The 43,745-nt window shown below is 41.3% G+C and carries 49 protein-coding genes, 3 tRNA genes and 1 rRNA gene (1 of these 53 cut by a window edge); 4 read left to right on the top strand and 49 right to left on the bottom strand.

Going from position 1 to position 43,745, the window contains the following annotated elements:
• The 4 genes from BO48_RS05585 to BO48_RS05570 form a co-directional block, all read right to left on the bottom strand.
• Positions 1 to 181, bottom strand: a 16S ribosomal RNA gene (locus BO48_RS05585); the annotation flags it as partial.
• Positions 182 to 339: 158 nt separating this feature from the next.
• A tRNA-Gly gene (locus BO48_RS05580) sits at positions 340 to 413 on the bottom strand.
• Between the two features lie 65 nt (positions 414 to 478).
• Positions 479 to 563 (bottom strand) — tRNA-Leu (locus tag BO48_RS05575).
• A 135-nt stretch (positions 564 to 698) separates the two neighbouring features.
• A tRNA-Glu gene (locus BO48_RS05570) sits at positions 699 to 770 on the bottom strand.
• A 291-nt stretch (positions 771 to 1,061) separates the two neighbouring features.
• On the opposite strand from BO48_RS05570, the gene BO48_RS05565 reads away from it, so the two are divergent.
• A complete protein-coding gene (locus tag BO48_RS05565; protein ID WP_496366421.1) occupies positions 1,062 to 2,636 on the top strand; it encodes a catalase in 1,575 nt (524 codons plus the stop codon).
• Positions 2,637 to 2,693: 57 nt separating this feature from the next.
• On the opposite strand, the gene BO48_RS05560 is transcribed toward BO48_RS05565, so the two are convergent.
• The 15 genes from BO48_RS05560 to BO48_RS05490 all read right to left on the bottom strand — a co-directional run bounded on the left by BO48_RS05560 (position 2,694) and on the right by BO48_RS05490 (position 15,948).
• Complete coding sequence (locus tag BO48_RS05560; RefSeq protein ID WP_496366420.1) at positions 2,694 to 4,835, bottom strand: Tex family protein; 2,142 nt, start codon at positions 4,833 to 4,835, stop codon at positions 2,694 to 2,696.
• Positions 4,836 to 4,900: 65 nt separating this feature from the next.
• Positions 4,901 to 5,677: an RNA polymerase sigma factor SigB gene (sigB, locus tag BO48_RS05555; RefSeq protein WP_496366419.1), complete on the bottom strand. Its 777-nt coding sequence runs from the start codon at positions 5,675 to 5,677 to the stop codon at positions 4,901 to 4,903.
• Positions 5,652 to 6,128: an anti-sigma B factor RsbW gene (gene rsbW / locus BO48_RS05550; RefSeq protein WP_496366418.1), complete on the bottom strand. Its 477-nt coding sequence runs from the start codon at positions 6,126 to 6,128 to the stop codon at positions 5,652 to 5,654. The genes sigB and rsbW overlap by 26 nt, the downstream gene beginning before the upstream one ends.
• A gap of 1 nt (position 6,129) precedes the next feature.
• Entirely contained in the window at positions 6,130 to 6,456 is a 327-nt protein-coding gene (locus BO48_RS05545) for an anti-sigma factor antagonist (protein WP_496366417.1), read from the bottom strand.
• A gap of 94 nt (positions 6,457 to 6,550) precedes the next feature.
• Positions 6,551 to 7,567: a SpoIIE family protein phosphatase gene (locus tag BO48_RS05540; protein WP_496366416.1), complete on the bottom strand. Its 1,017-nt coding sequence runs from the start codon at positions 7,565 to 7,567 to the stop codon at positions 6,551 to 6,553.
• Between the two features lie 46 nt (positions 7,568 to 7,613).
• Positions 7,614 to 7,979 carry a type II toxin-antitoxin system PemK/MazF family toxin gene (locus tag BO48_RS05535; RefSeq protein WP_052254746.1) on the bottom strand — a complete coding sequence of 122 codons (366 nt, stop codon included), beginning with the start codon at positions 7,977 to 7,979 and terminating at the stop codon, positions 7,614 to 7,616.
• Positions 7,980 to 8,150, bottom strand: a complete 171-nt coding sequence (locus BO48_RS05530) for a hypothetical protein (protein WP_496366415.1) — start codon at positions 8,148 to 8,150, stop codon at positions 7,980 to 7,982.
• 65 nt (positions 8,151 to 8,215) lie between these two features.
• Positions 8,216 to 9,364 (bottom strand): alanine racemase, encoded by a 1,149-nt coding sequence (gene alr / locus BO48_RS05525; RefSeq protein WP_496366414.1) that lies wholly within the window; start codon positions 9,362 to 9,364, stop codon positions 8,216 to 8,218.
• A gap of 12 nt (positions 9,365 to 9,376) precedes the next feature.
• On the bottom strand, positions 9,377 to 9,724 hold the full coding sequence (acpS, locus tag BO48_RS05520; protein ID WP_496366413.1) for a holo-ACP synthase: 348 nt from the start codon (positions 9,722 to 9,724) through the stop codon (positions 9,377 to 9,379).
• The gene (locus BO48_RS05515) at positions 9,721 to 10,194 is read right to left on the bottom strand and encodes a PH domain-containing protein (protein ID WP_496366412.1); all 474 of its coding nucleotides are present in this window, start codon (positions 10,192 to 10,194) and stop codon (positions 9,721 to 9,723) included. Before BO48_RS05515 ends, acpS begins: the two co-directional genes overlap by 4 nt.
• Positions 10,151 to 11,725 carry a PH domain-containing protein gene (locus tag BO48_RS05510; protein WP_496366411.1) on the bottom strand — a complete coding sequence of 525 codons (1,575 nt, stop codon included), beginning with the start codon at positions 11,723 to 11,725 and terminating at the stop codon, positions 10,151 to 10,153. Before BO48_RS05510 ends, BO48_RS05515 begins: the two co-directional genes overlap by 44 nt.
• The gene (locus BO48_RS05505; RefSeq protein WP_496366410.1) at positions 11,718 to 12,182 is read right to left on the bottom strand and encodes a PH domain-containing protein; all 465 of its coding nucleotides are present in this window, start codon (positions 12,180 to 12,182) and stop codon (positions 11,718 to 11,720) included. Before BO48_RS05505 ends, BO48_RS05510 begins: the two co-directional genes overlap by 8 nt.
• Before the next feature lie 114 nt (positions 12,183 to 12,296).
• Positions 12,297 to 13,817: a DEAD/DEAH box helicase gene (locus BO48_RS05500; protein WP_496366409.1), complete on the bottom strand. Its 1,521-nt coding sequence runs from the start codon at positions 13,815 to 13,817 to the stop codon at positions 12,297 to 12,299.
• Between the two features lie 75 nt (positions 13,818 to 13,892).
• On the bottom strand, positions 13,893 to 14,582 hold the full coding sequence (locus tag BO48_RS05495; protein ID WP_496366432.1) for an alpha/beta hydrolase: 690 nt from the start codon (positions 14,580 to 14,582) through the stop codon (positions 13,893 to 13,895).
• A gap of 1 nt (position 14,583) precedes the next feature.
• Positions 14,584 to 15,948, bottom strand: coding sequence for a UDP-N-acetylmuramoyl-tripeptide--D-alanyl-D-alanine ligase (locus BO48_RS05490; RefSeq protein ID WP_496366408.1), 1,365 nt, complete (start codon positions 15,946 to 15,948; stop codon positions 14,584 to 14,586).
• Positions 15,949 to 16,114: 166 nt separating this feature from the next.
• Here BO48_RS05490 and BO48_RS05485 point away from each other — a divergent pair, with 166 nt between their 5' ends.
• A complete protein-coding gene (locus BO48_RS05485; RefSeq protein WP_496366407.1) occupies positions 16,115 to 17,254 on the top strand; it encodes an FtsW/RodA/SpoVE family cell cycle protein in 1,140 nt (379 codons plus the stop codon).
• Positions 17,255 to 17,289: 35 nt separating this feature from the next.
• On the opposite strand, the gene BO48_RS05480 is transcribed toward BO48_RS05485, so the two are convergent.
• Positions 17,290 to 17,439 (bottom strand): Lmo0850 family protein, encoded by a 150-nt coding sequence (locus BO48_RS05480; RefSeq protein WP_496366406.1) that lies wholly within the window; start codon positions 17,437 to 17,439, stop codon positions 17,290 to 17,292.
• 136 nt (positions 17,440 to 17,575) lie between these two features.
• Here BO48_RS05480 and cls point away from each other — a divergent pair, with 136 nt between their 5' ends.
• Positions 17,576 to 19,057: a cardiolipin synthase gene (gene cls, locus BO48_RS05475; RefSeq protein ID WP_496366405.1), complete on the top strand. Its 1,482-nt coding sequence runs from the start codon at positions 17,576 to 17,578 to the stop codon at positions 19,055 to 19,057.
• Positions 19,058 to 19,109: 52 nt separating this feature from the next.
• Here cls and yidC read toward each other — a convergent pair whose 3' ends face one another.
• The 3 genes from yidC to BO48_RS05460 all read right to left on the bottom strand — a co-directional run bounded on the left by yidC (position 19,110) and on the right by BO48_RS05460 (position 22,296).
• Positions 19,110 to 19,982 (bottom strand): membrane protein insertase YidC, encoded by an 873-nt coding sequence (gene yidC, locus BO48_RS05470; protein ID WP_496366404.1) that lies wholly within the window; start codon positions 19,980 to 19,982, stop codon positions 19,110 to 19,112.
• Positions 19,983 to 20,308: 326 nt separating this feature from the next.
• Entirely contained in the window at positions 20,309 to 21,211 is a 903-nt protein-coding gene (locus BO48_RS05465) for a LysM peptidoglycan-binding domain-containing protein (protein ID WP_496366403.1), read from the bottom strand.
• 491 nt (positions 21,212 to 21,702) lie between these two features.
• A complete protein-coding gene (locus BO48_RS05460; protein WP_496366402.1) occupies positions 21,703 to 22,296 on the bottom strand; it encodes a single-stranded DNA-binding protein in 594 nt (197 codons plus the stop codon).
• A 187-nt stretch (positions 22,297 to 22,483) separates the two neighbouring features.
• On the opposite strand from BO48_RS05460, the gene BO48_RS05455 reads away from it, so the two are divergent.
• Positions 22,484 to 22,906 (top strand): YwpF family protein, encoded by a 423-nt coding sequence (locus BO48_RS05455; RefSeq protein ID WP_496366401.1) that lies wholly within the window; start codon positions 22,484 to 22,486, stop codon positions 22,904 to 22,906.
• Between the two features lie 7 nt (positions 22,907 to 22,913).
• On the opposite strand, the gene fabZ is transcribed toward BO48_RS05455, so the two are convergent.
• The 26 genes from fabZ to murA (BO48_RS05325) form a co-directional block, all read right to left on the bottom strand.
• Positions 22,914 to 23,351, bottom strand: coding sequence for a 3-hydroxyacyl-ACP dehydratase FabZ (fabZ, locus tag BO48_RS05450; protein WP_052254762.1), 438 nt, complete (start codon positions 23,349 to 23,351; stop codon positions 22,914 to 22,916).
• A gap of 3 nt (positions 23,352 to 23,354) precedes the next feature.
• Positions 23,355 to 23,543, bottom strand: coding sequence for a DNA-directed RNA polymerase subunit beta (locus BO48_RS05445; protein WP_496366400.1), 189 nt, complete (start codon positions 23,541 to 23,543; stop codon positions 23,355 to 23,357).
• A 14-nt stretch (positions 23,544 to 23,557) separates the two neighbouring features.
• Positions 23,558 to 24,847 carry a UDP-N-acetylglucosamine 1-carboxyvinyltransferase gene (gene murA / locus BO48_RS05440; RefSeq protein WP_496366399.1) on the bottom strand — a complete coding sequence of 430 codons (1,290 nt, stop codon included), beginning with the start codon at positions 24,845 to 24,847 and terminating at the stop codon, positions 23,558 to 23,560.
• 96 nt (positions 24,848 to 24,943) lie between these two features.
• Positions 24,944 to 25,150 carry a DUF1146 family protein gene (locus BO48_RS05435; RefSeq protein WP_496366430.1) on the bottom strand — a complete coding sequence of 69 codons (207 nt, stop codon included), beginning with the start codon at positions 25,148 to 25,150 and terminating at the stop codon, positions 24,944 to 24,946.
• Positions 25,151 to 25,215: 65 nt separating this feature from the next.
• Positions 25,216 to 25,620 (bottom strand): F0F1 ATP synthase subunit epsilon, encoded by a 405-nt coding sequence (locus BO48_RS05430; protein WP_496366398.1) that lies wholly within the window; start codon positions 25,618 to 25,620, stop codon positions 25,216 to 25,218.
• A gap of 19 nt (positions 25,621 to 25,639) precedes the next feature.
• Positions 25,640 to 27,052, bottom strand: coding sequence for a F0F1 ATP synthase subunit beta (gene atpD, locus BO48_RS05425; protein ID WP_496366397.1), 1,413 nt, complete (start codon positions 27,050 to 27,052; stop codon positions 25,640 to 25,642).
• A 20-nt stretch (positions 27,053 to 27,072) separates the two neighbouring features.
• Complete coding sequence (gene atpG / locus BO48_RS05420) at positions 27,073 to 27,951, bottom strand: ATP synthase F1 subunit gamma (protein ID WP_496366396.1); 879 nt, start codon at positions 27,949 to 27,951, stop codon at positions 27,073 to 27,075.
• A gap of 32 nt (positions 27,952 to 27,983) precedes the next feature.
• Entirely contained in the window at positions 27,984 to 29,492 is a 1,509-nt protein-coding gene (atpA, locus tag BO48_RS05415) for a F0F1 ATP synthase subunit alpha (protein ID WP_496366395.1), read from the bottom strand.
• Between the two features lie 16 nt (positions 29,493 to 29,508).
• A complete protein-coding gene (gene atpH / locus BO48_RS05410; protein WP_496366394.1) occupies positions 29,509 to 30,051 on the bottom strand; it encodes an ATP synthase F1 subunit delta in 543 nt (180 codons plus the stop codon).
• The gene (locus BO48_RS05405) at positions 30,051 to 30,566 is read right to left on the bottom strand and encodes a F0F1 ATP synthase subunit B (RefSeq protein WP_496366393.1); all 516 of its coding nucleotides are present in this window, start codon (positions 30,564 to 30,566) and stop codon (positions 30,051 to 30,053) included. The genes atpH and BO48_RS05405 overlap by 1 nt, the downstream gene beginning before the upstream one ends.
• Positions 30,567 to 30,662: 96 nt before the next feature.
• Positions 30,663 to 30,878: a F0F1 ATP synthase subunit C gene (gene atpE, locus BO48_RS05400; protein ID WP_052254771.1), complete on the bottom strand. Its 216-nt coding sequence runs from the start codon at positions 30,876 to 30,878 to the stop codon at positions 30,663 to 30,665.
• A 48-nt stretch (positions 30,879 to 30,926) separates the two neighbouring features.
• A complete protein-coding gene (gene atpB, locus BO48_RS05395) occupies positions 30,927 to 31,664 on the bottom strand; it encodes a F0F1 ATP synthase subunit A (RefSeq protein WP_496366392.1) in 738 nt (245 codons plus the stop codon).
• Positions 31,665 to 31,677: 13 nt separating this feature from the next.
• Entirely contained in the window at positions 31,678 to 32,031 is a 354-nt protein-coding gene (locus tag BO48_RS05390; protein ID WP_496366391.1) for an ATP synthase subunit I, read from the bottom strand.
• 151 nt (positions 32,032 to 32,182) lie between these two features.
• Complete coding sequence (wecB, locus tag BO48_RS05385; RefSeq protein ID WP_496366390.1) at positions 32,183 to 33,316, bottom strand: non-hydrolyzing UDP-N-acetylglucosamine 2-epimerase; 1,134 nt, start codon at positions 33,314 to 33,316, stop codon at positions 32,183 to 32,185.
• Positions 33,317 to 33,340: 24 nt separating this feature from the next.
• Complete coding sequence (upp, locus tag BO48_RS05380; protein WP_496366389.1) at positions 33,341 to 33,970, bottom strand: uracil phosphoribosyltransferase; 630 nt, start codon at positions 33,968 to 33,970, stop codon at positions 33,341 to 33,343.
• Positions 33,971 to 34,004: 34 nt separating this feature from the next.
• Positions 34,005 to 35,243 carry a serine hydroxymethyltransferase gene (gene glyA, locus BO48_RS05375; protein WP_496366388.1) on the bottom strand — a complete coding sequence of 413 codons (1,239 nt, stop codon included), beginning with the start codon at positions 35,241 to 35,243 and terminating at the stop codon, positions 34,005 to 34,007.
• Positions 35,244 to 35,267: 24 nt separating this feature from the next.
• The gene (locus BO48_RS05370) at positions 35,268 to 35,819 is read right to left on the bottom strand and encodes a TIGR01440 family protein (protein WP_496366387.1); all 552 of its coding nucleotides are present in this window, start codon (positions 35,817 to 35,819) and stop codon (positions 35,268 to 35,270) included.
• On the bottom strand, positions 35,788 to 36,216 hold the full coding sequence (gene rpiB / locus BO48_RS05365; protein WP_496366386.1) for a ribose 5-phosphate isomerase B: 429 nt from the start codon (positions 36,214 to 36,216) through the stop codon (positions 35,788 to 35,790). Before rpiB ends, BO48_RS05370 begins: the two co-directional genes overlap by 32 nt.
• A 68-nt stretch (positions 36,217 to 36,284) precedes the next feature.
• On the bottom strand, positions 36,285 to 36,698 hold the full coding sequence (locus BO48_RS05360; protein ID WP_496366385.1) for an arsenate reductase/protein-tyrosine-phosphatase family protein: 414 nt from the start codon (positions 36,696 to 36,698) through the stop codon (positions 36,285 to 36,287).
• Positions 36,691 to 37,740, bottom strand: coding sequence for an L-threonylcarbamoyladenylate synthase (locus BO48_RS05355; RefSeq protein ID WP_496366384.1), 1,050 nt, complete (start codon positions 37,738 to 37,740; stop codon positions 36,691 to 36,693). Before BO48_RS05355 ends, BO48_RS05360 begins: the two co-directional genes overlap by 8 nt.
• A 6-nt stretch (positions 37,741 to 37,746) precedes the next feature.
• The gene (gene prmC, locus BO48_RS05350) at positions 37,747 to 38,601 is read right to left on the bottom strand and encodes a peptide chain release factor N(5)-glutamine methyltransferase (protein WP_496366383.1); all 855 of its coding nucleotides are present in this window, start codon (positions 38,599 to 38,601) and stop codon (positions 37,747 to 37,749) included.
• Positions 38,588 to 39,667: a peptide chain release factor 1 gene (gene prfA, locus BO48_RS05345; protein ID WP_496366429.1), complete on the bottom strand. Its 1,080-nt coding sequence runs from the start codon at positions 39,665 to 39,667 to the stop codon at positions 38,588 to 38,590. The genes prmC and prfA overlap by 14 nt, the downstream gene beginning before the upstream one ends.
• A 107-nt stretch (positions 39,668 to 39,774) precedes the next feature.
• The gene (locus tag BO48_RS05340; protein WP_052254783.1) at positions 39,775 to 40,032 is read right to left on the bottom strand and encodes a type B 50S ribosomal protein L31; all 258 of its coding nucleotides are present in this window, start codon (positions 40,030 to 40,032) and stop codon (positions 39,775 to 39,777) included.
• A 118-nt stretch (positions 40,033 to 40,150) separates the two neighbouring features.
• Positions 40,151 to 41,467 carry a transcription termination factor Rho gene (gene rho / locus BO48_RS05335; RefSeq protein WP_496366382.1) on the bottom strand — a complete coding sequence of 439 codons (1,317 nt, stop codon included), beginning with the start codon at positions 41,465 to 41,467 and terminating at the stop codon, positions 40,151 to 40,153.
• Between the two features lie 162 nt (positions 41,468 to 41,629).
• On the bottom strand, positions 41,630 to 42,595 hold the full coding sequence (gene glpX, locus BO48_RS05330) for a class II fructose-bisphosphatase (protein ID WP_496366381.1): 966 nt from the start codon (positions 42,593 to 42,595) through the stop codon (positions 41,630 to 41,632).
• Between the two features lie 106 nt (positions 42,596 to 42,701).
• Positions 42,702 to 43,745 carry the 3' portion of a UDP-N-acetylglucosamine 1-carboxyvinyltransferase gene (murA, locus tag BO48_RS05325; RefSeq protein ID WP_496366380.1) on the bottom strand. It continues 219 nt past the right edge of the window, so the window shows 1,044 of its 1,263 coding nt (coding positions 220–1,263); its start codon lies off the right edge, out of view; its stop codon occupies positions 42,702 to 42,704.

Genomic DNA, 43,745 nt, shown 5'->3' with positions numbered 1-43,745 from the left:
TCATCCGGTATTAGCCACGGTTTCCCGCGGTTATCCCGGTCTGATGGGTAGGTTGCCTACGTGTTACTCACCCGTCCGCCGCTCGGGTTTGAGGAGCAAGCTCCTCAATCCCGCGCTCGACTTGCATGTATTAGGCACGCCGCCAGCGTTCATCCTGAGCCAGGATCAAACTCTCCATAAATGGACAGCTCATCTGAGCTCGGTCGATACATTCAGTATCATCTTTGCGTGTTGTGTTGTTCGCCTCAACTTTGTGCTCCCATATAATAGAAGCTTTGTTCGGAATTAAACGTTGACATATTGTCATTCAGTTTTCAATGTTCTTTGTTAAATAAGTAATGGAGCGGGTGATCGGAATCGAACCGACGACATCAGCTTGGAAGGCTGGGGTTATACCACTTAACTACACCCGCATATATAATAGATAGAGATGCATTCTTTTTATTTCAAAAGTCACTTTCGATTGCTTTAGGAATAGTGCGGCTGAGAGGACTTGAACCTCCACGGGATTAACTCCCACTAGGCCCTCAACCTAGCGCGTCTGCCGATTCCGCCACAACCGCGTATCAATAAGCTATTTAAAAGTTCTTTTAAAACTTCTTTTCTTATTTTAGCGACAAGAACTATTGTATAACATCCTGTTCTATATGTCAACAATCTTTTTAAATTAATTTTAAAGACTTGTTTTAAATAAGAAGTGACCCGTACGGGACTCGAACCCGTGTTACCGCCGTGAAAGGGCGGTGTCTTAACCGCTTGACCAACGGGCCATTGATTAATGCAACGTCATTTATATTACAAGGTTATTTGTTTAAAGTCAATACATTTTCAATATAATTTTTACAAAATCTTAATATACCCTGCCCTTTTTCACACTCAACCGTGTTTCTTCCTATATATAGAAAAATATTTTCCTCAACATCATGTTATCACTACCATCATTTAATCTTTACTTATAAATGTTGCGTTTCTATTGTTTTTTTCTACCAGTATGTTATTATTTATTTATAATCATTCTAAACAAGAATGTTATAACACATTTTCTTGGAGGGGTTTTTTTAATGGTAAATGAAAATCAAAATAATTTTTCTGGCGATGTACGTGCCGGCGGTGGGGACCAGGCACGCGAACAGGGTAAACATCAATCAGCAGATCACCTGACTACTCTTTTTGGAGCACCAGTCGGTGACCGCGAGAACTCTGCAACTGCAGGTGCTAGAGGCCCTATGGTTATGCAGGACCCTTATTTTATTGAACAGATGGCACACTTCGACCGGGAAGTAATTCCTGAGCGCCGTATGCATGCTAAAGGTTCAGGAGCTTACGGTACTTTCACTGTAACTCATGACATCACTCAATACACAAATGCAAAAATTTTCAGTGAGGTTGGAAAGCAAACTGAAATGTTCGCCCGTTTCTCTACTGTAGCAGGTGAACGTGGTGCTGCGGACGCTGAACGTGACATCCGTGGTTTCGCTCTTAAATTCTACACTGAGGAAGGTAACTGGGATTTAGTGGGTAACAACACTCCTGTATTCTTCTTCCGTGATCCTAAACTTTTCGCAAGTCTGAACCACGTTGTTAAACGTGACCCTAAGACAAACATGCACAATGCAGAAAGCAACTGGGATTTCTGGACACTGCTTCCTGAAGCACTCCACCAGGTAACGATTATTATGACTGACCGTGGTATTCCAAAAGGTTTCAGAAATATGCATGGCTTCGGTTCACACACATACAGTATGATCAACGACAATAACGAGCGCGTATGGGTGAAGTTCCACTTCAGAACACAACAAGGTATTGAAAACTTTACTGGTGAAGAAGCTGAACAAGTAGTAGCGAAAGACCGCGAATCTTCACAGCGTGACCTTTTCAATTCAATTGAAGATGGCAACTTCCCTAAATGGAAAATGTACATCCAGGTTATGACTGAAGAACAGGCTAAAAACCACTACCATAACCCATTCGACTTGACTAAAGTTTGGTACAAAGATGAGTTCCCGCTTATCCCTGTGGGTGAGTTCGAACTTAACCGCAACCCTGAAAACTACTTCGCAGAAGTTGAACAGGCTGCATTCGCACCGACCAACATCATTCCTGGTCTTGGATTCTCACCAGACAAGATGTTACAGGGCCGTTTATTCTCTTACGGAGATACACAGAGATACCGCTTAGGTGTAAACCACCAGCAAATCCCTGTTAACTCACCTAAAGGTGCAAAAAATGTTTGCCCATTCAGCCGTGACGGCGCAATGAGAGTTGACGGTAACCTTGGTTCACACACTAACTATTATCCAAACAGCTATGATCAGTATCAGGATGATCCGAGCGTTAAACAGCCGCCACTGGAAACAGATGGTCCGGTTTACGAACACAACTTCCGTGAAGACGACGACAACTATTACGAGCAGCCTGGTAAGCTCTTCAATCTTCAGTCCGATGAAGACAAGCAGCGCTTATTCCAGAATACTGCAGCTGAAATCGGCGCAGCATCTGAGCGCGTTCAGCACCGTCATATCTTCAACTGTTATCAGGCAGACCCGGCATACGGCCGCGGTGTAGCTGAAGCACTTGGAATCAATATCGATGATGTTGAATTAGAAGATAAGAGTGTTCACCTTTTAGATAAGTAATATCGAAAAAAGACAGGTCAAATGACCTGTCTTTTTTATGTCTTTTGTATTTTTAGTTTAAACGTCTTTCATCGTTAATGATATTCTTCCCTTTTGTGCATCCACATCAAGTACTTTAACATCAACGATATCGCCCGTTCCCACTACTTCCAGCGGATGCTTGACGAAACGTTTGGTCAACTGTGAAATATGAACAAGTCCGTCCTGTTTCACTCCGACATCGACAAATGCACCGAAGTCGGTTACGTTTCTGACAGTTCCGGACAACTTCATACCCTCTTTCAAATCTTCCATTTTCAGTACATTGGATTTCAGCATCGGTGTTTCATAATCATCCCTTATATCTCTTGTCGGAGATTTTAAGCTTTCAACAATATCAGTCAGTGTCGGTACACCTACTGATAATTTCTCTGCATACTCTTTGATGTTGATGCCATCAAGCTTTTCTTTTATCTCTTCTGAACCGATCTGGTCTTTGCTTATATTCAGCTGCTTTAAAAATTCATTTGTTGTTTTATACTGTTCCGGGTGAATTGGAGTCTGATCCAAAAGTTCATTGCCTTCGGGTATTCTTAAGAAACCAATACACTGCTCATACGTCTTTTTACCGAGCCTCGGTACTTTTTCGATTTCTTTTCTTGTTTTGAACTCTCCATTTTCTACTCTGTAGTTTACAATATTTTTACTGATTGAGGGAGAGAGTCCCGCTACATGCTCGAGCAATGTTACAGAAGCCGTATTGACATTGACCCCCACCTGGTTTACGCTCGTTTCCACAACGAAATTCAGGGAGTCCGTCAAATACTTCTGATTCACATCATGCTGATACTGTCCGACCCCTATGGATTTCGGATCGATTTTTACCAGTTCGCTTAATGGATCCTGGACGCGTCTCGCAATAGATACAGCACTTCTCTCTTCAACATTGAAATCAGGGAATTCATCACGTGCAATCTGTGATGCAGAATAAACACTCGCCCCCGCTTCATTAACGATGATGAATGGAATATCCAGATTCTCTTCAGTTAACAGTTCATCGATAAACAATTCTGTTTCCCTTGAAGCTGTTCCATTTCCAATCGCAATTAAAGAGGCATCATGTTTCTCAATCATTTTGACAACTTCATTTTTCGCCTGTTCGACCCTGGAATTAGAAGTATGTGGATATATGATACTTTTATCCATGAATCCGCCATTATCATTGATTACTGCAAGCTTACATCCCGAGCGGAATGCCGGGTCCACGCCGAGTATCGTTCTTCCTTTAAGCGGCGGCTGTAAAAGCAGTCGCTTTAAGTTCTCTTCAAAAATATCAACAGCATGCTCTTCACTGTATTCAGTCAGATCATTTCTGACTTCCCGGTCTATTGAAGGGATGATCAGTCTTTTCAAGCCGTCATCAATAGCAGTTTCCATATACTCAGCCGTTTGCGAGTCTTCTTTGATCACTTGTTTGGAAATATAATTTTTTAATCTTTCCAGATCATGCTGCAGCTTGACTGTCAGTACTTTAAGTTTCTCCCCACGGTTGATAGCGAGCACGCGGTGCGGCACGATTTTCTTGACCGGTTCTTCATAGTCGTAGTAAATTTCAAAAATCTTAGTATCATCTTCTGCTTTTTTCTTTTTGGTGGACGTGATTGACGAAGTATCCTTAATCACTTTTAATATATAACTTCTGAACTTAGGTTCATCCGATATATTTTCCGCAATGATGTCCAGAGCACCTTGAATCGCTTCTTTTACAGTTTCGACTTCTTCATTTAAATATTCTCCGGCAATTGCTTCAATACCCTTTTCATTCTGCTCAAAAATTATTTTAGCCAGCGGTTCAAGACCTTTTCTTTTAGCTTCTGTCGCTTTAGTTTTTTTCTTCTGTTTGAACGGACGGTAAAGATCTTCCACCCTGTTTAAAACAGTCTGTTTATTGATATTATTCCTAAGCTCTTCAGTAAGCATCCCTTGCTCATCAATCAGACGGATAACTTCTTCTTTCCGCTTCATGAGGGATTCCATGTAGTTGAATTCATCAGCAATTTGCTTGATTTCCTCTTCTTTCATCCCGCCTGTCATCTCTTTACGGTAACGCGCAATGAAAGGTACGGTATTTTTATCCTCTAATAATTCCAAAACATTCTTTATGTACTTTTCTTTAAATGATGTTGTTTTTACCAATGCTTCAATCAAACTCTGTGACATAATTCTTCTCCTAAACATTCAATTTTATTTTTAAAAATAAAAACCCTAACCATATTGGTCAGGGATTACTCATTTTCAACAACTGCCTGTCGCAGTTTATCAATAGCGTTTCTCTGTAACCTGGATACATGCATCTGACTGAGTCCTACACGTTCTCCTGTCTCTTTCTGGCTTAAACCTTCCATAAATGTAAACTGGATGATTTCTCTTTCCCTGTCTGTTAATATCGGCAGGATTTTCTCAAGCATTAAACGTTTCTCGGCCAATTCATAATTATCATCCTGGTCTCCCATGACATCGAGCAATGTGACTTTAGAACTGTCCTTATCCGCTTCAACGGAATGGTCTACTGACAATGCATTATAACTCTGACCCATCTCCATCGCTTCCAGTACATCTTCATCAGTGACTTCCAGATATTCTGCAATCTCCTGAATTGTAGGTGAACGTTCAAGTTCGGCCACAAGTGTATCGTTGGCATTTTTTATTTTAGGTCCTATTTCCTTTATACGTCTTGGTACATGCACACTCCATGTCTTATCGCGGAGATATCTCTTTATCTCTCCAACAACCGTCGGCACTAAAAAAGCTTCAAACCGGCGTTCAAAAGACGGATCGAATCTCTTTATTGCACCCAGCAGCCCGACCATACCGACCTGAACCAAGTCTTCATGGTGGCTTTGACCTTTAGAATATCGATATGCAAGAGATTCAACCAGCTTTTGATAGTGTTCGACCAGTTTTGTCTGTGCTATATCATCTTTATCCTGCTGGTAGCTGTTAATCAGAGAATTGATGTCTTCTGCCGAATATCCATTATCTGTTGCTGATTGTTTCCCCATCTGAATGCACCTGGCTTTCATCAATGTACTTAGTCATGCTTATTGTAACACCCGGATCCTTTCTTACAACAATTTCATCCATTAATGTTTCAATTAAGAATAACCCGAGTCCGCCTTCTCTCAAGTAATTGACATTATCATCTTCATTATATGGTCCAAGTTCAGATTTAATCTGTTCGTAATCAAAGCTCTGCCCATTGTCAGATACTATGATTTCAATTTTATCGTTGAACACTGCAAAACCGACCAGGATGTTGCCTGATTCATTATCTGTATAGGCGTGTTTTACAGCATTGGTTACCGCTTCAGATACTGCAATTTTTGCATCTTCAATCTGATCATAAGTTGCACCTACACGTGAAAATACACCAGACAGAGTCAATCTGATCAATCCGACGTATTCAGCACTTGAAGGGAATTTCATTTCTATATAATCATATTGATGACTCATCCTATTCCACCTCCGATGATTCATTAATATGCATCAGATCTCTTAATCCAGTAATTTCAAACAGTCTTAAAATACGGTTTGATGCACCCGTCACACGAAGTTCCTTATCGTGCTGATTCAGGTCTTTAAGCGTACCTACGAAAATTCCAAGGCCTGTTGAATCCATATATGATACATCTGTTACATCTATTCTTACATGGTGGGTGCCTTCCTGTCTGATGGGATCCAGTACCTTCTGCAGTTCTGGTGCGGTATAGACATCCAGCTCTCCACTCATTGTTATAACGTACTCTTCTCTTTTTTCTTCTGCGCTAATGTTAATATTCATTATGTATATACACTCCTAATAGTTTCTAAACGCAACTCATTAATAATTACCCTCAGCAAAATAAGATAAACATGAAATCCCCATTATTTTAAACTTATTCTGCTGTATTCTTTAAAATAAACAAAGTCAAATCATCTTTTTTGTGCGAGTGCTGCATACGCGTGAGTGATTCATATACATATTGAACTATATCCTGAGGATGGTGTTCCTTAGTATCGACAATCATATCCTTGATGTCATCGAGATCGATAAAGGTGTCGTCATGCTTCCGGAGCTCAGTTACACCGTCAGTGCAGACAATCAGCATATCGCCTTTATGAAGCTTAACCTGCCGCTGTTCATATTCAGCTGAATCCGTCACACCAAGAACAATGCCCTTGGCATCAATTTCTTCGAACTCATTCGTTTCATTTCTGTAAATCAAGCCGGGTTCGTGACCAGCTGAAGAAAAATGCAGCGTGTCTGTCTCTATATTGTAAAGACCATAAAACATTGTGATGAACATATTCTGATTTACATTTCTTTCTACCACTCTGTTCAGCCTTTTTAAGCCCTCGCTCGGATTTTTAGTGGCACCCTGAAAATCCATGGAGAATTTAATCATCGACATCGCAATCGCCGCAGGGATACCCTTACCGATAACGTCGGCCACACCAAAGCTGAGTAAATTGTTTTTGTGGTTGATTATGTTGAAATAATCACCGCTCACTTTACTCGCAGGTACTGAGATAGCGCCGATTTCCAAGCTGTCCAGTACAGGGATGGTAGTCTTCAACATGGTTTCCTGGAGACTCGATGCAACGTCCAATTCCTTGTCATGCACTTCAATTTTAGCCAGCATCGCTTTATAGTCACGATAAGTGAAGCCGAATGCAATCAGAACTTCCTGAACTACATTCAGCGATGCTCGGATTTTATCACCGTCAGTCACCTGCATATCGTCCAGCAGATCCATATGTAAAGTCACTATTTCTTCAGGGGATGTATCAATTTGAATGACTTTATCGCTGAAAGTATGGCACATTTCGAGTGCTTCATCCTGCTTTTGATCAAACAGATATTTAGACATTATCTCTTTATATTCATTGGCTAATTCATCTACATAAGTCAAACCTTGCACCTCCTGCTGGAATACAGAGCATCCGATTCACTCTGACCTATTTCTTTTTCTTCTTTTTCTTTTTGGGATCTAACGCCAGGCTCACTTTTAAAGCCGTATCAACTTCTGCCATTTTATCGTCTTTCAAATATGTAAGCTTTTCCATCAGACGTTTTTTATCGACCGTCCTGATCTGTTCCAACAAAATGACAGAATCCTTATCCAAGTTATATGTATCCTTTGAAATCTCCACATGTGTAGGTATCTTAGCTTTGTTTATTCTGCCTGTAACAGCAGCAACTATCACAGTCGGACTGTGATAGTTACCCACATTGTTTTGTATAATGACAACAGGCCTTTTTCCACCTTGCTCTGAACCTTCCACCGGTGATAGATCCGCAAGATAAACTTCTCCTCTTTTCATCTATTCACCATCTTTTATATAGTCAAGGTAATCTTCATTGCGTTTATGCGCTTCACATTCGGCCGTGTGAAATTCAGTCACAATGGATAAATTGATATCGCTCATCTCAATATAACCCATTTTAAGTGCCATATCCATGTTATTTGCATTTGATTGTTCGCTCATACTCATAATCAAATCACCCCTGGAACGATAATGTAATTATAATTTTACCATGTACATTCACACGTGACTAGCTATTTCAATACCTCATTATACACGAAATCAACATCTTCACCCTTATAGCAGCGCGGAATCCGCCTTGAAAGAAGCGTCAACGACTCATAGGGAATCGTCTCTGTGTACTCACTGTAAATATCCATAGACTGTAGGGAATCAGGGTTTTTATTGATAAGATATGCCTCATCGCCGATTTTGACATCAGATGGTACTTTAACCATTATGGAGTCCATGCATACTCTGCCGACTACAGGGCATTGGTGACCGTTGATTTCAACTTTTGATCCTGACCGTGCCCGGATGAAACCGTCAGCGTATCCGATTGGCAATGTTGCAATCGTTTCATCTGACTCAGCTGTGTATGTCCTTCCGTAACTTACAGATTCACCGCTCTCCAGGTTATGGACCGCCGCAACTTTCGCAGTTAAATCTATCGCTGGTTTCAATACGATCGATGAAGTGGATTTGACGAATGGACTCGGATAATAACCATATAATGAAATACCAATTCGCATCGCATTGCAAAAATCGGCATCATAGCATAACGCACCAGCTGAATTTTGGATATGTACATATTCAGGCGTTTCCACCTGCCCGATCACTTTTTTAAAAGCATCCATCTCCATCCGGGTGGATTCATTATCCATGTCAGCAGAAGTCAGATGACTGAAGATTCCTTCATAAATGAATCGTTCAAATGTATTGATTTCTTCAATCATCTCTCTTATTTCCTCTATATCCTTCGTACCGTATCGATTCATGCCCGTATTCACTTTTATGTGAATCCACACTTCTTTTTCAAACTTATCATCTACATAATCTTTTGCATTCTTTACCCAGCCAATGCCGGGTGCCGTAACCGCAATTCGGTGCTGTATTGCCTTGTTGATATCTTCAGGTCTGATGGTCCCCAGGACCAGAATCCTGTCTTTTATGCCGTGCATTCTCAAATCTATGGCCTCATCCAGCGTGGCGACCGCAAAATAGCCGACGCCCCGTTCAGACAAATAATGTGCGACGGTATCGCTGCCAAGCCCGTAACCGTCGGCCTTGACCACCGCTATGAAGGTTTTATCCGGGTGTTTACTCCCGATCATTTTATAATTATGATGAATCGATTCTAAATTTACATGTACCAGCGTGTCGCGATAGTATCTCTCACTCACTGAACTGCCTCCTTATTGTGTTTCCAGAACAACCGTTGCCACTGCATACTTCTCGGCATGTGAAATGGACACATGTGCACGCCGGTCATCTGCGATCGATGGCTTACCATGGCTGTCATTCAAACATTTAATCTCTTTGAATGCGACGGTTTTACCAATCCCGCTGCCAAGCGCTTTTGAGTATGCTTCCTTGACTGCAAAACGACCCGCCAAAAACTCCGTTTTTCTCGAATCATTTTTTAAATTCATATATTTATCGAGTTCTTCATCCGACAATATTCTTTTCGCCAGACGATGATCTTTATTCACCTTTTTGATTCTGCCAATCTCAATAATATCTGTACCTATTCCTATAATCATAGATCCAACCTCGATTGATTATTAATGATATCACGTATTGTTGTTCTAAGTGTATCTGCATCCTCCTCACGGAGTTCAGGTATATAAACTCTCTCTGCAGGCGTTCTTAAACTGATACCTTTAAGCGCCATCCTTCTCATGATTGGACCGACAGTCGTATCGATATTCTGAATTCGGAATATCGGTACAGCTTTCTGTTTTTTAATGAATATCCCTTCATGCACATGGATTTCATCGTCAAAAATACCATATCTGAAAAACTTGTACTTAAGTTTAGGTATCAGCCAAATATCCACAAGCACAATATATGAAGTGATTAACAGCAGCGCGAGCGGTACATACCATGGTAAAAATTCCAGCACCGTCACTGATAATATGAAAACTATGATAGTCAGGAGCAGACATATCGAAGCATAGATACCCGCTTTAATCCTCCACAATCTGATTGCTTTCGGAGAAATCTTCTTCATCCTGTCCGCCTCCTTCTTTGATCCAATTCCAGATTATTTCTATATCTTTTCTGTCAATGAATTTTACTGTCGCAGTAGAACCGACGATTCCTGCCGCTGTCGTCACTGATATATTCGCAAGTTTTGAACGAATTAAAAATGGATTTTCCAAAATTGCACCTTCTATCACTTTGTCATGCTTGATGACGAAATGACTGCGTGTAAAAAAGCTCGTGGTCAGCATATTCACTTCATCATCCTTAATGACATATCCGTTATTTCTTGCAGAATAAATACCTGCTGTAATGACGATAATCAATGCAAACAGACCGATAATCCACGCCCAGCTGATCCAGAAATACTGTACAACGCCCGTGATCAGCAGCAAAATAACAGTTGAAATCTGGAAATAGCGGCGGTAGCCCCTTAAAGGCACGTTGCTTTTCGGTTTGATCAGATTATAGTTCGGCAGGATTTCCTCAACAATATCATAAAGGATATCTCTTTTTATAAAAGGCATGATTTCCACCGTACTGTTATCTCCATCACTCTCAAATGTTTCACTCGTGATTGTCACCGACAGGGAATAGTAGCCAATTATACGTCTTAAAATGGAATCTTTGATGATTATATTCTGAACCCGGTTAATGTTGACACTTTTATGTTTCTTCTCAAGCAGCCCGTATTGAACTGCCAGGTCATCATCTTTTCTGCTCAATGTATAGTCATAATACTTAATCAGTAAAATGATGACACCGAATGTATAGCCGACGATGACAAAGAATATCGCCGCAACCGACATCGCAATAATTGTATTTTGAAACAGTCCGCCAAAATAATCAAAGTACCTTTCGATAATGAACTGTGACCCGATAATGTTTAAAATCGCGAAAAGTATTGCGACAAATGCGCCCAGCGCACCGCTGGTCATGCTCATCAGCAGTAATTCCCCGCGTTTCAGCTTATGCAGCACTTCAAATTTCTTCTTAGGTGCTGCTTCAGTCTCAGCAGCTGCCGCAGCAATGTCTTTCTCTTTCGGCCACGGGCTTGCATCGCCGATTTCAACAGTGTCAGCCTGTTCAGCCCCTTGAGCGATTCTCTCCTGTTCATCATAGATGATTGCCTGGAGCTCTTCTGCCTGCGTCTTTTTCATCGTATCTATTACGATACCTTCACCAGGCGTGAAGACTTCCAGTTTTACAGCTTTGAACAGACGGTGGAAAATCGGTTCGGAGAAATCGATGGACTGTATCCGTTCAATATCAAATTCTTTCTCTCTTCTTGTCAGAACGCCGTCCTTGTATATAAATTTGCCATCTTCTATCCAAAAACGAGTGCGGTATTTATTAATAAAATCCAGACCGCCGAAAATAATCACGAGCACAAGGAATATCCCCCCGATTCCGAGAATCCAGCCAAGAGATATATTACCGGACATGATTGTTTCACGCTGGTTAAAAACTATGATAATCAGCGGTATCCACAAGTTTTTCAGCGCATTACCCACACTTCCCAGGTAAGCGATCGGATGAAGCTTCTGAGGTCTATACATCAGAAATCTCCTCCTTTACCAAATCAATGATCTGTCGTTTCAGTTCTTCCGCTTCTTCGATTGCAATGGGCGGCAGGTCTATACCCATGCTCGCCGTTTTCGCCCGCAGAATCGAAAGATTGTAACGTCTCGAAACAGGGCCAGTAACAAGTTCGACACTCTGAATTCTTTTAATCGGAATTAAAGTTGTTCTTATTAAAATAAACCCTTTCTTGACGATGATCTGCTCACCCGCAAGTTCGTAACGGGTCACTCTGTAAAATACCATCGGACGGATGATTACATTAATGATGAATATTAAAACAAATATTCCGGCTGTTATCCAGATGATATATGCCGGCCATTCAAACCATAAGGTCAGTCCGATCACCGCTGATACAATGACCAGCCACCATATCATGTCGAGCAGTGCATTCATCCTTAAATAAGGTTTTGCTTTTTCAGATAATCTTTTCATACTTACCTTCCTTTTACAGAGAAGATTTTTATTCTACTTTATCATTATACATTTAATCTTCATTATACTAAATAAAAGCACCCACTTTAAGTGGATGCTTTTATCAATTTTAATTTATTTAATATGATCTTTGAAAGTACGGCCGGACTTGTTACGGCGCTGTGATTGGGGCTTGCCGCCGCCTCTGTTCTGCGATTGCGGTTTACCGCCGCCGCTGCGTCTGCCTTTGTTGTCATTGCGCTTTTGCGGGCGTCCTTTTCTGTTGCCTTTGTAGTTTGATGATTTACCGCCTCTGCGGCCGCCGGAACCTTTTTTAGATAACGGCTTTTCAAATGAGAGCTGAATATTTTCATCCTGTCTTGAAAACATGAATTCATTCAACATTGCAGAAATGACATTTTCAGCACCATGCGTTTCAATCAGCTTATCTGTCATCTCTTTAGTGACTGAACTGTTGTCATTCGCCATCCACTCAGTAATCTTTTCGAATACTTCATTTTGTCTCGCCGCTTCAACCTCTTTTTTGTTTGGCGGTCTGAGAGCACGGATAGCCTTCTGCTTCTCATTCTCTATCATTCTTAAATAATCCATTTCAACCGGGTTGACGAAAGTTAATGCCATACCGGAATGACCTGCACGGCCCGTACGTCCGATTCTGTGTGTATAGCTCTCTGCATCCTGAGGAATATCAAAGTTGTATACGTGGGATACACCTGAAATATCCAGACCACGTGCAGCGACGTCAGTCGCAACCAGAATATCCAATGAATTGTTCTTGAACTTCTTGAGCACTTCCAGACGTTTGGACTGGGTGATGTCTCCGTGAAGTCCTTCTGCACGATAGCCTTTTGCAATTAATGCACCTGTCAGTTCATCGACACGGCGCTTCGTACGTCCGAAGACGATTGCAAGTTCCGGCTGATGCACATCGAGGAAATCAGCGAAAATATCGAGTTTTTCCAACTCTTTGACAATCGTATAGTTCTCATCAATCTGAGGATTGTTAGTAGACTGCTTCATCGTTTTAATGATCTTTGGATCGTCCATGAAACGTGTAACCAATTCCTGGATCGCACTCGGCATTGTTGCCGAGAACAGCAATGTCTGACGGTTCTCTGTAGGCAGTTCAGACATGATGAATTTAACATCATCGATAAAGCCCATGTTCATCATCTCATCAGCTTCATCCAGAACCAGCATATTTACAGTCTGCAGTTTTAACGTGCGGCGTTTAATGTGGTCAATGATTCTGCCCGGTGTACCTACTACAATTTCAGGCTTTCTTTTCAATTCTTTAATCTGACGGTCGATACTCATGCCGCCGAAAATTACAGATACATGTAATTTTTTATACTTGGAAAATTTGCCGATTTCTTCGGCCACTTGAGCAGCCAGTTCACGAGTCGGTGTCAAAATTACATTCTGGATTCCTTCACCTTTAGTCGTCTTTTCTATAAGCGGAATACCGAACGCACCTGTTTTACCCGTTCCTGTCTGAGCTTGACCAAGTATATCTCGTCCTTCTAATGCAAACGGAATACTTGTTTCTTGTATTGGTGTCGGAGTTTCAAATCCCATATCTTCCAGGGATCTGAGCATTTCCTCACTCACACCTAATTCTTTAAAAAACTTCAACTTTTAGTCTCCTTTGACTCTTAACGTACTTTTTTTCTTATAACTTCTCTATACTAACACCATTTACACGTTAACTCAAGAACTCTTTTTTATTCCTTTAAATAAAAATCGTTCCGCCAGTATATTCAGTGTGTGCTGATGTTCCTCTGTATAGGACATGACGTGCGGCGCGCCTTCAATAAGTTCCAGACGGCTGTTCTCTATTTTCTTCTGTGACTCCACGCTTGATAAATAAGGTACCAGCAAATCAATTTTCCCGTGTACAATCAATGTTTCCGATTTTATCTTTTCGTAATCCGGCATCTTCGCCTCCATGATTAAGCGGAATTCATTAAATGCACGAATCGATAACTTGGGCAATCTGCTTTTGACCACATCCATCGTTTTCATCTTCAGATGTTCACCCAGTCCCTCCGGTCTTAAGTTCAGACGTGACAACTTATTCAGATGGGTATATTCAAAGGCCGGAGCAATGAGCAACAGCTTGTCCACCTTATAGTGTTCTGCAATGTGACTTGCAAATAGACCGCCCATAGAAAAACCGACGATATATATTTGGTCCACCTTGTCGGAAAGTACCTGATACGCTTCAAAAGCTTCTTCATACCAATCCTCGCCGGTAACATTTTTAAAATTCAATTCAAGTCCATGGCCCGGGTACACTGGAAACTCATACTCGAAGTCATGTCTTGATTTCAAATATTGAAACAGCGGCTCCAGCTCATACCGGCCGCCAGTATATCCATGTAAAAATAAAACACCGATTTTACCAGATATAATCGTTCACCCTTTCCATTTCCATACCGCGGGATCCTTTTAACAGTACAACCGTCTTATTATTCATCATACCCTTTAAATAATCGCTTAACTCTTCAAGTTCATTGAAATGTCTGCTGCCTTCAATACCTGCCGCTTCATCTATCAGATGCGCCTGTTCTCCGTAGGTCAGCAATTCGAAGTCATGATTGAGTGAGGCAATATGATCACCAATCGATTTGTGCAGCGTTTCACTGTAGTCGCCAAGCTCCAAAATATCACCAAGCACCAATATTTTTTTTGTATAGTCCATCTCCCCTACTGTATTGATGGCACTCTTCATGCTCGCGGGACTTGCGTTATATGCATCATTAATAATCAATGCACCACTTTGGTGGACGGATTGTTCCATACGCATTGAAGACACCTGCAGCTGATTAAACTTTCTGCTCCTTTTTTCCATATCTTCACCGAATGCCCGCACAGCGAGAAGGCTGAGTGCCGCATTCATCGCATTGTGTATGCCGAGCTGCGGTATGTCCACTTTGAAATCCGACATCTCAAATGAGGTGCCGCTCTCGGTTTGAATGATATTTGAAATTTGAAAGTCGTTATCAGGTGATGCGCCTGCCGTCTGCATTTCAAAACGTGGATTCTTCTCTGCATCTATCAGTTCATTTAGTAACGGATAGTCTCTTGAACAGACCAGTACACCATCATCTTTCAGACCATCAATGATTTCATATTTTGCTTCTGCTATTTTTTCGCGGGAACCCAATTTCTCAATATGGGATTCACCAACATTTGTAATGATTGCGATATCCGGCTTTGTCAGTCGGCTCAAAAAGTTGATGTCGCCTGTCTGGTCCATACCCATCTCCAATATGGAGATTTCCGTATCTCGGTCCAGCTCGAGTATTGTCAAAGGCAGTCCGATTTCATTGTTATAGTTGCCGATTGTTTTTTTCACTTTATAATCATCAGCAAGCAGGCATTCCACCATGTCTTTTGTCGTCGTTTTACCGTTTGAACCGGTGATTGCAATCACTTTCGGGTTCACCAGCTGTAAGTGCTTCTCTGCAATCATCTGCAACGCTTCAAGTCCGTTTTCCACATGAATCATAGGCAGGGTTGCATCCGTATTTTCAATCGGTTCCTCGGTCAATGTAGCGCCTGCTCCTTTTTCAAAAGCATTGTTTATAAAGCGGTGTCCATCTACATTTTCACCTTTAAAAGGGATGAACAGATTCCCCGCCTCTATTGTCCTTGTGTCTATCGAAGCCCCTTTTATGGATTCTGCAGCCATTTCTTCTGCTTTGCCGTTCAAAATTCCCTTGCAGTATTCTGCAACATCTTTAATAGATATATTTATCATTTTGCTCCATCCGTTTCGCAGTTATAATAGATTTGTAATAATTTTTACACCTTAAGACTCATATCAGATTATAAAATATAGTATAATGAAAATCACGATTTTATTTTTGAATAGGGTGATATTCTTGGAAAATAATCAAGGATACAAAAGACAGAACTCTAATTTTTTGTCTCGTATTGATTGGATTTTAATAACGTTACTGATTGTCCTTGCATTGATCAGCATATTTACGATCTCATCTGCAATGACCAGCGGACAATATAATACAGATTTCTCAATGAGACAAACTTTATTTTATATATTGGGTTTCATTTCATTGTTCATCGTCACTTTCATACCCGTAAAGCTTTTCAAATCTTATATTTGGGTGTTATACGGTCTCGGCATTTTAAGTCTGGCTGTTCTGTTTTTCGCACCGGCCACCCCGCTGACCCCGATCATAAACGGTGCACAAAGCTGGTATCAGCTCGGCTTTATCAGCCTGCAGCCTTCTGAATTCATGAAGGTATTGTACATAATGGCATTGGCCTATGTGATACATCAGCATAATAAATATAAAATTTCTACAGATTTAAGCTCAGATGTGAAGTTACTTTTTAAAATGTTTCTCGTATCCATTCTACCAATGTTCTTTATTTTAATGCAAAATGACCTGGGAACCGTCCTTGTTTTAATCGCGATACTGTTCGGCATGATCATCGTTTCCGGCATCAGCCTCTGGATTATTCTGCCGACACTCACAATTGCTGCCACAACTGGCGCTGCATTGATACTGGGAATTTTGTACAGGCCGGACCTGCTGCAGACTTACCTCGGCGTGCGCCCTTACCAGTTTGAACGTATTTACTCATGGCTGCAGCCTGAGATGTACTCCTCCGAGGGCGGCTTCCAGCTGAGTAACTCGATGCGCGCAATCGGTTCGGGAGGTATTGAAGGTAAAGGCTTCGAACAGGGCATCGTCTATATACCGGAAAGTCATACCGACTTCATCTTCACCATCATCGGTGAAGAATTCGGATTTTTAGGCACGACTCTCGTCATCGTCATATTCTTTATGCTGATGCTGCACCTTGTAAGAATTGCTCTGACAGTCAAAGATTCATTTTCTTCTTATTTCATCATCGGTTTTCTGTCATTATTGATATTCCACATATTCCAGAACGTAGGAATGACGATACAGCTTGTACCGATCACAGGCCTGCCGCTGCCGTTTCTAAGCTACGGGGGAAGTGCCCTGTGGGCGAACATGATAGCAATCGGAGTCATCATGAGTATATATTTCCATCAATATAAACAAAGAAAATAAAAAAATGCAGTCAGTTATCAATCTGACTGCATTTTTTAAATATTTTGTTCTTTCAATCTCAATTTCTCGTTTGTAGCAATACGATTCATTATGTCGAACCTTGAGCTCGAAACCTTTACCTTGACCCCGAGTTCATTTAGCAACGTGACGACTTGTTTTACTTTCGTATTGTCGATTTTATGCATAATGACACTCCTATCTCATTGGTTAATAACATTTTACCATTGTTTACACATAAATATCCATAAGATTTCAAGATTAATTATTACGAAATTTTAAAACTTCTAAAAATATTATACAATGGATATGGAGGTGAAATATATGTCGTGGTTATCTCTCGAGAATTGGGACTTCAGTCTCATTCTGTCAACAGTTGCTGCAATTTTATTTATCGTTAACTTATTACTTGCAATCGGTCTTATTTTCTTAGAACGGCGAAGCGCACAAAGTGTCTGGGCCTGGGTGCTGGTCCTGTTCTTCCTTCCGATCGTCGGGTTTATCATTTATATGATTTTTGGAAGAACGATATATAACCAGCATATATTTAAAATAGATGAGAAGGATAAAGTTGGTCTGGAACATCTGGTAAAACAGCAATTGGAAGATATTAAAAATAAGCAGTTCAGCTTTGTCAATCCACTTGCAAACAAATATAAAAAACTGATTCATATGCTGCTGTATAATAACCAGTCTTTCTTAACCAATAATAATTCAATCACTACTTATACTGATATGAATGAGAAATTTGGTCAGATGCTCGAGGATATCGAAAATGCTGAAGATCATATACATTTTCAATACTATATTTTCAGATTGGACGGTATCGGAAAGAAATTATATAATGCAATGCTCAAAAAACAAAAGGAAGGTGTTTCCGTAAAGATTCTATATGATGACATGGGATCACGCGCATTGAATTTAAGACAATTCAGGAAAATAAAGTCTTATGGCGGTGAAGTGGAAGCATTTTTCCCTTCATTCCTAACTATCATTAATCCAAGGGTGAACAACAGAAACCACCGTAAAATTGTCGTCATAGATGGAAAGATCGGTTATATCGGTGGTTCAAATGTCGGAGATGAGTACGTCGGGAAAAGTAAAAAATTCGGTCCTTGGAGAGACACCCACCTCAGAATCCAGGGGAATGCGGTCAAATCACTGCAGCTCAGGTTTATGTTGGATTGGAACTCTCACGCCAAACGTAATAATATGGTCTATTCCGACCGTTTCTTCCCTGCTAATTATCATTCCGGTGACAGATATGTACAGATTGCTTCCAGCGGTCCGGATGAAGTTTGGCAACAGATTAAATATGGCTATTTGAAAATGATATATCATGCTAAAAATAATATTTACATCCAGACGCCTTATTTCATCCCGGATCAATCCGTCATGGAAGCACTCCGTATAGCAATACTGGGCGGCGTCAAATTGCACCTGATGATTCCTAATACGCCGGACCATCCTTTCGTCTACTGGGCGACATATTCAAATGCCGGTACACTCGTCAAAATGGGGGCCGATGTACACATCTATGAGGAAGGGTTCCTTCATCAAAAAATTTTAATGATCGATGATGAAGTCGTCAGTATCGGTACAACCAATATCGATAATAGAAGCTTCCTATTGAACTTTGAAGTTAACGCGTTCATCTACAGTAAGCGTGAAGCTGAAAAACAACGGAACATTTATGAAATGGATGTTAAAAACAGCACTCTGCTCACCGAAGAAAGATATAAGGCGAGAGGCAAATGGATCAAGTTGAAAGAAGCTGTGGCGAACCTCATTTCTCCAATACTATAGAAAATAAAAAATCGATTGGAGCTGATGTATATATCAGCCAATCGATTTTTTATTATTTCTTTTTACGTTTCTTTTTGTTTTTAGGCATTAGTTTTGCATTCTTAAGACGACGCTCTTTTTCTGCCTGTTCACGTTCATGTGCTTCGATAATCGGAGCCATTTCTGCATTAACTTTCTTCTTCCAGAAAGTATTACCTGCCCACGTTTGGAATATAAGGAATAGACCACCGACAGCCCAGTAAAGTGGAAGAGCTGCTGGAGAAATAAATGAAATCCAAACAATCATCAACGGTGAAATATACATGAACAACTTCATCTGTTTACGCTGTTCTTCTGAAACAAATTGCATGGACACATATGCCTGCACCAAATAAACAAGACCTGCAATGATAGTCATTATAATATTCGATTCAGTCAGGTTCATCCATAGGAAGTCCGGATATTCCATGATACCGCCCTGTGACGGGTATTTAAGTGCAAAGAAAAGTGCCATGATGACCGGCATTTGCAGAAGAATCGGCAGACAGCCCATGTTTAACGGGTTAATACCGTGTTTCTTGTAAAGCCCCATCATTTCCTGCTGAGCTTCCATCTTCTCTTCCTGAGTCGTTGCCACTTTTACCTTCTTCTGAATTGCTTCCATTTCAGGCTTAACTATTTTCATTTTTTCACGCATCATCATTTGGTTCTTATATGTATTCATCATGAATGGGAAAATAATAAGACGTACAATCAATGTGATAACGATGATTGCCAAACCATAGTTATTACCTAAGTTATCACCTAAAAAGTGTAAAAAGTTATCCATCGGCTGGACAAATGTATTAAAGAAGAAACCGTCTCTGTTCTCTTCCTGCGAGTAGTCACAGCCCGCCAAGAACAGCACGAGGCCCATCATCCCAGCCAGTAGCCATTTTTTATTCATTCTTTCACCTCAAAAATTTATCTCACATGACTAAAATTGTACCATAAATCACTATGTAACTAAATAAATATTGTGCCGATAATACGAAAGTTTCTTGAAGTCCGTACTAAGTGTCCAGAGAAATTGTCGGTTTTGTTCATGTTATTTATTATTCGCGTTTTATTTCACACGATCTTGAACATCTTATACTGCACCATGCGATTTTTTAATATGGTTTCAGTCACACCTAAAGCCGTCTGATCCTGCAATAAACCGTTTTCCTCAAAAAACTAAAAAAAGTATGGACAGAGTCGGACCTGCCCATACTTCCAATATTAAAATCTATATTACAGTCTTGAACCACATACAGGCCAAGGCTGTGAACCTCTTTCGTTATAAAGTGTTTGGGCTCTTTGAGTCTGCTCAGCTGCTGATGCTTGTGATGCTACACCAGAACCGCCTACTGACTGCCAAGTTTGAGCATCAAACTGGTACAGACCGTGGTAAAGACCATTGCTGCTTACGATGCTAGAGTTTCCGCCTGATTCACAAGCTGCAAGTGCACCCCAGTTTAAGCCGCTGTTGCTGCTTGGAGCTGCTGATTGGTTTTGTGTTTGAACTTCTTGTTGCTGCTGTTGTTCTTGCTCTGCTGCTGCTTCCTGAGCCGCTGCCTGCTCTGCTGCTGCCTGCTCTGCTGCTGCTTGTTCTGCTGCCGCCTGCTCTGCTGCTTCCTGTTCATTTGGGCTCTGCTCCTGTTGAGTCTGCTCCTGTTGAACTGGCTGTGCTTCAATTACTTCTTCTTCCTGAACAACTGGCTCTTCAACTACTTCTGGTGCTGCTACTTGTACTTCTTCAGATACTGCTTCTTTAGAAACGATTAATTCATTTCCTGCAACGATCAGGTCTGATGACAAGTTATTTAAGTCCATCAGTTCTTTAACAGTCAGGTCAAATTCAACTGCGATTTCAAATAGAGTATCGCCAGGCTGGATAACGTAAACACCATCTTTTTCTTCCACAGCATCTTCAGAAACTTCGTCAGTAACTTGAAGTACTTGTCCTGGAAGGATTAAGTCTGATGAAAGATCGTTAGCTTCTTTTAATGCACTTACTGTTGTTTCGTTAAGTGCTGCGATCTCTGATAAAGTTTCCCCTGATTCAACTTTATGATCTTTTTCTGAAGCTTCTGCGTTAGCCGCCAATACTGTCGAAAATGCTACTGCTGTACCTACTGATAATAATTTCTTCATTATAAAATTCCTCCTGAGTTTTACCTATTGATTTAAAGTCTTATCTGCTTTTTATATTTGATGTTTCACTTAGGTTTCTTAATCACTAAGTAGAACTATAACAGATAATAATATTTCATAGGTTACAGACAGATAAAATGTAAAGGTCTCTTTTACAGTTATGTTACAAAGAGATTTCCTGTACATTTTAAATATTTCAGTAGGTCTTTATTTTATGTAATTAGTTACTTGAATGCTTATATTTCTTAAAAAATAAAACCGTTGAATGTTGTTAAATCAACACTTTTAACTTTTCGTCCTCTTTTCATCCCGCTGCTCTGAAATCTGAAAACTGTAATAAACAAATTAATTATGTAACAAAGAAATTCAAAAAATATTTAATAAAAGCTTGAAAAAGTATTGCCTGATGTATTTACGCAGTTAAAACAACAGGCAATACTGTGTGTGTGTGAGTTTTGAAATTAAGGATACATGAGTGGTTTGTAATCATTTTAAACATGTGCTATTTCTTCTACATCTTCGTTATCTTCTTCATTATCAATCTCATTGGATAAGTTCTCAGCAGGTTCATTATCTTTAATCATGTTTTGCAGTATTTCGATGTGCTTATCTGATTCCTGTTTATTAAGCTCTTCTTCTTCAATCCTTCCACTGTTACTGTTCACAATCGTAAGTATTCGTTCCTCTCCAACGAAATCATAACGGTTGTAATTTTTAACTGCTTCATTAATCAGTTCATTTGGGTTTTTAATATTCGGGCTGTTATGCAGCTTTTCCGGCATGAACTTTACACTTTCAGCCCAGACTTCCATACGGTACTCCTTGGCGCCATTTTCTGCCGTATGCATCATTGTTGCAAGCTGGCCGCTTACACACAGCATCTGTCCTTCTCTCGCGCTGTCCAATAAATTAGGTATTGCTTTGCCAAACGCTTTGCAGTAAATGAAATGTACTTCATGGTCTCTCTTTTGATCTTTAGGTATACGTATCGTTGCTAGTATGAATGAATTAACATTTGAATTATTGTTCTGTTTAATGGAAACATTTCTGACGAGCTCTCCGACAAGCACTACTTTGTTTAACATCCAATCCACCCCCTTCCATGCTCATAGCTTAAATCCATGCTAAATATTCTGCAAATGACAACAATTCAATTTCTGCAGTAAATACTATACAATAAAGAGAGAACTGTATTTAAAAGTGTACAGAAATTTAAATTCTGCTGACAGTTTTACGAAATCTGTAGTTTTTGAAAAAAATGAGGGGGATGTCATGAAATCATTTAAAATTGTGGATATAAAGATGCAGCATGAAAATAACTACATCATTTTAGATTTGATGGATGGAATCATCATCAATAAGGAAGCAGGCAAGGATTCCTGGATAGTCGAAGTTGCGATTTCCGAAGACTTTAAAGATATTTTACAGGATTTTCTCAATACCGAAGTCACTTTACTTATCAGAATTACAAGAACTTCAAACCAGCCCGCATTATTCGAAGGTAAGTTTTTGGAAATGAATCCGATTCACAAAGGAATATCTCTTTTATTCGTTGGGGATATCCTCCAGCAGGACCCTAACTATGCCGAGAATTTACTCGAGAAACTCATGGAAGAAAATTATGAAGGTGATGCGCTGCTGAATGAATTCAAGGCACGCATGGATTCCAAAGAAGACATAAAAACATCCGATTGATTATTAATCAATCGGATGTTTTATCTTGTATGGCAAAAGTGATTTCACATTTACATGCGACCTCACCATCGACAAGGGCCACAGCATCGCCCTTACCAATAGGGCCTTTCATTTTCGTAATTTCCACCGTCAGTTCCAGAGTGTCTCCAGGAGTTACTTGTTTTCTGAACTTACACTTATCAATTCCTGCGAAAAATGCAAGCTTTCCTTTAAATTCCGGCTGCTGCAATAGTGCTACTCCGCCCACCTGAGCAAGAGCTTCCACTATCAATACTCCCGGCATGACTGCGTACTCCGGGAAATGGCCTGGAAAAAACGGTTCATTTCCTGATACTTGTTTAATACCTGTACATTTTACCCCTGGTTCGATCTCGGTTACCCGGTCAATTAATAAAAATGGGGGTCTGTGCGGAATGATTGCTTTAATCTGATCATAAGTAAGCATATTTTATACCTCTGTTAAGTTAATGATATGTTCCCACGTCTCTATTCTGAATATCTCAAATGGGTTACCCAAAATACCGTAGCCCATCATCAATCCCACGAAAAAGACGATGATTGCGATATAAACGAACAGTAAAATACGGACGACAAGCGGAAAACGTCTATGAACCAATTTTTTTGATGTTTGTTCCATACTACAACCTCACTCTAGTTAGTCACGGGCTCTTTTTCTTTATCTTCGTCACTAACCCTTTCGATATCGGCACCAAGCTGACTCAGCTTTTTGTGAAAATCAACATAGCCGCGATCTAAATGTCTTAATTCTGTAACTACAGTATAACCTTCAGCTGACAATCCTGCCAGTATTAAAGCGGCTGCCGCTCTTAAATCTGTCGATTTAACACGTGCACCCTGCAATGGCTGCCCGCCTTTAATCACTGCTGTATTATCTTCTAACGCTATATCTGCATTCATATTACCAAATTCATCCACGTGCATAAATCTATTTTCAAAAATCGTTTCAGTAATTGTGCTTATTCCTCTTACAGTTGTTAAAAGAGCCATCATCTGACTTTGCATATCCGTCGGAAAGCCGGGATGCGGCATCGTCTTCACACTGATCGGTTTTAAGCGTTCAGATGGTACTACTGTAATTTCATTCCCATCATCTACAATTTTAAGACCCATCTCCTCCAACTTGGAAATTAAGGATAATAAATGATCACCAACAACGTTCTTCAATGTAATCTCACTGTTTGTGATTGCTGCTGCAATCATGAAGGTCCCAGCTTCAATACGGTCAGGTATGACCTTATGATCTACACCCGTCAATTCTCTGACGCCTTCAATAGTGATATGACTTGTACCTGCGCCTCTTATATGGCCGCCCATATCGTTGATATAATCAGCCAAATCTTCAATTTCAGGTTCCATGGCGACATTCTCAAGATGAGTCGTACCATCAGCAAGACTTGCAGCCATGATAAGGTTCTGGGTAGCACCTACACTTGGAAAATCCAAGGAGATCTTCGCACCCTTTAATTTACCACCGGTATAGCCTTCGATATTACCATCAACATTTCTGAATGTCGCTCCCATTTTTTCAAGACCTTTGATATGCTGTTCGATCGGCCGGCTGCCTATAGCGCAGCCACCCGGCATGGCAATTTTACATTTTCCATAACGTGCAAGCAGCGGTCCCATGACAAGCATGCTCGCTCTCATTTTACTCACTAAATCATATGGCGCATTAACAGTTAAGCCATTTGAAGAATCCACCTTGACGGTGCCTTCTTCAGTTTTAACTTTTGCGCCTAGTAATTTTAATAAAGAAGTTAAGGTATCCACATCAGATAAGTTCGGCACATTTGTAATTACAGAGCTTCCTTTGACCGGTAACAGTGAAGCCACCAAAATTGGAAGTACTGCATTTTTTGAGCCCTCTATATTTACAGATCCTTTTAATCTGTTTCCACCCTTAACAATAATTTTATCCATTGCCCACACTCCATAAATAATAGTTAAAACACTATCTATTTAACTATAAACAATACTATAGTTGTCTAAACATGTTGTAAAGTATTTTAATCAGTTTTAATTAAATATTAATGAAGCCTCCTGAACAAGGGAAAAGAAATCCATAACAAAATTACTCAATGCACTGCCTAATAATACTGATAGCACTATCATCAATAACATTATTCTCCCGGATTCTCCTTTTCGGAAAAACCTTTCTATATTTAATCCTTGAATTAACCAAAAACAAAATACGACACTGAAAAGATGTAATATTATATGCATGAAAGCCAGTTGTGAAAATAAAATATAAATCATCCTTTAAAAAAAGCTTGGGGAAGCCCCAAGCTTTATCTGTGTTGTGCAACATCTATACGGTTGAGTGCACGTTGTAATGACAACTCTGCACGGTATCTATCTATTTTTTCATCCTGTGACTGTTGCAGTAATTCTTCTGCACGGCCACGTGCTGCTTCTGCACGTTCTGTATCTATATCTTCAGCAAATTCACCTGCTTGAACAAGTACAGTGACTTTTGAAGGATTTATTTCTGCAAACCCTTCAGTTACAGCAAAGTATTCATACTGACCATTTATCTTTACTCGTAGACTACCTATTTTAAGTGCAGCTACAGTCGGGATATGTCCAGCCATAATACCAAGTTCACCTTGTTTTGACTGAAGAATGATAATCTCGCAGTCTTCTTCTAGAAAGACTGAACCATTAGGAGTCACTATGTCGAGTGAAATTGTCATGTGATTTTACCTCCCGATTTTATACTTCTACACCCATATCACGAGCTTTTTTAAGTACATCTTCGATACCGCCGACTAAACGGAAAGCATCTTCAGGTATATGGTCGTAGTTACCTGTAAGGATTTCTTTAAATCCTTTAACAGTTTCAGCAACAGGTACATAAGAACCTTTTTGACCTGTAAACTGTTCTGCTACGTGGAAGTTCTGACTTAAGAAGAACTGGATACGACGTGCGCGTGACACTGTAATCTTATCTTCGTCTGACAGCTCATCCATACCAAGAATTGCAATGATATCCTGTAATTCACGATACTTCTGAATTGTTGCCTGAACCTCTCTTGCTATCTCGTAGTGCTCGTCACCGACAACTGCTGGTGTCAATGCACGTGATGTAGAAGCGAGTGGGTCCACCGCAGGGTAGATACCCATCTCAGACAAACTACGTTCCAGGTTTGTCGTTGCATCCAAGTGTGCGAAAGTTTGAGCCGGCGCCGGGTCAGTATAGTCATCGGCAGGTACGAAAACCGCCTGAATTGATGTAACTGAACCAGTACTTGTCGTTGTTATTCTTTCCTGTAGCTGACCCATCTCTGTTGCAAGTGTCGGCTGGTAACCAACCGCTGAAGGCATACGGCCAAGCAACGCTGATACTTCCTGACCTGCCTGAGTGAAACGGAAAATATTATCAATGAATAATAGTACATCTTGTCCTTGTTCATCTCTGAAATATTCTGCCATTGTCAGACCGGATAATGCTACACGCATACGTGCACCAGGCGGCTCATTCATCTGACCGAATACCATCGCTGTTTTTTCGATAACTCCTGAATCACTCATCTCGTAATAAAGGTCGTTACCTTCACGAGTACGCTCACCTACGCCGGCAAATACCGAAATACCGCCGTGTTCTTGTGCTACGTTGTTGATCAGTTCCTGAATCAGAACTGTTTTACCAACACCGGCACCACCGAACAGACCGATTTTACCACCTTTAGTGTAAGGAGCAAGTAAGTCTACTACTTTAATACCTGTTTCTAAAATTTCTACATTTGTAGTCAATTCATCAAATGTAGGTGCTTGTCTGTGAATTGGATCTCTGCGTTCAGTATCAGCAACAGGCTCGCCTAAATCAATATGTTCACCTAATACGTTAAATACCCGGCCAAGAGTTACTTCACCGACAGGCACTGAAATTGGGCTGCCTGTATCGACAACTTCTGCACCACGCTGTAGCGCCTCTGTTGCAGCCATAGCAATTGTTCTTACAACATTATCACCCTGGTGAAGTGCAACTTCCAAAGTAAGGGAAGTTGTTTCGCCACCTTTATGAATGTCTACAGTCAATGCGTTATTTAATTCAGGCAGTTCACCTTCATTAAAACGAACGTCAACTACAGGACCCATGACTTGTACTATTTGACCTAAAGCCATTCGTTTTCCTCCTAGCAATCTTATTCAAGTGCAGCTGCGCCGCCAACAATCTCTGTGATTTCCTGCGTAATTGCAGCTTGTCTCGCACGGTTATACTCTAATGATAAATCATCAATAAGTTCTTTGGCATTATCTGTTGCAGCCTTCATGGCAGTCATACGTGCTGCATGTTCACTTGCCTTGGCTTCCAGTAAAGCACCATAGATTAAACTTTCTGCATACTGCGGCAGAATAGTGGTAAGCAATGATTCTTTATCCGGTTCAAACTCATAGCTCGTTAAAGCTGATTCAGATGTTGAAGCCGAATCCATGTCTGATTTTGACAATGGCAGCAACTTATCAGTTCTTACTTTCTGTTCAAGCACATTAATGAACTCATTATATATAATGTACAGTTCATCTATGTCTTCATCTATAAAGCTTGATACAGCTTCATGTGTAATTTCTTTGACACTACTAAAGTCAGGCTGATCGGCTAAGCCGGTACGGTATTTTGAAACGCTGTAACCTCTGGAGGTCAGGAATTCATAACCCATTTTACCGATAGCTAAAATATCGTAATAATCAGCATCATTATTATGACGTTCTTTTATTGCGCCAGTCAGTTGTTTTAAAACGTTTGAGTTATAAGGACCTGCCAGACCACTGTCGGCAGTAATCACAACATAACCTGTACGTTTAACCGGGCGTTCTTCAAGCATAGGATGTTCTGCTGAGGAATCTCCAGACGCTATCGCCTGCACAGCTTCCTGCAGCTTATCGCGATATATCTGAAATCTGTTCGCATTCTCCTCTGCACGACGAAGTTTTGAGTTTGAAACCATATGCATTGCACTGGTAATCTGACTCATCTTCTTCGTCGAACCGATACGTCCTTTTATTTCTCTAAGTGAAGCCATACATTCACCACCTTATCCATCATCGTCTTAACTTACTTTGAAGGATTAAAAATTTTCTTGAAGCTTTCCATCGCACTAACGTATGCTTCATCATCTGGTAATTGCTTTGTATCACGGATTGTGTTCAGAAGTTCTTTCTGGTTTGAATCCATCCAGCTTAAAAACTCATCTTCAAAACGTGTGATATCTTCAACTGCGATATCGTCCAGGTGTCCGTTTACAAGTGCATAAAGGATCGCAACCTGATACTCGACTTTCAGCGGATTATTCTCACCCTGCTTAAGTACTTCGACAGTTCTCTTACCACGTTCAAGTTTCGCTGCAGTCGCCTCATCCAGGTCCGAACCAAACTGGGCGAATGATTCAAGTTCACGGAATGAAGCGAGGTCAAGACGCAGTGTACCTGCCACTTTTTTCATCGCTTTAATCTGTGCGGAACCCCCAACACGTGAAACTGACAGTCCGGCGTTGATTGCAGGTCTTACACCTGAGAAGAACAGGTCGGATTGCAGGAATATCTGCCCGTCAGTAATGGAGATAACGTTTGTCGGCACGTATGCACTGATATCACCTGCCTGTGTTTCAATGAATGGCAATGCAGTGATTGAACCACCGCCAAGGTCATCATTCAGTTTTGCAGCACGCTCAAGTAAGCGGCTGTGTACGTAGAATACGTCACCTGGATAAGCTTCACGGCCCGGCGGACGGCGAAGTAGTAATGACAGCTCACGGTAAGCAGCTGCCTGCTTCGTCAAATCGTCATAGACAACAAGCACGTGTTTGCCGTTGAACATGAATTCTTCTGCCATGGATACTCCTGCATATGGAGCAATATATAATAATGGAGCAGGTTGGGCTGCACTCGCAGATACCACGATTGTGTAATCCAATGCACCATTTTGACGTAATGTTTCAACTGTAGCTGCAACTGTTGATTCTTTCTGACCGATTGCTACATAAACGCAGATCATATCCTGATCTTTCTGGTTGAGAATCGTGTCGATTGCAACAGTTGTCTTACCTGTCTGACGGTCACCGATAATCAGCTCACGCTGACCGCGCCCGATTGGAACTAAAGCGTCAATTGCTTTAATACCAGTCTGTAATGGTTCATCAACACTTTTACGATCCATTACACCAGTTGCAGGACTTTCAATTGGTCTTGTTTTCGTTGCACCGATTGGGCCTTTGCCGTCAACCGGCTGGCCTAAAGAGTTTACAACGCGGCCGATAAGTTCTTCACCAACAGGCACTTCCATGATTCTGCCTGTACGCTTAACTTCATCGCCTTCTTTAATATCATCATACGGTCCTAAAATAACAATACCGATATTACTTTCTTCTAAGCTTTGTGCCAGTCCCAGTACACCACTAGGGAATTCCAGCAACTCTCCAGCCATTGCATCATTCAAACCATGAGCAAGCGCGATACCGTCACCCACCTGGATAACAGTTCCGACATCAGATACTGTCATGTCTTGTTCATAATTTTCAATCTGGCTTTTTAAAAGAGCACTAATTTCGTCAGCTTTGATTGCCATGAATGTCACTCCTCAATTAACTATTCGCGTGTTCTTTGAATTGATTTTTTAAAGTGTTCAACTGCCCTCTTAAGGAAGCATCATATACTTTCGTATCGATAAATACTCTGATGCCACCAATCAGGTTTTCGTTCACTTCATTTTCAATCATTAGTTTTTTCAATCCTGTTTTCTTTATGAAAAATTTTCCGACATCATCCAGCTCATCACTGGATAATTTATAGACAGATTCGACCACCACATGCTCCTGACTGAAACGTTCATTGTAAAGATTGATAAAATCATCATGAATGTTTTTAAGCTCAGTCATCTTTCCCTTGTCGAAGAGAATCAGCAGCATGTTGTACAAAGGCTCTTCAATTTCACTGAAAACACTTTCCAGAACTTTTTTTCTTTCAGCTCTGGCAATTTTTGGATTTGTGATGAAATCATTAAACTTCGGCACGTTATGTACGCTTTTAATAACTTTGTCGAAATCCTTTTTAACTTCGGTCAATATCTCGTCGTTCTTGACTGCTTTGAAGAGGGCGCTGGCATAATTATTAGATACTTTAGCCATTATTTATCCCCTGCTTCCTGTAAATACTGCTGTACCAATTTTTGCTGATCTTTGTGATCCATTTCTTTTGAAATCATCTTCTCAGCAATCAGAATTGACAATTCAGCGACTTGATCGTTAATTTCCAGGATCGCTTTTTCTTTTTCACGCTCAACATCAGCCTTCGCATTTGCCATAAGCTGATTCGCACGTGTATTCGCATCATGAACAATAGCTTCTTGTTCTTTTGTCGCCTGGTTCTTGGCATCTTCCATAATTGCTGCAATATCTGCCTGTGTCTGTTTTACCAATGCTTCATTTTCTTCCTGAAGACGCTGTGCTTCAATTCTGCGCTGTTCTGCATCATCTATTTCCGAATGTATAAGATTCTCTCTGTCATCCATCACTTTTTTCAATGGTTTCCAGACAAAATATGATAAAGCTCCAAGCAGAATAAGGAAACTCACGAGCAGTACGACACTGCTTCCGATTGCTACACCAACATCTCCGGTATTTCCCAATATAAGAAATTCCACTTATGTACACTCCTTTCAAGAAAGTTTCGTTCACTCATCAAACAACATAATAAGAGGGCGAAATCTTGATATAAGACTTCGCCTTAGTAACGATTCTTAGAACGTAAACATAAGTAGGAATGCGATAACGATTGCCATGATTGGAACTGCCTCAACAACACCGATACCGATGAACATGATTGTCTGTAAAGGTCCTTTCGCTTCCGGCTGACGCGCCACTGACTCAACTGTTTTCGAAACTACCATACCAATACCAAAGCTCGCTCCAAGTGCTGCTAATCCTGCTGCAATACCAGCTGCAAGTAAATTCATAAAATATTTCCTCCTAAATAGATATAAATGTAATTTTAATTTTTTATATTAATGATCATCGCTCAGCTTATGAGAGAGATAAACCATTGCTAACATAACGAATATGAACGCCTGAATCGCACTGATGAACAATTTGAAGCCCTGCCATACCATCAGCGGGATAAATCCACCGACCATGCCAAGCACTCCACCTGTAGTTATCAGGGATACCAATAGCAATAACAGGATTTCACCTGCGTAGATGTTACCGTAAAGACGAAGACCTAACGTTAAATTATATGTAAATTCTTCAATGAATTTGATCGGTGCCATAAACCACATTGGTTGAAAATATGATTTAACGTAGTTCCCCAAGCCTCTGGCCTGGACGCCGTAATAGTGCGTCAGTACAATCATCAGACCGGCAAGTGTCAACGTTACCGTCGGGTCTGCCGTTGGTGATTTCCACCATAGAGTATGGTCGGCATCAGGAAGTATGATTGTAAATGGTATACCGATTATATTGGCCACAAAGATAAATGCAATCAGAGTAATTGCCATGAAGTGGAATTTACCACCCTGCTTCCAGGCCATGTTACTTGAAATCATACCTTTAACGAAGTTTACCAGTGCTTCCACAAGAACCTGCGGTTTACCTGTCGGTCTTACGGCCAATTTTCGCGTCATGAAAAACAACATGAAGAAAACAACCAGACATGTAATGACAATCATCAATGATGTCGACAGATCAAACATTATTGGCAAACCGAAAATATCAATCGTAATCGTTGGAGTTCCGTGTTCCATTATTTCACCTCTTTCACTTCGTTAATTCTCTGACAGCATGAAAAACAATCAATATATAACCAAGGAGTAATCCTACAGTTATAGCAAAAATGTTAAATGTTTCCGGGAACCTCAGCCACACCAGCAATGTCACTATAACAATGATGAACCTTGTCATTGTCCCGAGTTTAACTTTGCCATTTTCTACGTCATACGATTTATCAAGATGATAATACCAGTTGAAAATCATCAATATGGACGCAAAAGTGCCTAAAAATAAGCCGGCTGCTATTGATGATTGAGTAAAAAGGACAAAGAGTAAACTTACTACAAGCGGGATAGATAAATATCTTAAGAAATGATTATAAAATCGTCTGAAAAATGACACTATTAATACAGTCTCCTAGTGGTTGGAAAAGCTTCCTAGAGTAACTTTCACATTCCTCTTGTAATGATATATGAGTGCAATTTTTGTGTCAATAACATGTATAGATTTATTTGCACAACATCCCTCTGCGACATATTATCGACACAATTAATTACACCCGGAAACTCTCAGGTTTATTATTGATGACGCCATAGAAATATTTTATATTTTCACATATACGCTGGGACGCCTCGCCGTCTCCATACGGGTTGGCTGCCTGCGACATTCTCTTATACATATCGTCATTTGTAAGCAATTCTTTAGTCAGATCATAAATATCCTGTTTCTCGATTCCGGCAAGTTTCAGTGTACCCGCTTCGACACCTTCCGGACGTTCTGTAGTATCTCTTAAAACTACAACGGGCTTTGCCAGAGAAGGTGCTTCTTCCTGAACACCGCCAGAGTCTGTCAAGATGATGTGACTGTTCGCCGCAAAGTTATGAAAGTCTACGACATCTAAAGGTTCAATGATTTCTATACGATCATGTCCACCCAGATATTCTTCAGCAATGCTTCTTACTTTAGGGTTTTTATGAATTGGATAAACGACTGTTACGTCTTCGAATTCATCCACGATATCTCTTACCGCACTGAAGATATTATGCATCGGTGTACCGATGTTTTCGCGTCTGTGGGCCGTCAGAAGGACTACTTTATTATCTTTATGTTTCTCGATAATTTCACTGTGATAGTCTTCATTAACAGTCGTTTTCAATGCGTCTATCGCTGTATTGCCTGTAACAGATATAGACTCCTCATTTTTATTTTCCACAAGAAGGTTCTGTTTCGAATTTTCAGTAGGTGAAAAATGAAGATCGGCAAGTACGCCTGTCATCTGCCTGTTCATCTCTTCAGGGAACGGGGAGTATTTGTTATGTGTTCTGAGGCCCGCCTCTACGTGACCGATATCTATCTGATTATAAAATGCAGCAAGACTGCCGGCAAATGTAGTTGTAGTGTCCCCATGCACTAAAATCATATCCGGTTTTGCTTCTTTAATTACAGAATCAAGACCTTCAATCACTCTGCCTGTAACTTCCGACAGCGTCTGCCCCTGCTTCATGATATTTAAATCAAAATCAGGCTCGATATCAAATATTTTCAGTACCTGGTCAAGCATTTCTCTGTGTTGTGCGGTAACTACAACAATCGGTTCAAGCTCCGGATCGTTTTTTAAAGCAAGCACCAGCGGCGCCATCTTGATTGCTTCCGGGCGGGTTCCAAATATAGTCATAATCTTTTTCATGATTTTTCTCCCTATTAGTTTGAATTATTTTGTTCCGAATAAACGGTCTCCGGCATCTCCAAGACCCGGCACGATGTAACTGTGTTCATCCAGCCTGTCGTCAAGTGCTGCAATATAAATGTCTACATCAGGGTGAGCTTCCTGCAGGACTTCCACACCTTCAGGCGCTGCAATTAAACAGATGAAACGAATTTTGCTTCCGCCTCTTTTTTTGATTGCAGTAATAGCCTCCACTGCAGATGCTCCCGTTGCAAGCATCGGATCTATAACGAAAATATCCCTCTCTTCGATATCCCCCGGGAATTTCGCATAATATTCAATTGCCTGCAATGTATCCGGATCACGGTAAAGACCGATATGGCCGACACGGGCAGAAGGTATCAGCTTATGGATACTCTCCTGCATACCGAGTCCTGCTCTTAAAATCGGAACAAGGCAAATCTTTTTACCGCTCAGCCTTTTGGCTGTTGTTGTCTGTATCGGTGTGTCTACCTCAACGTCTTCCAATGATAAATCTCTGGTCACTTCATAAGCCATAAGCATGCCGACTTCATCAACCAGTTCTCTGAATGTTTTTGTGGGAGTGTTTTTATCTCTTATAAAACCCATCTTGTGCTGAATAAGAGGATGTTCCATCACTTGAACCTTTGACATAAATGCCCTCCTGTTCATATTTAATACTTAAATTTTATTTACCGTATAGAGGATAATCTGCAGTCATTGCATGAACTTTCTCGATTATTCCATCCAGACTCTCTTCATTTTTCGTACGTTTCAATGTTTCTGCCATCAACTTCGCAACTTCTTCCATATCTTTTTCTTTAAAGCCTCTTGTTGTCATGGCCGGTGTTCCAAGACGAAGTCCGCTTGTTACAAATGGCGATTCTTTATCAAATGGAATCGTGTTTTTATTACATGTGATACCAATTTCATCAAGTACTTCTTCCGCCTGCTTACCTGTCAGACCGAAGCTCTTCACATCGACAAGAACGATATGGTTGTCAGTACCGCCTGAAACGACTCTCAGACCATTGTCCGTCAGCCCCTTAGCCAGTGCCTGAGCGTTTTTGATCACCTGCTGCTGATATTCTTTGAACCCGTCCTCAAGCGCTTCGCCAAACGCAACAGCCTTTGCTGCGATAACGTGCATCAACGGTCCGCCCTGGATACCCGGGAAGATGATTTTGTTCAATGATTTAGCATATTTTTCCTTAGCTAAAATGATACCGCCGCGTGGGCCTCTCAACGTCTTATGCGTTGTTGAAGTGACAAAGTCAGCATGCGGTACCGGGTTCGGGTGCAGTCCTGCTGCAACAAGTCCCGCGATGTGTGCCATATCGACCATGAAATATGCACCGACTTCATCAGCGATTTCACGGAATTTAGCAAAGTCGATCTGTCTTGAGTAAGCACTTGCACCTGCGATGATCAGCTTCGGCTGCTCTTTTTTAGCAGTTTCCAGCACTGCATCGTAGTCGATTGTTTCATCTTTCTCATCCACACCGTACTCGCTGAATTCATACATCGTACCGCTGAAGTTGACAGGGCTTCCGTGAGTCAGGTGTCCGCCATGGCTCAAGTTCATACCAAGCACTTTATCACCAGGTTCAAGAATTGAGAAATAAACTCCCATGTTTGCCTGTGAACCGGAATGCGGCTGTACGTTTACGTACTCTGCGCCAAAAATCTCTTTCGCTCTGTCGATCGCCAGATCCTCGACGACATCCACGAATTCACATCCGCCATAATAGCGTTTATGGGGATATCCTTCTGCATATTTGTTCGTTAAGATTGAACCTTGAGCTTCAAGTACTGCTTCTGATACAAAGTTCTCAGATGCAATTAATTCAATGTTTTTATCCTGACGGTTAAACTCCGACTCGATTGCTTCAAACAGTTTTGGATCTTGTGATTTGATATTTGACATTTGCATTCTCTCCAATTCATTTATTTAGTTATTATATTTTGCTCTGGGACCGCCAATCAGTTTTGGTCTGGTCTTAGCTATTGTGACAACAGCCTCACCGATCAGTCTGGTATTTGTCCTCAGAGGTACAGCAACATGCTTTAAATGCATACCTATCATGGTCTGGCCGATATCTATACCGGAATCCGCAATGACGAATTCAGCTACAACCGGGTCGGCTATTTCCTGGTACGCATATTCACTCAAACTTCCGCCTGCACTTCTGTGAGGTACGACACTCACTTCTTCGAAGCCGAACTGGACAGAAGTTTTTCTGTCCATTGTCACTGCTCTGTTGATGTGTTCACACCCTTGAAACATTAAATGGATATCATACTTCTCTCTTACTGTTCTAAAACTGTTGAAGATCACTTCCGCCACTTCCAGTGAACTGCTTTTACCAATGTGTTCACCGATCACTTCAGATGTGGAGCAGCCGATAATAAGACGCTGGTTTTCAAAGAAAAAGCTTTCCTCTTCCAGTTCTTCTATCAGTGTTTCCAGTTCATTCTTCAATTTTTCGAACTCTTTTTTCATGTCTACCACCCTCAAATTCAGTATTTAACCAAATATCTACAATATCCGACGCGAGACCTTTTCCAATTACTCTTTCACCCATTGCCAGGATGTTTGAATCATTGTGCTCTCTTGTCGCTCTTGCTGAGAATGTGTCATGTACTAAAGCACACCGGATACCTTGGACTTTATTTGCTGAAATACTCATGCCTATGCCGGTTCCGCAAATCAGTATACCTTTATCGTATTCACCTGCAGCGACTTTCTCTGCAAGTGGTTTTGCGAAATCAGGATAGTCCACCGACTCTGCAGATTCCGGGCCGAAATCAGTGACCTTTACACCTTTTTCTTTAAGCTCCCTGACGATGGTACTTTTCAGATTAAAGCCGCCGTGATCTGAACCAACTATAACTTTCATATTTTCACCTCAACTATATTATATATAAAATTCTGATACTTGAAAGTAATCATATTACTTTTATCACATTATTTAAATAATTTATCGATAAAACCCTTCATTTGTACGTATACTTTTCGATAATCTTCATCGCTTCCCCCTATAGGGTCACTGATATCCTCATCACTTTCGCCGGCGTATTCACTCAATAAATATACTTCAGAATCAGGGTACAGATCCTTCAATATGTGGAAGTGTCCTTTTGTCATTGTCAATAATATGGAGTCCACTGCATCCTCCCTGGATATTTGCTGCGGCATCTCCGGCTGGACAAGGGATTCTTCATCAATGATTTTCTGTGATGAGGGGTTGGTTCTGCCGTCCGTCACCATGATTCCTCTTGAAGCAAATTTATGCGCTTTATATTTTGATTTCGCGTAACTTTCAGCCAGAGGGCTTCTGCAGGTATTTCCCGTGCACACAAATACAATCGGTTTACTCACTATCATGCGCTCCTTTTATCAATACATTCCCCGTCGCTTTATAAATTCTGTTCAACAGCGCTTCAGACCGCGGATTTTCCCTGAACCTGTATATATAGATTACATCGACATCGGATTTGTCCATTTTTCTGAGAGCACCATATAAATTTTTAGCCGCTTCTCTATAGTCATCGTCCTTTTGGCATAAACTGACAAACTCCACATCTTCAGGCATATCCGACCGGAACGATTCCGGTGCAATCACCCCGAGATTCTCCCCTTTTTTCGAAATCAGCGTCTGTGATAAAACGCTGCCTTCTATTAATATAAGCGGCTGCCTCGGTGCATAGTGCTTGTACTTCATACCGGGAGAAATCGGCTTTTCCATATCGTCAGAATGAACAGTCACCTGTCCGTCGATAACATTTCCCAAATCTTCTTTAGTGATCTCACCCGGCCTTGCGATACGGTACGGGAATGTCGTACAATCCAGCACTGTACTCTCGATGCCATAGTCTGCCGGATCACTTGCAACGACGCCGTACACCTTATCTTTCAAATCATCAATCACATGGCTGTAATCAGTCGGGGATGGTTTCCCGCTTATATTGGCACTGGGGGCAGCCAGGGGCATGTCCGTATGCTCCAATATTTTAAGCCCTACAGGATGACTCGGCATCCTGACAGCGACCGACCTTAAATCCGCCACTGTTTTTGCTGCAATATAATCATCTTTCAAAGGTAATATAAAAGATATCGGCCCCGGCCAAAACTTTTCCATTAACTTCAAAACCCGCTCATCTGGTATTTCGGCGAACTTTTCCAACTGTTCGATGCTGTGGATATGAACGATCAGCGGATTATCCTGCGGTCTGCCTTTGGCATTGAATATTTTCTGAATGGCTTCGGGATTTGTTGCGTCCCCTGCAAGTCCGTAAACTGTCTCGGTGGGCAGCCCGATGACTTCTCCGTATGTGAGTGCTGTTTTTATTTCTTCCAGCTTCTCCAACGTCCCGGGGCTGTTCAGTTCATCTGATGAAATCTGCCAAACTTTTGTATCCAAACTTCCTCATCCTTCCCAGGTGAAATAAAGTATTCTGTCCTGTTTGTTAATATCTTTCATTACCCCGAACTGTTTTGTCTCCGGCCATCTCTTTAATAAATATTTTAACAATGGCTCTTTTTGATTAAAAGCAATTTCACAATAAACGCGGCCTCCGGAATTCAACACTCTATCAAGGCCATCAATCAGCCTTTTGTAAATTTCCAGACCATCATCTTCCGCAAACAGTGCCTGGTGCGGTTCATGTTCAATGACGGAAGGTGTCATGATTGAAACATCATCTTTGGATATATAAGGCGGGTTTGAGATGATGATATCTGCCTTTATATCATTTTGAATGAGAGGCGCGTATAGATCGCCTTCATAAAAAGTGATGTCCACATCATGATGGTCACGATTTTCTTTTGCCACTTCGAGAGCACCTTGTGATATATCAGTTGCGTACACTTTATTATTATTCCAGTATTTTTGCAGCGTCACCGGTATTGCACCGGTCCCCGTCCCAATATCCACTGCTCTCTGGCCATTATCAGCCTCTTCACCCAGGACAAACATTACCAGTTCTTCAGTCTCATTTCTCGGGATCAGAGTATCTGTCGTCACTTTGAATTTCTCTCCATAAAACCATGAAAACCCCACAACGTATTGATAGGGTTCTCCGGTACACACTCTTTTTACTGCTTCAAAATAAAGTTCAAATTCCTGTTGAGACATCGGTTCGTCAGACTTCAGCATGATCTGCGCCCCGGTCATCAGGAACAAATCTTCTGCTAATAGCTGGGCAATCCGCTTTTCCTTACCATGTAATTCAAGGGAATGCTCAGCTTTTCTTATCGCCTCACGATAACTATATTGTGGCATTGTTCAACTCTGCAAGTTTGGATGTCTGCTCTTCGATGATCAATGCATCAATGATTTCATCAAGCTTACCTTCTATAATCTGATCCAACTTTTGGATGGTCAGGCCGATTCTGTGATCTGTTACACGGCTCTGGGGATAGTTGTATGTTCTTATACGTTCAGAACGGTCGCCTGTCCCTACCGCGGACTTTCTCTGCTCTGCGTATTCATCTTCCGCTTCCTGCTGCATCAGGTCATAGATTCTTGCATTCAGAACTTTTCTCGCACGTTCCCTGTTTTTAATCTGGGACTTTTCATCCTGGGAGGTGACAACCACACCGGTCGGCAGGTGCGTGATACGGACTGCTGAATCTGTCGTGTTTACGTGCTGCCCGCCTGCGCCGCTGGACCGGTAAGTATCTATTTTAAGATCTTCATTTCTGATATCCATTTCAACATCTTCAATTTCAGGCAGCACTGCGACTGTCGCCGTTGATGTATGAATACGGCCGCTGGACTCAGTTTCAGGCACTCTCTGTACACGATGCGCGCCATTTTCGTACTTCAGTCTGGAATAGGCACCGCTCCCCTGTATCATGAAGCTGATCTCCTTATAACCGCCGTGGTCGCTTGCGTTCGCTTCCACCACTTCAGTCTTCCAGCCGTTATTTTCTGCGTAGCGGGAATACATTCTGAACAGGTCGCCTGCAAATATCTGCGCCTCATCTCCGCCAGCAGCACCCCGTATTTCAATGATAACGTTCTTGTCATCATTTGGATCTTTAGGAAGTAGTAATAATTTCAATTGTTCTTCCAGTTCCGGTATTTGCTTTTCCGAGTCCGAAATCTCTTCTTTCAGCATATCGAGCATTTCTTTGTCGTCTGTCTCACTCAGCATCTCTTTTGATTCTTCTATCGTTTCTTTATGATTTTTATATTCGCGAAAGACTTCCACTGTCTTTTGCAGATCACTTTGCTCTTTTGAGTATTCTCTTAATTTGTCAGGGTCACTGACAACATCGGGATCACTTAAAAGCTCATTCAACTGCTCATACCGATTTTCAATTATCTCCAATTGATCAAACATATTTTCACCTTTTCCGTCTTCTGTAATCCCTACAAGTATATCATATTTTTGACACAAAAAAACTGCATTGAAACACATGTCCCAATGCAGTTTGACTGTTTTTCAAACTATTCATTTGCTGATTTGAAACCAAATTTTTTGTTGAATCTCTCAACACGGCCATCCGCAGATGCGAATTTTTGGCGACCAGTATAAAATGGATGTGAATCAGATGATATGTCTAAGCGAATAACCGGATATTCGTTACCATCTTCCCATTCCATTGTTTCATCGGAAGTACGTGTAGATCCACTTAAAAATTTATAATCTGTAGTAGAATCTAAAAATATTACTTTATGATATTCCGGATGAATGTTTTCTCTCATGATATTTCAGCTCCCTTGCCCTGAACCATCTGGAACAGAGTTATTTTGTGGTTTTGCCACACAATACTTGTGTATTATACATTGTAGCACTTCAAAAATCAACCATTTTCAAAGTATTTTATATTACAGGTTTGCCTGACTTTTGTGATGATACCATACGGTCCCGGAGGACATCAAAGAATTCTTCGTTCGACTCCGTCTGCTTTAATATTCTCAGGAATCTTTCTGTAAAGTCCGGTGCATCTGTAAATAGTTTTCTAAGCTGCCACAGTACGTCCAGTTCTTTCTTGTCTAACAGCAGTTCTTCTTTTCTTGTACTTGAACGACGGATATCAATTGCCGGGTAAATACGTTTCTCACTGAGTCCCCGGTCAAGGTGAAGTTCCATGTTACCTGTCCCTTTAAACTCTTCATATATGACGTCATCCATCCGGCTTCCTGTTTCAACAAGCGCCGTAGAAAGAATGGTCAGGCTGCCACCTGCCTCTATATTACGGGCAGCTCCGAAGAAATGTTTCGGGCGGTGTAAACTCGCCGGGTCCAACCCGCCGGATAAAGTTCGTCCGCTTGGGGGCATGACCAGGTTATATGCTCTTGCGAGACGGGTGATGGAATCCATTAAAATAATGACATCTTCCCCCATCTCAACCATACGTTTGGATCTTTCAAGCAGAAGTTCTGCTACTTTCACGTGATGCTGAGGCGGCTCGTCAAAAGTTGAATGCACAACATCAGCGTTTTCTACAGAACGTTCAAGGTCCGTGACTTCTTCCGGCCTTTCACCAATCAGCAATATGAACAGTTTGGCATCTGGATGATTTGCCGCGATTGCATTTGCAATTTCTTTCAGCAGTGATGTCTTACCGGCTTTCGGCGGTGCAACAATCATTCCGCGCTGTCCGAAACCGATCGGTGTGACCAGGTCCATAATGCGTGTGGATAAGCCGCTCCCCTTACTTTCAAGGTGTATGCGCTCTTCCGGATAGAGCGGTGTAAGCGCCTGGAAATGAGGACGTTTCTTCACATCTTCAGCATTTTGATCATTGATAAAATCCACTTGCAGCAGTCCGTAATATTTTTCATTCTCTTTAGGTTTTCTGACTTTACCTGTGACTTTATCCCCTTTTTTCAGTTCGAATCTTCTGATTTGGGAGGCTGAGATATAAATATCTTTCTCTCCCTTGGAAAAGTTCACAGTACGGAGGAAACCATAGCCATCCTGCTGGATGTCATCGAGTACGCCCTCCATATAATAGTTGCCGTCTTTCTCCATTTCGGCTTCCATTATGGCAAGTACGAGTTCTTTTTTATTTAACTTGCTGTAGTTTGTCAGCTTAAGTTCTTTTGCGCGTTCGGTTAGCACCTTGGTGGAGTTACCTTTATATAGCGAATCGAAGGTTTCATACTTCAAGCCTTCTTTGTTTCGATCAGCCATGTATTCACTTCACTTTCATATTTTTGGATATAATTTGATGTATAATTAAAAAGTCTAAAGAGGAATTTTGAAGATGTTGTGTGATGAACAACTGATATTCTACATTATTTAAGTATAAAAGAAAAGAAGCATATCATTTTTTCAGATACACTTCTGTAAAATCTAATCTTCCATTACCATATTCGGTTTCTTCTGCAGACTATGGCGTCCGTTGATGAAACGTACCGTACCGGACTTGGCTCTCATGACCACTGAGGATGTTTCTGCATAGCTTCCTTTGAACTGGATGCCTTTCATCATTTCTCCGTCAGTCACTGCTGTTGCAGCAAATATCGCATCGTCACCTTTGACCAGGTCATCCATCATGAATTTCCGCTCAGGATCCACACCCATGGACTCACAGCGCTCTGCATCCCCGTCTCTCATAGGAACAAGCCTGCCCTGGAAATCACCGCCCAGACATTTGATGCCCACTGCAGAAATCACGCCTTCAGGTGCACCGCCGATTCCGAGCATGATGTCGACACCTGTCCAGTCAAAACAAGTATTGATGGCACCTGCAACGTCGCCATCATGGAAAAATTTGATGCGTGCGCCGGCCGCCCTGATTTCATCTATGATTTTCTGGTTTCTGTCTCTTTTTATAATCGTAACTGTAACTTCCGATATGCTTTTGCCTTTGGCCTTTGCCACTGCTTCCAGATTGTCAGTCACTGAAAAATCCAGGTCCACGACCCCGCGGCATTCCGGACCGACCGCGATCTTATTCATATACATATCAGGCGCATGCAGTAAATCGCCTTTATCGGCAACAGCAAGTACCGTCAGAGCATTCCATGCCCCGTTTGCTACAATCGAAGTGCCTTCCAGAGGATCTACTGCAATATCGATTTCCGGTCCTTCACGCGTGCCCAGTTCTTCGCCTATGTAAAGCATGGGTGCTTCATCGATTTCACCTTCACCTATAACCACTTTTCCTGACATCGGTATAGTATCAAATACAGTACGCATCGCTTCAGTCGCTGCGTCATCCGCCGCTTCCTTCATGCCTTTACCAACCCATTTAGCACTTTGAAGAGCTGCCGCTTCCGTGACCCTGACCAGCTCCATAGATAAACTTCTTTCCATGTGAGAACCTCCAAGTATTATTTCAAAATCAGTATATCACATCGAAAAATTGCAAGACATAATAAAACCCGGAGTTAATTATTTTCATTAATCCGGGTTCAATTTCTTATTCTACGGTTTCTCTCCATATGTCTGCACCGAGTTCTTCCAGCTTTTTCACTATATCACTGTAGCCGCGGTCAATGTGTTCGACATTATGAATTGTCGTCACACCATTTGCAATCAGACCGGATAATAATAGACATGCACCGGCTCTTAAATCACTGGCATACACATCGGCACCCTGTAGTTCAGATGGATAAATCAGAGCTGTTCCGCTTTTCTTTTCGATGTTTGCACCCAGGCGTCTCAGCTCGTCAACATGCCGGAACCGTGCCGGGTAAATCGTCTCCGTAATTTTACTCACGCCGTCCGTCAGAAACAGGAGCGGTGTAATCGGCTGTTGAAGGTCTGTTGCGAACCCGGGATACACCTGTGTTTTCAGTGAGACCGGCTTGTACGTTTCAGGGTGGGATAAAACGACATAATCGTCACCCTCTTCAATTTCAACACCGATTTCCTGAAGTTTTGAAGTCAATGATTCCATATGCGTCGGTATGATATTGTTGACCCGGTAGTTCTGGCCCTTGATTGCGCCGGCAATCATATAAGTCCCTGCTTCAATCCGGTCCGGGATGATACTGTGGCGTGTACCGCGCATCTTATCCACACCAAAGATTTTAATCGTATCAGTGCCTGCACCTTTAATATTGGCGCCCATCTTATTGAGAAGGGATGCTACGTCAACAATCTCCGGCTCTTTGGCAACATTCTCCAGAATTGTTTTACCTTCCGCCTGGCTTGCTGCAACCATGAGGTTGATCGTCGCACCGACACTCACAACATCAAAGAAAATCTTTGCGCCTGTCAGCTTTTCCGCTTCAAGATACATCGCCCCGTACTCATTTGTCACTTTTGCACCAAGTGCTTCGAAGCCCTTGATGTGCTGATCTATCGGTCTCGGACCGAGCGGACAGCCGCCGGGGAGACCAATCACACATTTCTTGAAGCGTGCAAGCATTGCACCCATCATATAGTAGGATGCTCTTAATGACTGAACCTTGTTGTTGGATAGAGGCATATTCTGTGCCTTTTCCGCGTTGATTTTAAG

This window comes from Lacicoccus kunmingensis DSM 17847, assembly GCF_059568765.1.
This window is presented reverse-complemented; position numbering and strand designations above follow the sequence as displayed.

Bases quoted from the DNA above. Each gene is read 5' to 3' on its own strand.
- BO48_RS05480 (WP_496366406.1), bottom strand. From the start codon at position 17,439: ATGCATAAAATCGACAATACGAAAGTAAAACAAGTCGTCACGTTGCTA.
- BO48_RS05490 (WP_496366408.1), bottom strand. From the start codon at position 15,948: ATGATAAATATATCTATTAAAGATGTTGCAGAATACTGCAAGGGAATT.
- BO48_RS05505 (WP_496366410.1), bottom strand. From the start codon at position 12,182: ATGAAAAGATTATCTGAAAAAGCAAAACCTTATTTAAGGATGAATGCA.
- BO48_RS05545 (WP_496366417.1), bottom strand. From the start codon at position 6,456: ATGAATATTAACATTAGCGCAGAAGAAAAAAGAGAAGAGTACGTTATA.
- BO48_RS05455 (WP_496366401.1), top strand. From the start codon at position 22,484: ATGAAATCATTTAAAATTGTGGATATAAAGATGCAGCATGAAAATAAC.
- atpD (WP_496366397.1), bottom strand. From the start codon at position 27,052: ATGGCTTTAGGTCAAATAGTACAAGTCATGGGTCCTGTAGTTGACGTT.
- prfA (WP_496366429.1), bottom strand. From the start codon at position 39,667: ATGTTTGATCAATTGGAGATAATTGAAAATCGGTATGAGCAGTTGAAT.
- sigB (WP_496366419.1), bottom strand. From the start codon at position 5,677: ATGGGGAAACAATCAGCAACAGATAATGGATATTCGGCAGAAGACATC.
- glyA (WP_496366388.1), bottom strand. From the start codon at position 35,243: ATGTCAAATATCAAATCACAAGATCCAAAACTGTTTGAAGCAATCGAG.
- BO48_RS05430 (WP_496366398.1), bottom strand. From the start codon at position 25,620: ATGACAATTTCACTCGACATAGTGACTCCTAATGGTTCAGTCTTTCTA.
- atpG (WP_496366396.1), bottom strand. From the start codon at position 27,951: ATGGCTTCACTTAGAGAAATAAAAGGACGTATCGGTTCGACGAAGAAG.
- rho (WP_496366382.1), bottom strand. From the start codon at position 41,467: ATGGCTGATCGAAACAAAGAAGGCTTGAAGTATGAAACCTTCGATTCG.
- BO48_RS05565 (WP_496366421.1), top strand. From the start codon at position 1,062: ATGGTAAATGAAAATCAAAATAATTTTTCTGGCGATGTACGTGCCGGC.
- yidC (WP_496366404.1), bottom strand. From the start codon at position 19,982: ATGAATAAAAAATGGCTACTGGCTGGGATGATGGGCCTCGTGCTGTTC.
- rsbW (WP_496366418.1), bottom strand. From the start codon at position 6,128: ATGAGTCATCAATATGATTATATAGAAATGAAATTCCCTTCAAGTGCT.
- BO48_RS05535 (WP_052254746.1), bottom strand. From the start codon at position 7,979: ATGAAAAGAGGAGAAGTTTATCTTGCGGATCTATCACCGGTGGAAGGT.
- murA (WP_496366399.1), bottom strand. From the start codon at position 24,847: ATGGATAAAATTATTGTTAAGGGTGGAAACAGATTAAAAGGATCTGTA.
- BO48_RS05445 (WP_496366400.1), bottom strand. From the start codon at position 23,543: ATGGAACAAACATCAAAAAAATTGGTTCATAGACGTTTTCCGCTTGTC.
- atpB (WP_496366392.1), bottom strand. From the start codon at position 31,664: ATGGAACACGGAACTCCAACGATTACGATTGATATTTTCGGTTTGCCA.
- cls (WP_496366405.1), top strand. From the start codon at position 17,576: ATGTCGTGGTTATCTCTCGAGAATTGGGACTTCAGTCTCATTCTGTCA.
- upp (WP_496366389.1), bottom strand. From the start codon at position 33,970: ATGTCAAAGGTTCAAGTGATGGAACATCCTCTTATTCAGCACAAGATG.
- BO48_RS05435 (WP_496366430.1), bottom strand. From the start codon at position 25,150: ATGCATATAATATTACATCTTTTCAGTGTCGTATTTTGTTTTTGGTTA.
- BO48_RS05510 (WP_496366411.1), bottom strand. From the start codon at position 11,725: ATGTATAGACCTCAGAAGCTTCATCCGATCGCTTACCTGGGAAGTGTG.
- rpiB (WP_496366386.1), bottom strand. From the start codon at position 36,216: ATGAAAGTTATAGTTGGTTCAGATCACGGCGGCTTTAATCTGAAAAGT.
- BO48_RS05460 (WP_496366402.1), bottom strand. From the start codon at position 22,296: ATGTTAAACAAAGTAGTGCTTGTCGGAGAGCTCGTCAGAAATGTTTCC.
- glpX (WP_496366381.1), bottom strand. From the start codon at position 42,595: ATGGAAAGAAGTTTATCTATGGAGCTGGTCAGGGTCACGGAAGCGGCA.
- BO48_RS05370 (WP_496366387.1), bottom strand. From the start codon at position 35,819: ATGAAAAAAGAGTTCGAAAAATTGAAGAATGAACTGGAAACACTGATA.
- BO48_RS05560 (WP_496366420.1), bottom strand. From the start codon at position 4,835: ATGTCACAGAGTTTGATTGAAGCATTGGTAAAAACAACATCATTTAAA.
- BO48_RS05340 (WP_052254783.1), bottom strand. From the start codon at position 40,032: ATGAGAGAAAACATTCATCCGGAATATCATAAAGTAATATTTTTAGAT.
- atpA (WP_496366395.1), bottom strand. From the start codon at position 29,492: ATGGCAATCAAAGCTGACGAAATTAGTGCTCTTTTAAAAAGCCAGATT.
- atpE (WP_052254771.1), bottom strand. From the start codon at position 30,878: ATGAATTTACTTGCAGCTGGTATTGCAGCAGGATTAGCAGCACTTGGA.
- BO48_RS05515 (WP_496366412.1), bottom strand. From the start codon at position 10,194: ATGAAGAAGATTTCTCCGAAAGCAATCAGATTGTGGAGGATTAAAGCG.
- BO48_RS05530 (WP_496366415.1), bottom strand. From the start codon at position 8,150: ATGAGTATGAGCGAACAATCAAATGCAAATAACATGGATATGGCACTT.
- acpS (WP_496366413.1), bottom strand. From the start codon at position 9,724: ATGATTATAGGAATAGGTACAGATATTATTGAGATTGGCAGAATCAAA.
- atpH (WP_496366394.1), bottom strand. From the start codon at position 30,051: ATGGCTAAAGTATCTAATAATTATGCCAGCGCCCTCTTCAAAGCAGTC.
- wecB (WP_496366390.1), bottom strand. From the start codon at position 33,316: ATGAAAAAGATTATGACTATATTTGGAACCCGCCCGGAAGCAATCAAG.
- fabZ (WP_052254762.1), bottom strand. From the start codon at position 23,351: ATGCTTACTTATGATCAGATTAAAGCAATCATTCCGCACAGACCCCCA.
- prmC (WP_496366383.1), bottom strand. From the start codon at position 38,601: ATGCCACAATATAGTTATCGTGAGGCGATAAGAAAAGCTGAGCATTCC.
- BO48_RS05465 (WP_496366403.1), bottom strand. From the start codon at position 21,211: ATGAAGAAATTATTATCAGTAGGTACAGCAGTAGCATTTTCGACAGTA.